A 55,687-nucleotide genomic window follows, 5' to 3' on the forward strand; every position below is an offset into this window, starting at 1 on the left:
GCGGCGCCGGCGGCGGGGCGGCGCCCGCGCACCGCCGCACCCGTGGCGAGCCGGCGCCCCCGCTCGGACGACCGGCCCAACATCCTCCTCGTGCTCACCGACGACCAGCCCAAGGAGACGGACTGGGCGCTGGGCCGTACCGCGGACTGGCTGGGCGGCGACGGCGTCACCTTCGAGCGGGCGCACGCCAACACCCCGCTGTGCGCACCGTCGAGGGCCTCGGTCATGACCGGCCGGTACGCCCACCGGCACGGCGTCCTGGACACCCGCCACCCCTACTACCTGGACCAGCGCACCACCGTGCAGCGCCGGCTGCGCGAGGCGGGCTACCGCACCGGCCTGTTCGGCAAGTACCTCAACTTCTGGCGCACCGGCGACCCGCCGCCCCACTTCGACGAGTGGCTGCTCCAGGAGCCGGTGCGCTACGTCGACGGCCACTACAACGACAACGGCACCGTCCGGAACATCCCCGGCTACAACACGACCGTCATCAAGAACCGCGCCCTGGACTTCATCGACGCCTCCCGCACCGACACGCGCCCCTGGTTCGCGTACGTGGCCACGCGCTCGGCCCACGAGGTGAACATCCCGGAGCCGCGGTACGCCCGCACCCGGGTGCCCGAGTGGCAGGGCAGGCCGTCGGTCTTCGAGACGGACAAGGACGACAAGCCGCCGTTCCTGCGGGCCGAGCGCCACACCTTCGCCGAGGGCCGGGACCTGCGCGCCCGTCAGTTGCGCACGCTGCTCTCGGTGGACGACGCGATGCACGACTTCCGCGCGAAGCTGCGCGCGCTCGGCCAGCTGGAGAACACGCTGGTGCTGTTCACCAGCGACCACGGCCTGTGCTGGGGCGACCACGGCTGGCTGCGCAAATCGGTGCCGTACCGGCCCGCCCTGGAGGTGCCGTTCCGACTGTCCTGGCCGGCGGGCGGACTCGGCGCGTCGCGCTCCGACGACCGGCTCACGGGTCTGATCGACATCGCGCCGACCTTCCTGGACGCGGCCGGTCTGCCGCCCGATCCCGGTCACGACGGCCACTCGCTGCTGGACCGGGACAACGACCGCCGGCATCTGCTCGCCGAGTGGTGGTGGAACCAGCAGGACCCGAAGCCGATCCACAGCTGGCGCTCGCTGATCGGGAAGACGGAGCAGTACACGGAGTACCGACGGATCCGCCTCGACCACGCCGGCCGCCCGACGCTCGGCGACGGAAAGGTGCTGTTCCGGGAGCACTACGACCTGCGCGCCGACCCCTTCCAGCTCGACAACCGGCTGCCCACGGCGAGCACGGCGGAGGAACAGCGGCTCGGCATCCCCGGTCTGGCGAAGGACCTGGCGACGGCGGCGCCTGACGGACCGGGGCAGCACCCTCACGGAACGGGCAAGCGCGGTCGCCCTACCGGGCCAAGGGGCGGGTGATCGCCCTGCGGGCCAAGAGACCGACGGTCGCCTTACGAGTCAGGTGGGCCGGCGGTTCACCCAGCGAGACAAGAGGCCAGGCGGCGGCCCTACGGGCAAGGGGGCGGGCGGGCGCCCTGCAAGGCCAAAGGCCAGGCAGCCGCCCCGCGGGCAAAAGGCCAAGCGGTCACCCTGCGGGCATGGGGCGGGCGGTGCCCGACCGGTCAGGAGTCAGGCACCCACCCGCCCCGGCCGACGGGGTCCGGCCGCCGACGGGGCCCGGTCAGGGGCCCGGTCCGGCCATGGGCCCGCTCAGGGGCCCGGTCCGGCCATGGGCCCGGTCAGGGGCCCCGTCAGGGGGCCTCCCTGTGTTCTCACAGGGGCAGGCCGTGTCCCTGCGGGAAGACCGGGTCCTCCGTGTCGTCGGGTACGTCCGGGCGGGAGGCCTCCACGGCGGCCATGGAGCGGGGCAGTTCGAAGGGCAGCCGCCCCTCCGCGCGGGCCCGCCCGAAGGCCACGTCGAGCAGCGCCGCGTCCGACGCGCCGTAGTCGGCGACCAGCGCGGCGGCCCGCTCGGCGATCTCGGGCAGGACGGCCGGCCGCTCCAGGTTGACGCAGACCAGGGTCGGCACCGTCTCCAGCAGCCGCAGGATCTCCTTCAGCTCGTCGTCGGGGAAGGCCAGTGACCCCGAGTGGAAGAACGACTCGAACAGACCGGGCCGCTGCTCGTACGGGGTGCGCAGCCGCAGGACGGCCAGGTCAGCCTCGGCGGGATCGGCGACGACCTCTCCGTAGGCCGCGGCCGTCCCGGCGGCGACGCCCTGGACGTACAGCCGGGGGCGTCCGGTGACCGGCAGCGCGGCCCGGTTGGTGAGAACGGTGAGGGAGCGGCGCTGGGCGTCGTCGCCGAGCGCGGTGAACTCGGCGGCGCCGACGGTCCGCTCGGCGAGGTCGACGTCGACGTACGGGTTCTCGAAGAGGCCCAGCACGAACTTCTCGCGCAGCACCCGCCGCACCGACCCGTCGAGCCGTTCCTCGGAGATCCGGCCCGCGCGCACCAGTTCGACGATCACCTCGGGGCACTGTTCGCCGCCGAACTGGTCGGTGCCCGCGTCCAGCGCCTTCGCGGCGCGCTCGGCGACGCTCAGGTGCTCCACTCCCCAGGCCCGCGCCTCGGCGGGTTCGCCCATGATCTCGGCGTCGGTGAGCAGGCCCCAGTCGGTGCAGATGATGCCGTCGAAGCCCAGGCGTTCACGGAGCAGACCGGTCAGGACGTCCTTGTTGAAGCCGAAGCCGACCTCCTCCCAGTCGGTGCCGACGGGCTGGCCGTAGTACGGCATCATCTGCGAGCAGCCGGCCTCGACGGCGGCGACGAACGGCGCGAGGTGGTGCTCGCGCATGCCGCCCGGGTAGACCTGCTCCTTGCCGTGCGGGAAGTGCGGGTCCTCGCCGTCCTTCTGCGGGCCGCCGCCGGGGAAGTGCTTGACCATGGCGGCGACGGACTCGGGGCCCAGCCGAGGCCCCTGGAGGCCCCGGACGTAGGCGCGCACCAGTTCGCTCGCCGTCTCGGCGCTGGAGCCGAAGGTGCCCGACTGGCGCGACCAGCGCGGCTCGGTCGCCAGGTCGATCTGCGGGTGCAGCGCGACCCGGAAGCCGACCGCGAGGTACTCGCGCCGGACGGTGTCAGCGAACCGCTCCACCAGCTCGGGATCGCCGATCGCGGCGAGGCCCAGCGGTTCGGGCCAGGCGGAGAAGTCACCGGAGTTGAAGGAGGCTCCGGGGTTGTCGGTGAAGGTGTGGCGCGGGTCGGTGGAGAGGGTGACCGGGATGCCCAGCCGGGTGCCCGCCGCGAGTTCCTGGATCCGGTTGGCCCACGTCGCCATGGCCCGGGCGCTGCCCTGGCCGACGAGGTTGAAGTGGGTCAGGTGCCGGCCGGTGACCAGCTCCGTGGTGCCGAGCCGGAGGAACGGCCCCTGTTCGGCGAGGGTGCCGTCGGGGTTCATCGACACCATGGTGTGGAACAGCTGGCCCGCCTTCTCCTCAAGGGTCATACGGGCGAGGAGGTCGTCGACGCGCTCGTCGACGGGCAGCTGCGGATCGCGGTACGCGGGCGTGGTCATCCCGGTCCCTTCCTTGTTACTTGACGGTGCGGATGAACTGGACGGCGAGCGCGCCCAGCACGGCGGCGACGGCGCCGAAGAGGAACAGCGCGCCGTAGTTGCCGCCGCCGCCGATCGCGAGGAGCGCGGGGGCGGCGATGGGGACGAGGGACTGCGGGAGGGCGTTGCCGATGTTCAGCACGCCCATGTCCTTGGCGGACTCCTCGGGGTTGGGCAGCACCGCGGCGGCGAGCGCCATGTCGACCGAGAGGTACAGGCCCTCGCCGAAGCCGAAGACGACCAGGGCGGCGACGTACATGCCGAAGGACTGCGCGGAGGCGATCATCGCGAGGCTGACGGCCATGATCAGCGAGGAGCCGAGCACGTACGGCTTGCGGCGGCCGGAGCGGTCGGAGAGCTGGCCGCCGAGGACCGAGCCGAGCACGATCGCCACGACCATGGCGAGGGTGCCGGTGAACACCTTGGCGGTGACGTCGTCCTCGCTGTATCCGAGGCGGTCCATGAGGAAGTAGACCTGGTAGCTGGTGACACAGGAGGCGGCGGTGAAGACCAGGAAGCGGCCGGCGAAGTTCCACGCGAAGTCGGGGTGCTTGCGGGGGTTCACCCAGAAGCTGCGCAGGAACTCCCGGAAGCTGTACGGCTGGAAGGCGCCCGGGCGGGCGGGGCGGTCCTTCATGACGGCGGCCAGCGAGCCGACGGCGACCACACCGATGGCACCCGGCACCAGGAAGGCGAGGGCGATCGAGTCGCTGAACACCTGGGCCAGCGCCGATCCGGCGATCATCGCGAACGGGGTGGCCACGCCGACCATGCCGGAGACCCGGGCCATCTGCGCCTGGGGGATCAGGTCGGGGATGCAGGAGGTCAGGGCGGCGAGGGCGGCGTTGATGCCGAGCTGGGCGAGGGCCCAGCCGAGGAGCAGGGTCGGCACGTTCGAGCCTGCGGCGACCACGGCCAGTCCGGCGAGCCCGGCCAGCATGCCGCCGAGCAGCCAGGGGCGGCGGCGCCCGAAGCGGCTGGTGGTGCGGTCGGACAGGGCGCCGAAGACGGGGTTGCCGAGCATCGCGAGCAGCGCGCCGACGGACAGCACCTGGCCGAGGGCGGTACCGCGCTCGCCCTCCGGCACGATCTGGCTGACGCGCAGGGCGAGGGTCACCATCACCGGGGTGAGGACGGCGAGATAGGCGCCGAACTGGGCGAAGGCGAGGGTCAGGACCAGCTTGGCGGGGGCGGCCTGCTGGGGGAGCTCGGGCGAGGGAGCGGTCGTCTCGCCGAGCGGGGCGTCGTGGCTCACGGCCATGCGGCACTCCAGGGGGACGGGGGCGGCTGCGTTGCCGCACCTGGCGACCCCAGAGAAGCAGCAAAACCGAGCAGGTACTAGGTTTCTTCGACGTGGCCAGAATCATGCTGCACATGGCTTGTATTACTGGCTGGTTACACGTGTAATCGTCGCTTTTCACACCTCGGTTAAGGTGACTCGCATGGAGCCCAAGGTGACCCGCAGGACGTACGCCGTCGGCGACGAGCGCCGCTCGCGCATCCTCGACGCGGCCGTCGAGCACTTCGCCCAGTGGGGCTTCCACGCCTCCTCACTGGCCCGCATCGCCAAGGACGTCGGGATCACCCAGGGCGGCCTGCTGCACCACTTCCGCAGCAAGGAGGACCTGCTGGTGCAGGTCCTGGAGCGGGCCGAGGAGCAGGACAAGGAACGGTTCTTCGCCGAGCGGTACACCTCCGCCACCGCCTGCTACGCGGGACTGGTCCGGCTCACCGAGCACAACGCGGCCCGGCCCGGCCGCACCCGGATGTTCAACGTGCTGCTGGCCGAGGCCGGCGACGTCGGCCACCCCGCGCACGCCTACTTCGTCCGCCGCTACGCCGAGCTGGTCGACGTCATGTCCGACTCCCTGCGTCTCGCGGTCGCGGACGGCGAACTGAGGCCCGACACCGACGTGGTCGAGCTGGCCGAGGAGACGGCCGCCGTCATGGACGGCCTCCAGCTCCAATGGCTCCTGAACCCCAGGGGCTTCGACATGGTCGCGCGGTTCCGCCAGTACGCGGACCGCCTGCTGCGCGCGGTGAAGACCGACGGGACGGGTCTGCCGGCCGGGGACTGAGGACGGACCTGCCGGACCGGGACTGAGGGCGGGCCCCGTGCCGGACGCGGGGACCGAGGCCGGACGCCCCCGCTCCGGACGCGGGAACCCAGGCCGGACGCCCCCGCTCCGATCACCGGAAGTGCCAGGATGAGCGGATGCCGACTGCGTACGACGCCCCTGAGGTCCTGGACCGTCGCGAAGGCCCGAACGGCGAGGTCGTTCTGCGGCGCCACGGTGAGCTGCTCCAGATCATCGCCAACGGATGCTTCCTGATGGACACCTCCGACGGCCGCTCCGAACGGCTCCTGGTCGACGCGGCCCGCGACACCCTCGGCGGACGGACCCGACCGGACCTGCTGATCGGCGGACTCGGCGTGGGGTTCTCGCTCGCACACGCCGCCGCCGACCCGCTCTGGGGCCGGATCGCGGTGGTCGAACGCGAGCGGGCCATCATCGACTGGCACCGCGCCGGCCCCCTGCGCGACCTCACGCAACAGGCCCTGACCGACCCGCGCGCCGAGATCGTCGAAGCGGATCTCGTCGAGTACGTCAATGAGACTTCCGACACGTTCGACGCGCTCTGCCTGGACATCGACAACGGCCCCGACTGGACCGTCACCGAGGGCAACCACAGCCTGTACTCAGCCGGCGGACTGGCAAGCTGCGCAAGGGTGTTGCGGCCCGGCGGGGTGCTCGCCGTGTGGTCCGCCCAACCCTCCCCGGAATTCGAAGAAACCTTGCGGAATGCCGGTTTCCATCAGGTGCGTACCGAAGAGATCCCCGTTGCCCGGGGCGTTCCCGACGTGGTGCATCTCGCCGTCCGACCTGGATAGCCGAGCCGTGGTGACTCCCCGTACGCTGCTGCCCTGGCGCGGATCATTCAAGCGTCAAGCGCAGGCCTGCGCCGGAACAGCACGGGCATGCGGATGAGAGGGATCACCCCACGGATTCCGGAAAGCAACTTCAGGGGCGGGCGATGGAGCAGACACACACCTCCCACAACGGCACGGCGACGACCCCGGGCGCACAGCGCCGGGTCCTGGTGGTCGAGGACGATCCGACCATCGTGGACGCCATCGCGGCCCGCCTGCGCGCCGAGGGATTCCTCGTGCAGACCGCGGGCGACGGGCCCACGGCCGTCGACACGGCGGAGGCATGGCAGCCCGACCTGCTGATCCTCGACATCATGCTGCCGGGCTTCGACGGCCTGGAGGTCTGCCGCCGGGTGCAGGCCGCGCGGCCGGTGCCGGTGCTGATGCTGACGGCGCGGGACGACGAGACCGACATGCTGGTCGGCCTCGGCGTGGGCGCCGACGACTACATGACCAAGCCGTTCTCGATGCGGGAGCTGGCGGCCCGGGTGCACGTGCTGCTGCGGCGGGTGGAGCGCGCCGCGATCGCGGCCACCACCCCGCGCAGCGGCATCCTGCGCCTGGGCGAGCTGGAGATCGACCACGCCCAGCGCCGGGTCCGCGTACGCAGCGAGGACGTCCACCTGACGCCCACCGAGTTCGACCTCCTGGTGTGCCTGGCGAACACCCCGCGCGCCGTGCTCTCCCGGGAGCAGCTGCTGGCGGAGGTCTGGGACTGGGCGGACGCCTCCGGCACCCGGACCGTGGACAGCCACATCAAGGCGCTGCGCCGGAAGATCGGCGCCGAGCGGATCCGTACGGTGCACGGCGTGGGCTACGCCCTGGAGACGCCGACGCCATGAGCGACGGGCCGGCCGCGCGGAGAGGCCCCGGGGAACCTCCCTGGGGCGGCGTACGTCCGTTCTCGATCAAGACCAAGCTGGGCGCGCTGGTCGTCATCTCGGTGCTGATCACCACCGGTCTGTCGGTGATCGCCGTGCAGACCAAGACCGAGCTGCGCTTCATCACGGTCTTCTCGATGATCGCCACCCTGCTCATCACCCAGTTCGTGGCGCACTCGCTGACCGCGCCGCTGGACGAGATGAACACGGTCGCCCGCTCCATCTCGCACGGCGACTACTCGCGCCGGGTGCGCGAGAACCGCCGGGACGAGCTGGGCGACCTGGCCGAGACGATCAACGTCATGGCCGACGAGCTGGAGGCGCAGGACCAGCAGCGCAAGGAGCTGGTCGCGAACGTCTCGCACGAGCTGCGCACCCCCATCGCGGGCTTGCGCGCGGTGCTGGAGAACATCGTCGACGGCGTCACCGAGGCCGACCCCGAGACCATGCGCACCGCGCTCAAGCAGACGGAGCGCCTCGGCCGGCTGGTGGACACCCTGATGGACCTCTCCCGCCTCGACAACGGCGTGGTGCCGCTGCGGAGGCGCCGCTTCGAGGTGTGGCCGTACCTGTCCGGGGTGCTGAAGGAGGCCAACATGGTCGCCTCCACGCGCGCGGGCATCGCCTCCGGCTCCGGCGGGCACACCCGTACGGACGTCCATCTGCACCTCGACGTCTCGCCGCCGGAGCTGACCGCGCACGCGGACCCCGAGCGCATCCACCAGGTGGTGGCGAATCTCATCGACAACGCGGTCAAGCACAGCCCGCCGCACGGCCGGGTCACCGTGAAGGCCCGGCGCGGGGACCGGCCGGAGTCGCTGGAGCTGGAGATCCTGGACGAGGGGCCCGGTATCCCGAGGTCGGAGTGGCACCGGGTCTTCGAGCGGTTCAACCGCGGTGCCGTGTCCGCGCCGCACGGTCCGGGCAGCGACGGCGGCACCGGTCTGGGGCTCGCCATCGCCCGCTGGGCGGTCGATCTGCACGGCGGCCGGATCGGAGTGGCCGAATCCGAGCGGGGTTGCAGGATTCTTGTCACTCTTCCGGGAGAGTCATCCGCGTCAGGTTGACGTAGGGTTCGATGCGGAGCCACAAGATCCACGGGCGTCGGGGCAGCCGGACACGTGTGATCAGGCAATGGCCCGCGCTTCTCGCGCGTCAGGCCCGGTACTCCTCGTACCCCGGAACACGGAACCACGCTTGTTTCCCGCCATTTCCAGGCCCGAAACACGGTTCCCAATGTGACTTACGCGACGATGAACGGGCCCGGACTGACCTTCCCGGCCGGGGAGGCGTAGCCTTTATTCCCGCTGTCCATCACCTTGTGAAGCGGAAGAGGGCGGTTGCCGCCGTGTCGCCACAGTCCCCCAGTAACTCGACCATCTCGACCGACACCGACCAAGCGGGCAAGAACCCCGCTGCGTCGTTCGGTGCCAATGAGTGGCTCGTCGACGAGATCTATCAGCAGTACCTCCAGGACCCGAACTCGGTAGACCGAGCCTGGTGGGACTTCTTCGCCGACTACAAGCCGGGAGCCCCGGCCGCGTCGGCTCCGGCGGCTCCCGCCGCGGCCCCGGCCGCTCCGGCGGCGCCCGCCGCGCCCGCTCCCGCCGTGGCGCCCGCCGCGCCGCAACCGGCCCCCGCCGCCGCGGCCCCGGCCGCTCCGGCCCAGGCCCCGGCTGCCGCTCCGGCACCGGCTCCGGCTCCGGCCAAGCCCGCCGCCGCCAAGCCGGCCGCGAAGGCGGCGCCCGCCGCCTCCGCCGCGCAGGGCCCCGAGCTGGTGACGCTGCGCGGCCCCGCCGCCGCGGTCGCGAAGAACATGAACGCCTCGCTGGAGGTGCCCACGGCCACGTCCGTGCGCGCGGTCCCGGTGAAGCTGCTCTTCGACAACCGCATCGTCATCAACAACCACCTCAAGCGGGCCCGGGGCGGGAAGATCTCCTTCACGCACCTGATCGGCTACGCGATGGTGCAGGCCATCAAGGCCATGCCGTCGATGAACTACTCCTTCGCGGAGAAGGACGGTAAGCCGACCCTGGTCAAGCCGGAGCACGTCAACTTCGGCCTCGCCATCGACCTGGTCAAGCCCAACGGCGACCGCCAGCTCGTGGTCGCGGGCATCAAGAAGGCCGAGACCCTGAACTTCTTCGAGTTCTGGCAGGCCTACGAGGACATCGTCCGCCGCGCCCGCGACGGCAAGCTCGGCATGGACGACTTCACCGGTGTGACGGTCTCCCTGACCAACCCCGGCGGCCTCGGCACCGTCCACTCGGTCCCGCGCCTGATGCCCGGCCAGTCGGTGATCATGGGCGTCGGCTCCATGGACTACCCGGCGGAGTTCCAGGGCACCTCCCAGGACACCCTGAACAAGCTCGGCATCTCGAAGGTCATGACGCTCACGTCGACCTACGACCACCGGGTCATCCAGGGCGCCGCCTCCGGCGAGTTCCTGCGCATCGTCGCCAACCTGCTGCTCGGCGAGAGCGGCTTCTACGACGACATCTTCGAGGCCCTGCGCATCCCCTACGAGCCGGTCCGCTGGCTCAAGGACATCGACGCGTCGCACGACGACGACGTCACCAAGGCCGCGCGCGTCTTCGAGCTGATCCACTCCTACCGGGTCCGCGGCCACGTCATGGCCGACACCGACCCGCTGGAGTACCGCCAGCGCAAGCACCCCGACCTGGACATCACCGAGCACGGCCTCACCCTGTGGGACCTGGAGCGGGAGTTCGCGGTCGGCGGCTTCGCCGGCAAGTCCCTGATGAAGCTGCGCGACATCCTCGGCGTGCTGCGCGACTCGTACTGCCGCACCACCGGCGTCGAGTTCATGCACATCCAGGACCCCAAGCAGCGCAAGTGGATCCAGGACCGCATCGAGCGCCCGCACACCAAGCCGGAGCGCGAGGAGCAGCTGCGCATCCTGCGCCGGCTGAACGCGGCGGAGGCCTTCGAGACCTTCCTCCAGACCAAGTACGTCGGCCAGAAGCGCTTCTCCCTGGAGGGCGGCGAGTCCGTCATCCCGCTGCTCGACGCGGTGATCGACTCCGCGGCCGAGTCGCGCCTGGACGAGGTCGTCATCGGCATGGCCCACCGCGGCCGGCTGAACGTGCTGGCGAACATCGTCGGCAAGTCGTACGCGCAGATCTTCCGCGAGTTCGAGGGCAACCTCGACCCGAAGTCGATGCACGGCTCCGGCGACGTGAAGTACCACCTGGGCGCCGAGGGCACCTTCACCGGTCTCGACGGCGAGCAGATCAAGGTCTCCCTGGTCGCGAACCCCTCGCACCTGGAGGCGGTGGACCCGGTCCTGGAGGGCGTGGCGCGCGCCAAGCAGGACATCATCAACAAGGGCGGCACGGACTTCACCGTCCTGCCGGTGGCCCTCCACGGCGACGCGGCCTTCGCGGGCCAGGGCGTGGTGGCCGAGACCCTGAACATGTCGCAGCTGCGCGGCTACCGCACCGGCGGCACGGTCCACATCGTCATCAACAACCAGGTCGGCTTCACCGCGGCCCCCGAGTCCTCGCGTTCCTCCATGTACGCGACGGACGTGGCCCGCATGATCGAGGCCCCGATCTTCCACGTGAACGGCGACGACCCGGAGGCCGTGGTCCGCGTCGCGCGGCTCGCCTTCGAGTTCCGCCAGGCGTTCAACAAGGACGTGGTGATCGACCTCATCTGCTACCGCCGCCGCGGTCACAACGAGTCGGACAACCCGGCCTTCACCCAGCCGCTGATGTACGACCTGATCGACAAGAAGCGCTCGGTGCGCAAGCTCTACACCGAGTCCCTCATCGGTCGCGGCGACATCACCCTGGAAGAGGCCGAGCAGGCGCTCCAGGACTACCAGGGCCAGCTGGAGAAGGTCTTCACGGAGGTCCGTGAGGCCACCTCGCAGCCGGCCGCCGCCGAGCCCTCGGAGCCGCAGGCCGAGTTCCCGGTCGCGGTGAACACCGCGGTCTCCGCCGAGGTCGTCAAGCGGATCGCCGAGTCCCAGGTCAACGTCCCGGACAGCATCACCGTCCACCCGCGGCTGCTGCCGCAGCTCCAGCGCCGGGCGGCGATGGTCGAGGACGGCACGATCGACTGGGGCATGGGCGAGACCCTGGCCGTCGGTTCGCTGCTCCTGGAGGGCGTCCCGGTCCGCCTCGCGGGCCAGGACTCCCAGCGCGGTACGTTCGGCCAGCGCCACGCGGTGATCATCGACCGTGAGACGGGCGACGAGTTCACCCCGCTGATGTACCTCTCCGAGGAGCAGGCGCGGCTGAACGTCTACAACTCCCTGCTCTCCGAATACGCGGCGATGGGCTTCGAGTACGGCTACTCGCTGGCCCGCCCCGAGTCGCTGGTGATGTGGGAGGCGCAGTTCGGCGACTTCGTCAACGGCGCCCAGACGGTCGTGGACGAGTTCATCTCGTCGGCGGAGCAGAAGTGGGGCCAGACGTCCGGCGTCACCCTGCTCCTCCCGCACGGCTACGAGGGCCAGGGCCCGGACCACTCCTCGGCCCGCCCGGAGCGGTTCCTCCAGCTCTGCGCCCAGAACAACATGACGGTCGCGATGCCGACGTCGCCGTCGAACTACTTCCACCTCCTGCGCTGGCAGGTGCACAACCCGCACCACAAGCCGCTGGTCGTCTTCACCCCGAAGTCGATGCTGCGTCTGAAGGCCGCGGCGGCGAAGGCGGAGGAGTTCACCACCGGCCAGTTCCGTCCGGTCATCGGCGACGCCTCCGTCGACCCGGCGGCCGTGCGCAAGGTCGTCTTCTGCGCGGGCAAGGTCTACTACGACCTGGAGGCCGAGCGTCAGAAGCGCGGTGTCACGGACACGGCGATCATCCGCATCGAGCGCCTGTACCCGCTGCCGGGTGCCGAGCTCCAGGCCGAGATCGCCAAGTACCCGAACGCCGAGAAGTACCTGTGGGCCCAGGAGGAGCCGGCGAACCAGGGCGCGTGGCCGTTCATCGCCCTGAACCTCATCGACCACCTGGACCTGGCGGTCGGCGCGGACGTCCCGCACGGCGAGCGCCTGCGCCGCATCTCGCGGCCGCACGGCTCGTCCCCGGCGGTGGGTTCCGCGAAGCGGCACCAGGCCGAGCAGGAGCAGCTGGTGCGTGAGGTGTTCGAGGCGTAACCGCCCTCGCAAGCCGTACGCGGCCGGGCCGCACCCCTCTCGTGGGGGGTGCGGCCCGGCCGTTTTCGCGCACTTATCCTGGACGGCATGTACTTCACGGACCGTGGCATCGAAGAGCTGGAGAAGCGGCGCGGCGCGGAGGAGGTCACCTTCGAGTGGCTCGCCGAGCAGCTGCGCACGTTCGTGGACCTGAACCCGGACTTCGAGGTACCCGTGGAACGGCTGGCGACGTGGCTCGCCCGACTGGACGACGAGGACGACGACTAGCGGCCCGTCAGCCGGGCGCCTGAGCGGGTGCCGTCCCTGGGGGCGCCTCTCGGGAGGCGCCCTTGGTGTTCGCCGGCGGAGGCCCCCGGTGGGGGGCGGGTCAGCGAGGACACGCAGGGCGCGGACCGGGGGTGCGGCGCGGACCGGGGGTGCGGCGCAGGCCGGGAAGCGCGGCGCGGGCCGGGGGGGTGCGGCGCGGGCCGGGGGGGTGCGGCGCGGGCCGGAGGGTACGGCGCGGGCCGGAGGGTACGGCGCAGGCCGGGGAGCTTGGGTCGTTCAGGGGGTGCGTTCGGTCGTGGGGCGACTCTGATGGAGGCGCGGCGCGCCTTTAGGCCCCTCTCGCGGACAAGTCCCCCGGGCGGGGACGCTAGTCGCGTGGCCGTGTCACGTCGTACGCGAGTCCCAGCGCGCCGTGCGCGAGCAGCAGCGCGCCCGCGGTGAGCCAGCCGCCGCTGCGGTGCCGCAGGCCCCAGAGCGCGGCCGGGAGGCCCGCCGCCACCTGGGCCAGGGCGAGGGCGCGCGCCCTCGGCGTGCCCGCCCAGGGGAGCCAGGGGCCCAGGCGGCTCACATCGACGGCCTCCAGTTCCGCGCGGACCGTCTCGCGCCAGCCCCCCGGCCACTCGACGGCACGTACGCCGGGTTCGGCACGGGCCGCCTCCCGCAGGCGGGCCGCGGGGTCACCGGGGACGAGACCGGCGGGCAGGGAGACACCCGCGCGCGTGAGGACCGCCAGCAGGCCACCGAGGCGGGCACGCGCGTCGGTGCCGGGTTCGGGCTCGGTGAGCCGTTCCAGGGACTCCATGTCCAGCACGGGATCCAGGCCCAGTCGGCCGGCGAAGGCGCTCATGGCCTCGTCCTCGCCCACCGGGGTGCCGTTGGCGAGCCAGATATACCCGACGGGACGGCGGAATCCAGACGCGAGGGTGTAGCCGGCGCGGTCCTCGTCCCACCACAGGGCGAGCACGGGCCAGGGCGCGCCGACGGCCAGGGCGCCGGCCCAGCCGGTGAGCACACGGTCGACCGGTTCGCCGTCGTCCGTCCAGGGCTCGCCCTCGGGACCGCCTTCGGGACCGCCCTCGGGACAGCCTTCGGGCACAAGGAGGCTCCACCCCTCCCCCGCGGGTGTGAGCAGCATCGGCCGGCGCAGGAGATGCGCGGCGGGGGCGACGGAGTCCGGCTCCGCCCGGCACAGCAGGAAGGCGCCGGGGGTGAGACCTCCGGACGGGGGACCGGTGCGGGGAGATGCCGACGACATGGTCACACGCTAGGTCGATTTGTTGTGGTTGGTCATATTCGACGGCCCGGATGCTCCCCGAAAGGGTGTCTTGACTTTCCGTGGGCGCGATATATCGTGATTGACAGGAGACGCGATATGGCGCGTTGCTACGGGGAGGTCGTCACCATGACCGAGTGGTCCGTCGCGGAGCCGACGAAGCTCACGTTCGACGAACCGGTGCGGGCGCTGCACGTCCGGATCGTCAATGGAACGGTGAACGTGGTGGGCACCGAGGAAGGTTCCGCCCGCCTGGAGGTCTCGGAGATCGAGGGGCCGCCCCTGGTGGTCACCCAGGAGGACGGCATCCTCACCGTCGCCTACGACGACCTGCCCTGGAAGGGCTTCCTGAAGTGGCTGGACCGCAAGGGCTGGCGGCGCAGCGCCGTGGTCTCCCTGGCGGTCCCGGCCGACACCCGTGTGGAGGTCGGCGTGGTCGGCGCGGGTGCCGTCGTCTCGGGGCTGAGCGGTCCCTCGGTGGTCAAGGGCGTCACCGGTGACACCACGCTGGTCGGAGTCTCGGGAGCGGTGCGCGCGGACACGGTCTCCGGGAACCTGGAGGCTCAGGCGGTCACCGGCGATCTGCGCTTCAACTCCGTCTCCGGGGACCTGACGGTCGTGGAGGGATCGGGACCCTCGGTGCGGGCGGACTCGGTCAGCGGCTCGATGATCGTCGACCTCGATCCGGAAGGTCCGACGGACGTCCGGCTGACCAGCGTCTCCGGTGAGATCGCCATCCGACTCCCCCAGCCGGCCGACGCCGACGTCGAGGCCAACACCGCCAGCGGCACCATCTCCAACGCCTTCGAGGGGCTCCGCGTGCACGGCCAGTGGGGTGCCCACAAGATCACCGGCCGGCTCGGGGCGGGCAACGGCAAACTGCGGGCGACAACCGTCTCCGGCTCCATCGCCCTGCTGCGCCGGCCGCCCCGCGAGGAGGAACCCTGGGACGCGGAGGCGTGGGAGGACGCCCCGGTGGAGGGCGGACCGGCCGAAGCGGGAGAGAATTCCGACTCCGGCCGGGACAACCCGCCCCCCACCGACGCCGACCTCGACACCGACGCCGACTCCGAATCCGGCGCCCCGGCCGACGGCACGACCGACAAGAAGGTGCTCTGACATGCCTCCCGTCTTCGCCCACGGCCGCCTCCGCCTGTACCTGCTGAAGCTCCTGGACGAGGCCCCGCGCCACGGCTACGAGGTGATCCGCCTTCTGGAGGAGCGTTTCCAGGGCCTTTACGCACCCTCGGCGGGCACGGTCTACCCCCGCCTGGCGAAGCTGGAGAGCGAGGGCCTGGTCACCCACACCACCGAGGGCGGCCGCAAGGTGTACGCGATCACCGACGCGGGGCGCGCCGAACTCGCCGACCGCAGCGGTGAACTGGCCGATCTGGAGCTGGAGATCAGGGAGTCGGTCGCGGAGCTGGCCGCCGAGATCCAGGCCGATGTGCGCGGCGCGGCCGGAGACCTTCGGCGCGAGATGCGGGCGGCGGCGTCCGAGGCCCGTCAGGGCAACGGCGCGAAGGGCGAGTCCCCCTTCGGCGACTTCTCCGATTTCACCGACAAGGAGGCCTGGCGCGCCGCGAAGGAGGAGATGCGGCGGGCCAAGCAGGAGTGGAAGGACCAGGCCCGGCGCGCGAAGGACGAGAGCCGGCGGGCCCGCGAGGAGGCCCAGCGCGCCCGGCGCCAGGCCAAGGAGGCCCAGGACCGGGCCCGTGCGCAGGCGCAGGAGGAGATGCAGCGCATCGCCAAGCGGGTCCAGGACCATGTGCAGGACCACTTCACGCGGGGCGACTGGCCGACCGGGGTGCGCGAGGGCCTGTCGGAACTGGCCAAGGAGTTCGGTGAGTTCGGAAAGGAGTTCGGCAAGGACGTCGGCCGGGACTTCGGCTTCGGCCGGCCGAGCACCCCGGGCGGCCCGGAGTTCACCAGGACCCCGGAGGACTTCCCGGCCGACCACGAACCCTCCTGGTCCCACGAACCCTCCACCGGAGACCCGGCCCGCGACCTGGACCGCCTCCTGGACCGCTTCCGGGACGACATCCGCGACGCGGCCCGCGACCACGGCATCACCCCGGACCAACTCCAGGAAGCCCGCCACCACCTCTCCTCAACAGCAGCCCGCATAGGAGCCCTACTCCGCACCCCCAAGCCATAGCCCCCACCAGAACCGCAGAAAACCACGCACTCCGTTCAGAACCGCAGGGAACTGCGCGCCCCGTTCAGGGGCGCGGGGAACTGCGCAAAGAACCACAACGCCGCCGCACCGAACCACCAACCCCCACCACAACACCCCCAGGGGCGCGGGGAACTGCGCGACCAGCCACAACGCCCCCGCACCCGACCACACCACCCAACCCCACCCCACCCCACCCCCGGAGGGCGCCGCCCCCTACCCGGCCTGCGCCTCCCCCACCCCGTACAACACCCGCGTCACACTCGCGTTGGTCACACCGTGACCGGCAAGCACCTCCGCCGCCACCCCGGGCCGGGCCGTGAGGGCCAGCAGAATGTGCTCGTCCCCGATCGACCGGTCCCGATGCGCCATGGCAATCCGCAGCGACCGCTCCAGGACGTTGCGGGCGTCCCGGCCGAACGAACGGCGCCCGGACCAACGGCCCTGCCCCTTGCGGTCACCGGACATCGCGCCAACCCCGTGCACCTCCTCCACCCGCGCGACGATCTCGGCGACGTCGATACCGAGACCGGCCAGAGCGTCGGAATCCGCCTGGGACAGACCGGCCCGCCGCCGCGCCTCGGCGAGCCCCTCCCGGACCGCGTCCCGGCGCTCCGCGAGCCCCAGCGCGGCCAACGCGAAGGAAGCCCGGCTGCCCTCCCGGTCGAGCAGGGAGAGCAGCATGTGCTCGGCGTCCACCGTGCCCGCCCCCGACCGTTCCGCATGCTCGACCGCGCCCGTCACCACCGCCCGGGCGTCCTTCGTGAACCGCTCGAACATCAATGCCTCCCGTACTTCTTGTGCACGGCCTGCCTGCTGACCCCGAGCTCCGCGGCGATCTCCTGCCACGACCAGCCCTGATTGCGCGCACTGCGCACCTGCACCGCCTCCAGCTGCTCCAGCAGCCGGCGCAGCGCCGCGACGGCACGAAGGCCGACCCTCGGATCACGGTCGCCCGCGCGCTCGGCGAGATCGGTTGCCTCACTCATGCTGTCAACTTAGATTGACACTCCGCCTCGCGTCAACCCCGGTTGACAGCAGGGCATGGAGAAGGCGGGCCCGGAAGAAGCCCGGACCCGCCTGCCAGAAGCCGCTGGGACGCTCAGGAGTTGGAGAGCACGATCTTTCCGAACTGGTCGCCCGAGGCCAGCCGTTCGAAGCCCTCACGCGCCCGGTCCATCGGGAGCTCCTCGTCGATGACGGGACGGACCCCGGTGGCGGCGCAGAAGGAGAGGAGGTCCTCCAGTTCGTCCTTGGTCCCCATGGTCGAGCCGACGACCTTCAGCTCCAGGAAGAAGATCCGCGTCAGCTCCGCGTGCGAGGGCCGGTCACCGCTCGTGGCACCGGAGATCACGACGGTGCCGCCGGGCCGGAGCGACTTGACCGAGTGCGACCAGGTGGCGGCACCGACGGTCTCGATGACGGCGTCCACCCGCTGCGGCAGCCGCGCGCCGGGCTCCACCGCCTCCACGGCGCCCAGCTCAAGCGCCCGCTTGCGCTTCGCCTCGTCCCGGCTGGTGGCGAAGACCCGCAGCCCCGCGGCCTTGCCCAGCACGATGGCGGCCGTGGCGACACCGCCACCGGCCCCCTGCACCAGGACGGAGTCACCGGGGCGCACCCCGGCGTTGGTGAAGAGCATCCGGTACGCCGTCAGCCAGGCCGTGGGCAGACAGGCCGCCTCCGCGAAGGACAGCTCCTTGGGCTTGGGCAGGATGTTCCAGGTCGGCACGGCGACCTGTTCGGCGAAGGTGCCCTGGTAGCGCTCGGTGAGGATGGAGCGTGGCTCCCTCGGGCCCACGCCATGGCCGCTCTGGCCGATGACGGAGTGCAGGACGACCTCGTTGCCGTCCTCGTCGACGCCCGCGGCGTCGCAGCCGAGGATCATCGGCAGCTTGTCCTCCGCGAGGCCCACGCCCCGCAGGGACCACAGGTCGTGGTGGTTGAGGGAGGCGGCCTTGACGTTGACGACGCTCCAGCCGGGGCGGGCCTCGGGGGCGGGCCGCTCCCCCAACTCAAGGCCGGTGAGCGGCTGGTCGCGGTCGATTCGGGCGGCGTAGACGGCGAACATGACCTTGACGATAGGCGCGCGCCCGCGGCTGCGGAACCTGACGCGACTGTGAGACATGCCCTCTTGCACTCCGCCCGGAACGAGGTCGGCCAGGAGTGCGCGCCGACCGGGAAAGGAGCGCCCGAGCCCACCCGCCCGGCCCAAGGACCGGGTAAAGACTCCCTGCCGGGCAGCCTGGACGAACCAGCCCCGCCGACCCCGCCGGGCACACCCGGCACACCCGGCACACCCGGCACACCCGGCAGCCTCAACGAACCGGCACCGCCCGGCACCCCGTAACAGCGACCGGTCCCGGCTCCGCGACAGCGACCGACCCCGGCCGGAAGCCCGGCCGGGGTCGGTGGGACGAGCGTTCGGTCACCGCTCGGTCATCGCGCGCTCCGCGCCCTGCTCAGCGCCGGGCCACGCCCTCCGCGCGGGCCGCCGCGGCGACGGCCGCCGTGACGGCCGGGGCCACCCGCTCGTCGAACGGGGACGGGATGACGTAGTCCGCGGCGAGGTCGTCACCGACCACGGACGCCAGCGCCTCGGCCGCCGCGATCTTCATGCCCTCCGTGATCCGGGAGGCCCGGACCTGGAGCGCGCCCGCGAAGATGCCGGGGAAGGCGAGGACGTTGTTGATCTGGTTCGGGAAGTCCGACCGCCCGGTGGCCACGACGGCCGCGTACTTGTGCGCGACCTCCGGGTGCACCTCGGGGTTCGGGTTGGCCATGGCGAAGACGAAGGCGCCCTCCGCCATCGAGGCCACCGCGGACTCCGCGACCGTGCCGCCGGAGACGCCGATGAAGACGTCGGCGCCGGCCAGCGCGTCCTCCAGGGAGCCGGTGAGCCCCGCCTTGTTGGTGAACCCGGCGACCTCGCGCTTGACGTCGGTCAGGTCCGTACGGTCGGCCGAGATGACGCCCTTGCGGTCGGCCAGCGCCACATCGCCGATGCCAGCCTCGACCAGCATCTTCGCGATGGCGACACCGGCCGCGCCGGCGCCCGAGATGACCGCCCGGAGCTGCCCGATCTCGCGCCGGCTCAGCCGTGCGGCGTTCCGCAGCGCGGCCAGCGTCACGACGGCCGTGCCGTGCTGGTCGTCGTGGAAGATCGGGATGTCCAGCCGCTCCTGGAGGCGGCGCTCGATCTCGAAGCACCGCGGCGCCGAGATGTCCTCCAGGTTCACGCCCCCGAAGGAGGGTGCGAGCCGGACCACGGTCTCGACGATCTCGTCGACACCGGTGCAGTCCAGCGCGATCGGCACCGCGTCCACGCCGCCGAACTGCTTGAACAGGATCGCCTTGCCCTCCATCACGGGGAGGGAGGCCTCGGGTCCGATGTCCCCGAGGCCCAGCACGGCCGTACCGTCCGTCACGACGGCGACGACGGAGGACTTCCAGGTGTAGTCGTGGACGAGCTCCGGCTGTTCGGCGATGGCGCTGCACACTTTCGCCACGCCGGGTGTGTACGCGAGGGACAGGTCGTCCTTGTCGCGGATCGGCACGGTGGCTTGCACTGCCATCTTGCCGCCGCGGTGCAGCGCGAACGCGGGGTCGAAGGAATCGAGGGGCTCCGCCCCTCCGTCCTGACCCGTATCGCTGTCGCTGCGAGGATTGACGATCTCCGCTGCCACTTTGTCTGACCCCTTAAGTATTCATGGTTTGAGGGTGGCCACTCCCAGGTGAGGGGTGGGCGGGCACCGCGCACAGCCCAGCTACCGATACGTACGGTCACTTGCCGGCTGGTGCGCGACGGGCGCGCCGCACACGCGCCCTGAGCCCCGGATGAGGGGTGTAAAGCACCTTCTTACCGGACGGACGGCGTCGAGGACGAGTCCAAATGGTGCAAGCTCACATGGCGGAACGAAGAACGATCATCGATCACCGCATACCGGTGACATTGATCATGTGACGTCATTAGGACAAATGACCGAGGCCGCTTGACGTGCACTCGACTTGCACTCAACCGCGAGGCGGCCGGGGCGCCCCGTTCGTCCGCATCCCGAGATGCGCCGAAGATCTTCCGGCCGGAAGGGGAGATTCCCGTAAGAGGTCCGGTCACGATGTACCGACCTGTTGTGGTTCGCGGTTCACCCGTTATCCGATTTTGACATGGCTGGCCCCCTGAATCGCTTCGTCCGAATGGCAAGATGCCGTAATCACACGAGGTCGCGACACTCGAAGACGTGTGCTCTCGTCGACCCAAGACCCAAGGCACCCGCCGAACCCATCGGCCGGGGCCGGCCCCATCGGCAACTCCACCCATCCGCCGGAGGAACCCACCATGACCGCACGCACCACCCGTCGTACGACCGCCACGCGCTCCCGCCTGGCCGCGGTCGGCTCGATCGCGGTCGCAGGCGCCCTGATTCTCACCGGTTGCGGCGACCAGACCAAGGACGACAGCGGCGAGAGCGAGACCACCAAGAGCTCGGCGCCGCTGGCCGACAAGCTGCCCGCCGCCATCGCCGACAAGGGTGTCATCAAGGTCGGCTCGGACATCGCCTACGCGCCCGTCGAGTTCAAGGACGACTCCGGCAAGGTGGTCGGTATCGACCCCGACATCGCCGCGGCGATGGGCGAGCAGCTCGGCGTGAAGTTCGAGTTCCAGAACGCCACCTTCGACACGCTCATCGGTGGTCTGGCCTCCAACCGGTACGACATCGCCATGTCGGCCATGACGGACACGAAGGACCGCCAGGAGGGCATCGACGGCGACACCGGCAAGAAGGTCGGCGAGGGCGTCGACTTCGTGGACTACTTCACCGCCGGTGTCTCGCTGTACACCAACAAGGGCGACACCCAGTCCATCGCGACCTGGGACGACCTGTGCGGCAAGACGATGGCCGTGCAGCGCAACACCTTCTCGCACGACCTCGCCAAGGACCAGGCGGCGAAGTGCAAGGAGGACGGCAAGAAGGAACTCAAGATCGAGGACTTCGCCACCAACCCGGAGGCCGAGACCCGGATGCGCTCCAAGGGCGCCGACGTCGTCTCCGCCGACTTCCCGATCGCCGCGTACTCGGTGAAGAACGCGGGCGGCGGCGAGTACTTCGAGATCGTGGGCGACCAGGTCGAGGCCGGCCCCTACGGCATCGCCGTGGCCAAGGACGACACCGAGCTGCGTGACGCGCTCCAGGCCGCCGTCCAGGCCATCATCGACAACGGCGAGTACGAGAAGATCATCAAGAAGTGGGGCGTCGAGGACGGCGCGATCACCGAGGCCAAGATCAACGGCGGCTCCTGACCCCGTCTCGCACCGGTTCTGAAAGGCTCCACCCGTGACTGTTGGCGTCAATAAGACGGACGGTCCCGCGGACCCCACGCCGTCCGCCGGTCCGGAGGCCATCAAGGCCATTCCGGTCCGGCACCCGGGGCGGTACGTGTCCGCGGCCCTCGCGATCGCCATCCTCGGCGCGATCGTCTACGCCTTCGCGCAAGGCAACATCAACTGGGACGCGATTCCCGAGTACTTCTTCGACGACCGCATCCTGCACGGCGTCTGGAACACGCTGCTGCTCACCGTGCTCTCCATGGTGATCGGTATCGCCGGCGGCATCCTGCTCGCCGTGATGCGCCTGTCCGACAACCCCGTGACCTCGTCGATCGCGTGGTTCTACATCTGGTTCTTCCGGGGCACCCCGGTCCTGGTCCAGCTGTTCGTCTGGTTCAACCTCGGGCTGGTCTTCGAGTACATCAACCTCGGGCCGATCTACAAGGACTACTGGTCCTCCTTCATGACGCCGTTGCTGACGGCGCTGCTCGGACTCGGCCTCAACGAGGCCGCGTACATGGCGGAGATCTGCCGTGCCGGTCTGCTCTCGGTCGACGAGGGCCAGACCGAGGCGTCGAACGCGCTCGGCATGAGCCGTACCAAGACGCTGCGCCGGATCGTCATCCCGCAGGCGATGCGCGTGATCGTGCCGCCGACGGGCAACGAGGTCATCAACATGCTGAAGACGACCTCGCTCGTCTCGGCGGTGCAGTTCGCCGACCTGTTCAAGGAGGCGCAGGACATCGGCCAGAACGCGGGCTCCACGGTGGAGATGTACTTCCTCGCCGCCGCCTGGTACCTGATCATGACCTCGATCCTCAGCGTGGGCCAGTACTACATCGAGCGGCACTACGCGCGTGGTTCCTCGCGCACCCTGCCCCCGACGCCCATGCAGCGCCTCAAGACGGCCGTCCTCCCCTATCGCCGCCCGAAGGGGGTCTCGGCATGACCGACGTCACGAAGCAGCCCCCGGCGGACCCGGAGTCCACCCGGCCGATGGTGAAGGCCGAGGGCGTGCACAAGTCCTTCGGCCACGTCGAGGTCCTCAAGGGCATCGACCTGGAGGTCCGGACGGGTGAGGTGTTCTGCCTCATCGGCCCGTCCGGCTCCGGCAAGTCGACCTTCCTGCGGTGCATCAACCACCTGGAGAAGATCAACGCCGGCCGGCTCTACGTCGACGGCTCGCTGGTGGGCTACCGCCAGAAGGGCGACAAGCTCTACGAGCTGAAGGACAACGAGGTCGCGCTCCAGCGCCGGGACATCGGCATGGTGTTCCAGCGGTTCAACCTGTTCCCGCACATGACGGCCGTCGAGAACGTCATGGAGGCGCCCATCCAGGTGAAGGGCGCCAAGAAGGCCCAGGCCAGGGAGCGGGCGCTGGAGCTGCTGGAGAAGGTCGGCCTCGGCGACAAGTCCGGCAACTACCCCTCGCAGCTCTCCGGCGGCCAGCAGCAGCGCGTGGCCATCGCCCGCGCGCTGGCGATGGACCCGAAGCTGATGCTGTTCGACGAGCCGACCTCGGCCCTGGACCCGGAGCTGGTCGGTGACGTCCTCGACGTCATGCGCGACCTCGCCGAGTCCGGTATGACGATGGTCGTCGTCACCCACGAGATGGGCTTCGCCCGCGAGGTGGGCGACAACCTGGTCTTCATGGACGGCGGTGTGGTCGTCGAGTCCGGCAACCCGCGCGACGTCCTGACGGACCCGCAGCACGAGCGGACGAAGGCGTTCCTGTCGAAGGTCCTCTGACGCGAACGACCGGAGGGGCGGTACGGGATTCCCGTACCGCCCCTCCGGTCGTTCCCCGCGCCGGCTACTTCAGGGCCAGCAGCAGCGTGTCCGACGGGGAGCACCACACCGGGCGGGCCTCGGCGAAGCCCTTCTCGCGCAGCACGCGCGCGTGCCAGGCCGGGGAGGGCATGTCGCCGTCGGCGTGCTCGCCGTAGATCTCGAAGCGGCGGGCGGTCGGCCCGGCGAGCACGGGGTCCTGCGCGGCGAGCTGCCACCACTCGGCCCAGTCCAGGGCGCCGCCCCGCTTGGCCTCGTCCATGCGCGTGTGCCGCAGCGTCCGCTCGGCGGCGTTGATCCGGGGAGTCGTCTCGTCGATCATGTGGTCCGCGTTCATGAAGACACCACCCTCCCGGACCAGCCCGGCGACCTGGCCGTAGAGGTCCGCGAGGGGTTCGCTGTGCAGCCAGTGCAGGGCGGTGGCGGTCAGCACGGCGTCGTAGGAGTCGTGCGGCAGCCGCGCCGTCCAGTCCGGGTCCTTGAGGTCGGCGGTGACGAAGGAGGTCCGCGCGTCGCCCGCGAAGGTGCCCTCGGCGATGGCGAGGAGTGCCGGGTCCAGGTCGACGCCGGTGCTGGTGGCGCCGGGCAGCCGGGCAAGCAGGCGGGCCGTGATGGAGCCGGTGCCGCAGGCCAGGTCGAGCACCCGGGGCTCGGGGCCGACGAGCGACTCGACCATGTCCAGCATGATCCGGAAGCGCTCCTCCCGGTCCGGCATGTACCACTCCTGCTGCCGGTCCCAGCTCTCCTGCCAGGCCTGCCAGTCGGTTCCGGTACTGGTCGTCATGGAAGCCCTCTCCTCGGACGCATGCGTAATACCCTGGAAGCGCGACCAGCTGTTACTCCGACCGCACCACGACCATAGAACGCCTCCGTAAGGACTACAAGTGGAACTGGCCTATTACTCGGACTACGCGCTGCGCCTCGTCAACAGCGAGGACCCGGCCCGGGGCACGGACACGCTGACGTCGGTGGAGGCCGTCCGCGACCTGTTCGGCGCGAGCCAGTCGGCGGCCCGGCGGGCCACGGACTCGGACGTCACCCGCTTCCGCTCGGTACGGGCGCGGCTGCGCGCGGTCTTCGAGGCGGCCGACGGCGGCGACGAGACCCTCGCGGTGGACCTGCTGAACTCACTGCTGCTGGAGTTCCCGGTCAGCCCGCAGATCTCCGGGCACGACTTCCGCGACGACGACGGCCGCCCGCTGTGGCACATGCACCTGGCCGATCACCCCTCGAACGCGACCTCGGGGTACGCGGCCATCGCGGCGATGGGTCTCGCCTTCCATCTGACCGAGCACGGCGTGGACCGGCTGGGCCTGTGCGAGGCGGCGCCGTGCCGCAACGCCTACCTCGACACCTCGACCAACCGCTCCCGCCGCTACTGCTCCGACCGCTGCGCCACCCGCGCGAACGTGGCCGCCTACCGGGCCCGCAAGCGCCTGGAGGCGGCCCGGCCCGAGAGCACCGGGCGGACCGCGGACAGCGCCCAGAGCGCCAGCGCCCACGGCGAACGCTGACCGGCCCGGCGCGGCCGGAACCGGGCCCGGACCCGGCCCAGCACCAGCTCCGCCGGCACCGTCCCGTAGTCCGTGCTGTCCCCGCCCGCGTAGGCGTTGTCCCCGAGCACCCACCAGCCGCCCTCGCGGCGCTCCGCCGCCCGCTTGACGACCAGCAGGTCCTGCTGGAACGGATGGCGCAGAACAACCACGTCACCGGGCCGGATCCGGGCCCCGTAGTGCACCAGCAGCCGGTCCCCGTGGATCAGCGTGGGCACCATCGACGGCCCGGTCACCTCGGCCGGCCCGAAGGGCAGCAACGGCCGCCCGCGTTCGGTCTCCTGCGACAGTTCCGGCATCACCGGCACCTCCCCGGTCCTTTCCTCCACCAGTCTCAGTCTGACCCCGGACTTTTGTCCTAAGCCCGTGGGGGCCCTCGCGAAAAGCCGTCCCTCAAGGAGTAATGTCCCACCTGAGAAGACGATCACGAGGAAGGAATGCTCCATGCTTTCCCGCCTGTTTGCCCCCAAGGTGAAGGTCAGCGCCCACTGCGACCTGCCCTGCGGTGTGTACGACCCGGCCCAGGCCCGCATCGAGGCGGAGTCGGTCAAGGCCGTGCAGGACAAGATGGCCGCCAACGACGACCCGCACTTCCAGGCCCGTGCGACCGTCATCAAGGAGCAGCGCGCCGAGCTCGCCAAGCACCACGTGTCGGTCCTGTGGAGCGACTACTTCAAGCCCCCGCACTTCGAGAAGTACCCGGAGCTGCACCAGCTGGTCAACGACGCCCTGAAGGCGCTGTCGGCCGCGAAGGCGTCCACCGACCCGGCCACCGGCCAGAAGGCGCTGGACTACATCGCCCAGATCGACAAGATCTTCTGGGAGACCAAGAAGGCCTGATCCAGGACCTTTTCGGGTCGTCCGGACCGGCGGTCGGTGCACCATCGCAGGTCCACGGAGATCCTTCGGAGGGGCCTGCCGCAATCCGCGGCGGGCCCCTCCTGCCGTCCTCCGTGCGATGCTGGCGGGGTGAACACCGAGGACCTGGTCCGGCTGCGCCGGGCCCGCGACCGCATGGACCGCGAGTACACCGAGCCCCTCGACGTCACGGCGCTCGCCCGGACGGCGCTGATGTCCGCCGGCCACTTCCAGCGCAGCTTCCGTGCCGCCTACGGCGAGACCCCCTACGGCTATCTCATGACCCGCCGGATCGAGCGGGCCAAGGCCCTGCTGCGGCGCGGCGACCTGAGCGTGACGGAGGTGTGCATGGCGGTCGGGTGCACCTCCCTCGGCTCCTTCAGCGCGCGCTTCACCGAACTGGTCGGCGAGACGCCGAGCGCCTACCGGGCCCGCTCGCACGAGGACGCCGAGGCCGTCCCGGCCTGCGTGGCCCGCCGTCTCACCCGGCCCGGACGGGCGCGGCGGCCTTAATCTGCCGTCATGGACATCGACATCAAGCTCAAGCAGTGCTTCCTCGCCGTCGACGACCACGACAAGGCCATCGCCTTCTACCGCGACGTGCTGGGCCTGGAGGTCCGCGGCGACGTCGGCTACGAGGGGATGCGCTGGGTGACCGTCGGCTCGCCGCTCCAGCCGGACGTGGAGATCGTGCTGGAGCCGCCGGCCGCGGACCCGGACACCTCCCCCGCCGACAAGGAGGTGATGGCGCAGTTGCTGGCCAAGGGCGTGCTGCGCGGGGTCAACTTCACCACCTCCGACTGCGACGAGCTGTACGCGCGGGTGCGGGAGTACGGCGCCGATGTGATCCAGGAGCCCATGGACCAGGCGTACGGGGTGCGCGACTGCGCCTTCCGGGACCCGGCCGGGAACATGCTGCGCTTCATGGAGCCGTTGAAGCGGGGCTGACAGCGGGGCTGATTAGGATCGCGCCCATGACCATCCGCTGGACGTACGTCTTCGCCGACCGGCCCGCCGCGCTCCTCGGCCCGGCCTGCGACTTCTGGACCGCGGTGACGGGCACCCGACTCTCCGAAGCCCGCGGCGACCAGGGAGAGTTCGTGACCCTGCTGCCGGAGTCGGGCGATCCGTGCGTCAAGGTCCAGGGCGTGAGGGACGGCACGGGCGGCGCCCATCCGGACTTCGCGGTCGAGGACGTCACCGGCTTCGTGAAGGAGGCGCTGCGGGCCGGTGCGGACCTGGTCGCCGACCACGGCGGCTGGGCCGTACTGCGGTCGCCGGCGGGGCAGTTGTTCTGCGCGGTGCCGTGGCAGGGCGAGTCCCGGCGGCCGCCCGTGGTGGACGGAACCCGCGTGGACCAGATCTGCCTCGACGTCCCTCCCTCGCGCTACGACGCCGAAGTCGGCTTCTGGAGCGCCCTGTTGCCGGAGTGGGAGTCGCTGCCCGGGTCGCTCCCCGAGTTCCACGTGGTCCGGCCGCCGGCCGGACTGCCGGTCCGGATCCTGCTCCAGCGGCTCGGCGAGGAGCGTCCCGTCTCCACCCACCTCGACCTGGCCTGCGCCGACATCGCGGCGAGCCGGGCCGAGCACGAGCGGCTCGGCGCCACGCCCGTGCACCGCGGCGCCCACTGGCGGGTCCTGCGCGACCCGGCCGGCGGCCTGTACTGCCTGACCGGCCGGGATCCCCTGACGGGCGGGCTGCCGACGGCCCGGGCCTAAGAGCTCCGAACAAAAGCGGGGTCCGATCAGCGGGCGGTGTCCGGTGCGTCGCAAGGCGCCGAGAGCGCGCGTGCCGGGCGCCGCCCGCCGGGCCCCACTTTTGTTCGGAGCTCTAAGGTGCCCTCCACGGCTCGACGGCGATCACCGCGTCCAGGGGGATCGGCCCGTACACGTGCGGGAACTCCTCGCCGCCGGGCTCGGCCGCCTCGGGGCGCACGGGTACGTCGAGACGGCCGGGGTCGACGACCAGGACCACCAGGTCGTCCAGGTCCGAGTAGAAGGCGGCTGCCGTGCGCGGGAGTTGGGCCCGCGTCGAGCAGTGGATGAACCCCTCCTCCTGGAGGGTCCGGCCGCGGGTCGAGATCTCGTACGTGCCCTTCGACCGGGCCTCGTCCCACAGGGCGCGTTCGGTGATGTGCAGGATCGGCTCGCTCATGGGGTCACGCTACGTCGTCAACCGCTCCGCCCGCGCCCGCGATACCGCTGCTCGGGCAGGCTCATGGTCGCGCACCAGGCCGGCCGGCACGTCGTAGAGGCCGAGGATCGGCGAGCAGCGCCTCCTGTGCAGCGTCGTCGGCGGTGTCGCTCACGGGATTCAGATGTCTCCGGTGCCCTCGTCGATGGGCCGGATCACCACGGGGTACTGCGGCGCGCCGGCGGGCTGCGGGCACTCCTGGACCCGGGCGGCGATCTCGGTGACGCGCTCCAGGCTCGCGCAGTCCAGCACCCAGGAGCCGGCCAGCAGCCCCTGGGTCTCGCCGTAGGGGACGTCGGAGCCGGGCCCGGGTTCTCGACACGACGGGGCCGCCTTTCTCCGGAGACCCTCCGCGCGCTCAGGAACCGCTCGCGGCGCCTTCCTCGGGGCGGTCCGGCGCCTCGGGGCGCTCGCCGATTCCGCTGAGCCGTTGGTGATGGTGGTGAAGATGCTTGTGGGTCTTGTGCTGCTCCTGGGGGACTTCCTCGGTGCCCTCCACGACGAACGCCTCGCACGTGGTGTTGCGGCAGGGACCGGCCACCCAGCGCGGTACCCATGTGCCCAGCGTCTTATGACGCCGGACGACCGTTTCGACGGACTGTCCGCAGGCGGGACAGGCGTGTCCTTCGCTGTCCATGTCCTCAGGGTAGGCCGGTCAGCGCTTCCGTGCGTAGGTGCGGACCAGCACTCCGTTACCGAAGGCGCGGACGTCCTCCAGGGTGAAGTCGGCGACGGTGAATCCGGCGCCGAACATCGGCATGCCCGAGCCGTACACCTGCGGGTAGGTCTTGATCACCAGTTCGTCGATCTCGTCGAGCAGTTGTCCCGCGAGCCGGGAACCGCCGCAGAGCCAGATGCCCAGGTCACCGTCCTCCGCCTTCAGTTCGCGGACGCGGGCCACCAGGTCGCCCTGGATCACGGTGACATGGGGATCGGCGTCCGGGTCGAGGGTGCGCGAGACGACGTACTCGCGCAGATGACCGTAGGGGCTGGTGATCCCGGCGTCGAGGGCGAGCCGGTAGCTGCCGCTGCCCTGGATCACCGTGTCGAAGTGGAGGTTCTCGGCGTCCTTCAGGCCGAGTTGTTCGCGGCCCACGACCGACACGGTCTCGGGCCAGTGGGAGCCGAGGTAGCCGAGGAACTCCTCGTCCAGGTACGCGAACATCGACGTCGCGTCACCGTCCGGGTCCCCGATGAAGCCGTCGATGGAGCAGGCGATGAAGTACGTGAGCTTGCGCAAGCCGGTCTCTTTCCCTGGGCCGCCGTTTGAATGACTCCAGTTGTAGTACTTCACCCGTAGTGGCTGCAAGCTCATTTCGGGTGCCGGAGTCGAGCGGCGTGCCGGAGAGCGGGCGTCCGGCTGCCCTAGGCGAGGACTCGGGGCTCGCGCCACATCGGGAACATCTGCGGGCCGTCCGGCAGGGCGAGGGGGCTGCCGAGGAGTGCGAAACCGAGCCGCTCGTACAGTGCGCGGCTGCGGGGACTGCTCGCCTCCAGATAGGCGGGGACGCCGTCGCCGTCGCAGCGGTCGAGCACGGGGCCCATGAGGGCGGTGCCGATGCCCTCCCCCTGCCTGCCGGGCGAGACACCGATCATCCACAGGTACTCGTGGGACCGGTCGGCGGGGTGGATCCCGGCGGTGAGCCGGCCGATCAGCTCCACGCGCTCGTTCGCCGGGTCGACCGCCTGACGTACCTGGGCGGGCCCCTCGTCGTCGGTGTCGTGCTCCCCGGCGGGCGTGGGCATCCACAGCGCGCAGCCCGAGCCGTCCTCCACCAGGTCGATCCGCCCGGCGTCGAGGACGATGTCGGTGAAGGCGGCCATCAGCCGGTGGTGGGTGGCCCGCCGGTACTCGGCGCCGGGGAAGACCCAGCCGCTGACCGGGTCGTCCTGGAACGCCTCGTCGAGCAGCCGTACCACCGTCTCGCGGTCGGCCTCGGTCGCCGTCCGGATCGCCACACCCATGTCCCCGCCCCTTCGCCTCAATCGGCCTTGATCGTAAGGGGGTTGACGGCGGCGTGGTGGAGGCCTCGGAAGATTGACGGGATTCCGTGCCGCACCTCGGGAGAGGACACGGGCCCCGCACACCGTGGGGATGTGCGGGACCCATGCGGGCCGGAGCCGGTGGCCGTGCGGGGTCAGGAGCCGCACGGCCACCGGTCCGGGGTCCTCAGGTGCTGCGCCGGGTGACGAACTCGGCCAGCGCCAGCAGGCCGCCCGCCGCCTCAGGTTCGGGCACCGCCCGGGCCAGTTCCTGCATCGCGCGGGCCATCCGGTCGGCCGCCTGGACCTGCGCCCAGTCGCGGCCGCCCGCCCGTTCCACGGCCAGTGCGGTGCGAGCGGTCTCCTCCTCCGCCGCCAGACCGCTTCTGCCGTACGGCACCTCGTACAGCCCGGCCAGCTCCGTCGCGGCGGGGGTGCCGGAGGTGAGCGCGGCGACGACCGGCAGCGACTTCTTGCGGGCGGCCAGGTCCGCGCCGGCCGGCTTGCCGGTGCGCCGGGGGTCGCCCCATATGCCGATGACGTCGTCGATGAGCTGGAAGGCGAGCCCGGCCTCACGGCCGAAGGAGTCCATCGCCTCGACGTCCTCCGCCGACGCGCCCGCGTACAGCGCGCCGAGGGCGCAGGCGCAGCCCAGCAGCGCCCCGGTCTTGGCCTCGGCCATGGCGAGCGCCTCGTCGAGGCGGACCTCGGCGCAGGCCCGCTGCTCCAGGGCCGTGTCCGTGTGCTGGCCCTCGCACAGTTCGACGACGCAGGCGGCGAGCAGGGCGGCGGCCCGCGGGGCCGCCGGATGCGGGTCCTGGGCGAGCAGGCCCAGGGCGAGTGCCTGGAGGGCGTCCCCGGCCAGGATCGCGTCGGCGTCGCCGAACACGGTCCAGGCGGTGGGCCGGTGGCGCCGGGTGGTGTCCCGGTCCATCACGTCGTCGTGCAGCAGGGTGAAGTTGTGCACCAGTTCCACCGCCGCCGCGGCCCGGACCGCCGCCCTGCGGGCCGCGGGTCCGCCGAGCGCCTCGGCCGCGGTGAGGACGAGCGCGGGCCGGATCGCCTTGCCGGCGTTGCCCGCCGCGGGCGTGCCGTCCGCGTGCTGCCAGCCGAAGTGGTAGAGCGCGACGCGGCGCATGGAACCCGGTAAGGAGTCGACGGCGGCGCGCAGTTCGGGATCGACGGAACCCCGCGCGCGCTCCAGGATCGCCATCGCCTCCTGGCCGTCGACCGGCCCGGCTCCGGCGTGTGTCTGGGTCCCGATGGGCCTCCGCCTTTCACGCGTCTCGGTCGGTCGCCGTACCCCGAGGGTGTACCCGCCCCGGAGGGCGGGAACACCGGTTGTCCTCGGCCGTGTCACCGCCAGCGCCCGATCTCGACGTTCTCCAGCACGCCGAGCGCGTCCGGCACCAGGACGGCGGCCGAGTAGTAGGCGGTCACCAGGTAGTTGATGATCGCCTGCTCGTTGATGCCCATGAAGCGCACCGACAGGCTCGGCTCGATCTCGTCGGGGATGCCCGCCTGCTGGAGGCCGATGACGCCCTGCTCGGACTCGCCGGTGCGCATCGCGATGATCGAGGTGGTACGGGCCTCGGTGACCGGGATCTTGTTGCACGGGTAGACCGGCACCCCGCGCCAGGTGGGGATGCGGTTGCCCGCGATCTCGATGGTCTCGGGCACGAGTCCGCGCTTGTTCAGCTCACGGCCGAAGGCCGCGATGGCGCGCGGGTGGGCGAGGAAGAACTTGGTGCCGCGGCGCCGGCTGAGCAGTTCGTCCATGTCGTCGGGGCCGGGCACACCGTCGTGGGGCTGGATCCGCTGCTCGTACTCGCAGTTGTTGAGCAGCCCGAACTCGCGGTTGTTGATGAGTTCGTGCTCCTGGCGTTCCTTGAGCGCCTCGACCGTCAGCCGGAGCTGCTGCTCGGTCTGGTTCATCGGCTGGTTGTAGAGGTCGGCGACGCGCGAGTGGATGCGCAGCACCGTCTGGGCGATGCTCAGTTCGTACTCGCGGGGACTGGCGTCGTAGTCGACGAAGGTGTGCGGGATGTCCGGCTCGCCGCTGTGGCCGGCCGCGAGGTCGATCTCCTTCTCGCCGTACTTGTTGCCACGCTGGGCGGGGATCGCGCGCTGTTCCTCCAGGTGGGCACGGAGCGACTCGGAGCGCTCCGCGACCTGTTCGACGTCCTGGCGGGACAGCACGAGGAGGGTGCACGCGGTGACCGTGCGGACCGTGTACTCCCAGATGGCGTCGGAGGCCAGCAGGGACTGCTCGCCGAGGTGGGCGCCGTCGGCGAGCACACCGAGGGACTCGTCGTCGCCGTAGGGCCCGGTACCGACCTTCTCCACCCGGCCGTGCGCCAGCAGGTACACCTCGTCGGCGGGGCTGCCGAAGGAGGCGAGCACCTCGCCCGCCGCGAGCTCCCGCTGCTGGCAGCGCCGGGCCAGCTCGGTGAGCACCTCCTGGTCCTCGTAGGTGCGCAGCGCGGGCAGTTCGCCCAGCTCGGCCGGGATGACCTCGACGCGGTCCCCGGTCTTCACAAAGGTGATGCGGCCGTCCCCCACGGCATAGCTGAGGCGGCGGTTGACCCGGTACGTACCGCCCTGCACGTTCACCCACGGCAGCATGCGCAGGAGCCAGCGCGAGCTGATCTCCTGCATCTGCGGTGCCGACTTGGTCGTGGTGGCCAGGTTCCGCGCGGCGGCAGTGCCGAGACTCTGCTGCGGCCTGTTCTCGTCAGTGCGGATCTCTTCGCCTACCGACATAAGGAATTGCCCTCCCGGTCATGCCCCGGCGCCGTTCCGCGCCGGGCATCCATTCGCAGGACCAAGCCTTCCTCACGGAGCGTGCCGGTGCTATTACACGAATGAGCGGGAATGGATCACGGGCAACTGGGCATATGCGCCCCACTTGTCCACCGCGGCAGCCGCTCCCGCTCCGCGCGACAATGGTGCGGTGACCAGCCTCGACGACCTCCGGCCCCGGCTCCCCTCGCCGCTCGCGGAGGTCGTCGACGACCGGTTCGGCCGCCACGGCGTCCGGCTGCTGCTGAAACGGGACGACCTGATCCACCCGGACCTGATCGGCAACAAGTGGCGCAAGCTCGCCCCGAACCTCACGGCCGCGGCCGGCCGGCCCGTGCTCACCTTCGGCGGCGCCTACTCCAACCATCTGCGGGCCACGGCCGCCGCCGGACGCCTCCTGGGCCTGCCCACCGTAGGGGTGGTCCGCGGCCAGGAACTCGCCGACCGTCCCCTCAACGCCTCCCTCGCCCGGTGCGCCGCCGACGGCATGCGTCTGCACTTCGTCGACCGGTCGACGTACCGCCGCAAGGCCGAGCCGGACGTCCTGGCCGCCGTCCTGCGCGCGGCGGACGCCGAGGACGCCCATGTCGTGCCGGAGGGCGGCAGCAACACGGCCGCCGTGCGCGGCTGCCGGGAACTCGGCGCGGAACTGCGCGGCCGGGCCGACCTGGTCGCCCTCGCCTGCGGCACCGGCGGCACCCTCGCCGGTCTCGCCGCCGGCCTCGCCCCGGACCAGCGCGCGCTGGGCGTCCCGGTCCTCAGGGGCGGCTTCCTCGCCGACGACATACAGGCCCTGCAACAGCGGGCCTTCGGCGGCCGGCGCGGCACCTGGACCCTGGACGACCGCTTCCACTTCGGCGGCTACGCCCGCTCGACGCCCGAACTCGACTCCTTCGCCGACGACTTCGAGCGGCGCCACGGCGTCCCCGTCGAGCGCGTGTACGTGGCCAAGCTGCTGTACGGCCTGGTCGCCCTGACCGCGGAGGGCGCCTTTCCGCGCGGCACGACGGTCGCGGCCGTGGTGACCGGCAGCCCGTTCCCCCAGGAGTCCGGGCCCCCCTGAGCAGGGGCGCTCCTCACTCGGCCTCCCGGAACGCGGCCGCCTCCTCCAGGTCCAGGCGGCGCAGCAGCGTCCGGAGCATCTCGTCGTCGATGTAGCGGCCGTCCCGGAGCCTGACGAACACCTCGCGCTCGGCGCCGATCATCTCGCGCGACAGGCGTCGGTAGGTGTCGTCGACGGTCTCCCCGGTGACCGGGTTGACCTGGCCGAGGCGTTCCCAGACGGCGTTGCGCCGGCGTTCCAGGACCGTGCGCAGGCGCTCGGCGAGCGGTGCGGGCAGGGCGTTGCGCTCGTCGGTGAGGAGGTCGTCCAGACGCCGTTCGGCGGCCCGGGACGCCTGCGCCTGTGCGTTGGCCTCGGCGAGGGTCTCGGCCTGCACGTCACGGCCCGGCAGCTTCAGCAGCCTGATCAGCGGGGGCAGGGTGACGCCCTGCACGACGAGGGTGCCGATCACCGTGGTGAAGGTCAGGAACAGGATCAGATTGCGCTCGGGGAACTCCTCGCCCCCGTGCACGGTGAGCGGGATGGAGAAGGCGATGGCCAGCGACACCACGCCCCGCATGCCGGCCCAGGCGATGACGAACGGGCCCTTCCAGGTCGGGTTCTCCTCCCGTTCCCGGATCCGCGCCGACAGCATGCGCGGCAGGAACGTCGCCGGGTACACCCATACGAACCGGGAGGCGACGACCACCAGGAAGACGGCGACCGCGTACCAGGCCGCCTCGGCCCCCTCGTACTCGCCGAGGCCCTTGAGGACCACCGGCAGTTGGAGTCCGATGAGGGCGAAGACCGCCGACTCCAGGACGAAGGCGACCATCTTCCAGACGGCCTCCTCCTGGAGCCGGGTGGCGAAGTCGACCTCCCACGCGCGGTGTCCCAGCCACAGGGCGACGACGACCACCGCGAGCACTCCGGAGGCGTGCACCTGTTCGGCGACCGCGTAGGCGACGAACGGGATCAGCAGCGACAGCGTGTTCTGGAAGAGCGCTTCCTTCACATGGGTGCGCAGCCAGTGGATCGGCACCATCAGCAACAGGCCGATGCCGATCCCGCCGAACGCCGCGAGCAGGAACTCGCCGATCCCGCCCGCCCAGGTGGCGCCCTCGCCGACCGCGGCCGCGAGGGCGACCCGGTAGGCGGTGATCGCGGTCGCGTCGTTCACCAGGGACTCGCCCTGGAGGATCGTGGTGATCCGGTTGGGCAGCCCCACCCGGCGCGCCACCGCGGTGGCCGCGACCGCGTCGGGCGGCGCCACCACCGCGCCCAGCACCAGCGCCGCGGTCAGCGGCAGGCCGGGGACGAGCAGATAGGCGGCCCAGCCCACCGCGAAGGTCGCGAAGAGCACGTACCCGACCGACAGCAGCGCCACCGGCCGCAGTTGTGCCCTCAGGTCCAGATAGGAGCTGTCGGTGGCCGCGGTGTGCAGCAGCGGCGGCAGGATCAACGGCAGCACGATGTGCGGGTCGAGGGTGCACTCGGGCACCCCCGGCACGTAGGAGACCGCCAGTCCCACGGCGACCAGGAGCAGCGGCGCCGGCACCGGGGTCCACCGGGCCGCCGCGGCGATCGCGGCACTGCCCGCCACCAACAGCAGCAGTGGCATCACGTCCATGGACCTCGCCCGCCCTCGCTCGTCACCGTTCGCCCACCCTCGTTTTTCCGCGCGGCCATCCGCGCACCCGTCGTAACCTGGCAATCATGAAACAGTGCACGCATGCCGACGTGCTGCCGCACCCGGAGCCCGTCCCGCTCAGTGAGACGTGCCTCGAGTGCCTGGCGGACGGCACCCATCCGGTACAGCTGCGGCTGTGCCTCACCTGCGGTCACGTCGGATGCTGCGACTCCTCGCCGGGACGGCACGCCACCGGGCACCACAAGGACTCCGGACATCCCGTGATGCGGACGTTCGAGCCCGGTGAGAGCTGGCGCTGGTGCTTCGTGGACCACGTGCTGGTGTGACCGGGCCGACTCCGGATCCGGACGGTTCGACCGTCTGACGCCTGGGTACGTCAACCCGGCGCGCGCTCTTCCCATTTGGGCCCGCCGAACCCCTAGCCACGGAGCGTATCCGTAGGTTTACTATGAGTGACAGCAGGGGGTTGGGGTCCCGGGGACAGGAAAGTTCGGAGCGCGGTAGCGTCACCGCTGAACACACGTCGCGTTACCCCGGGGGGCGACCCTCGGCCCCGAAAAGCTTGTACCACCTTGGAGGTGAGGGTGTCCCAGATCGCAGGCGAGCCCGCGACCCAGGACTTCGTGGAAGTCCGGCTGCCGGCTGCGGGTGCCTACCTGTCGGTGCTGCGTACGGCGACTGCCGGCCTCGCGGCCCGTTTGGACTTCACCCTCGACGAGATCGAGGATCTGCGCATCGCCGTGGACGAGGCCTGCGCGATCCTGCTCCAGCAGGCCGTGCCCGGCTCGGTGCTCAGCTGCGTCTTCCGGCTCGTCGACGACTCACTGGAGGTCACCGTCTCGGCGCCGACCACCGACGGTCACGCACCGTCACGCGACACCTTCGCCTGGACCGTGCTGTCCGCGCTGGCGGGGAAGGTGTCCTCCGCGGTGGACGACGACAAGACCGTGTCGATCAGCCTCTACAAACAGCGCGGCGCGGGACCCGGGCCGGCGTGAAGGACGGGGACGGGCCGGTGCGGGACGAGGAGCGCGGCACACGGGAGCTGCCGGCCGGGACCGCGGACGACGCGGTCGCTCCGGGCGGTTCCCGGCATGTGACGGACGGCGTTGACGGCATTCCCGAGCAGGCCAGGCCGCATCCCGAGGGCGACGCGGCCACCGCGGCGGGTTTCCCGGACACCGCCGTGCAGGAATCGCCTCGGCAGAGGCGGATCGGGGGCACCCCCGGCCGGGCTGAGACCAGGGCTCGACAGAGGGCGACGGGCGGGACGATGAGCGAGCACGAGCGAGACGACGATCAGGCCGCGCAGGCCACGCGGCACGAGACGCCGGCGCGCGAGGCGCAGGCGCAGGACCGCACCGGCGCGCGTGCCCTGTTCATCGAGCTGCGCGGCCTGAAGGACGGCAGCCCGGAGTACGCGGAACTGCGCAACAAGCTGGTCCGGATGCACCTGCCGCTCGTCGAGCACCTCGCCCGCCGCTTCCGCAACCGCGGCGAACCGCTGGACGACCTCACCCAGGTCGCCACCATCGGTCTGATCAAGTCCGTCGACCGCTTCGACCCGGACCGCGGGGTGGAGTTCTCCACCTACGCGACCCCGACGGTCGTCGGCGAGATCAAGCGGCACTTCCGCGACAAGGGCTGGGCGGTGCGCGTGCCGCGCAGGCTCCAGGAGCTGCGCCTGGCCCTGACCACAGCCACCGCGGAGCTGTCCCAGCTGCACGGCCGCTCCCCCACGGTCCACGAGCTGGCCGAGAAGCTGGCCATCTCGGAGGAGGAGGTCCTGGAGGGCCTGGAGTCCGCCAACGCGTACTCCACGCTGTCGCTGGACGTCCCCGACACCGACGACGAGTCGCCGGCCGTGGCGGACACCCTGGGCGCCGAGGACGAGGCGCTGGAGGGCGTCGAGTACCGCGAGTCGCTCAAGCCGCTGCTGGAGGACCTGCCGCCGCGGGAGAAGCGCATCCTGCTGCTGCGCTTCTTCGGCAACATGACCCAGTCGCAGATCGCGCAGGAGGTCGGCATCTCCCAGATGCACGTCTCCCGCCTGCTGGCGCGCACCCTGGCCCAGCTGCGGGAGAAGCTGCTCGTCGAGGAGTGAGGGAGGACGTGACCGCGCGCTACTGCTGCGCGTTTCCGGGCCCGCGGATCCCAAGGGCCCGGGTCGTCTCGGCGTTGACCAGCAGCACCAGCGCGGTCACCGCCACCACGGCGAGGGCGATGCCCGCCGGGATGGCGATGCTGTCGGCCTGGAGCAGGTTGTAGGCCACGGGCAGCGCCAGGATCTGAGTGATCACGGCCGGCCCCCGGGACCAACCGCGCCGGGCCAGCAGTCCGCGGGCGGCCAGCAGGGGCAGCAGCGCGAGCACGACCAGCGTCACCCCGCCGGTGACGGCCTGCTGACGATCGTCCGGGTCGCCGGTCAGGCCCAGGACGAGGATCCAGATTCCGCCGGCCACCAGGGCGAGGCCCTCCAGCGCGGCGAGCGTCGCCGCGTAGGTCAGCCGCCGCGGGCGGGGTCCGGCTTCGGGGGCGGGGGTCTGCTCAGCACTCACCCCAGCAGGGTAGCCCTCGCACGGTCCGCCCCCACGGGCGCCCGGGGCACCTCGTGCCCGTCCGTGGCGAGGTTCACGCACCGATTCCCCGATCGAATCCCGGCTCGGTGTGGGATCGGTACCCCCCAGTAGGTACCCTGCCATCCATGCGTGCACTTCTCGTGGTCAATCCGGCGGCAACCACCACAAGCGCACGTACGCGCGATGTCCTGATCCACGCGCTCGCCAGCGAGATGAAGCTGGAAGCGGTCATGACCGAGTACCGCGGCCACGCCCGCGACCTCGGCAGACAGGCGGCGGAGAGCGAGGACATCGACCTGATAGTCGCCCTCGGCGGTGACGGCACGGTCAACGAGGTCGTCAACGGCCTGCTGCACGCCGGCCCCGATCCCGAGCGGCTGCCGCGGCTCGCGGTGGTCCCCGGCGGTTCGACCAATGTCTTCGCCCGCGCCCTGGGCCTGCCCAATGACGCGGTCGAGGCCACCGGCGCGCTGCTGGACGCGCTGCGCGAGGGCAGCGAGCGGACGGTCGGCATGGGCATCGCCGCCGGGACGCCGGGCACCGAGGACGAAGGGGTGCCCGCCCGGTGGTTCACCTTCTGCGCGGGGCTCGGCTTCGACGCGGGCGTCGTCGGCCGGGTCGAGCAGCAGCGGGAGCGGGGCAGGAAGTCCACGCACGCCCTGTATCTGCGCCAGGTGGTGCGGCAGTTCCTCCAGGAGCCGAACCGCAGGCACGGCACGATCACGCTGGAGCGGCCGGGTGCCGACCCGGTGACCGATTTGGTGCTTTCCATCATCTGCAACACCGCTCCGTGGACCTATCTGGGCAATCGCCCGGTGTACGCGGCGCCTAAGGCCTCGTTCGATACGGGGCTCGACGTACTCGGGCTCAGCCGGATGTCCACGGTCGCGGTTGCCCGGTATGCGACCCAGTTGCTCACTTCGTCCCCCGAGCGGGGACCGCACGGCAGGCATGCCGCCTCACTGCACGACCTGGACCAGTTCACCTTGCATTCGAAGGTCCCGCTGCCCCTTCAGATGGACGGCGATCACCTCGGACTGCGTACGAGCGTGACGTTCACAGGCGTACGCCGTGCACTGCGTGTGATTGTGTGAGCAGAAGGCGCCAAAGTCCTTTCACTCGAACGTTTAGACCACGGTCCACCCCATGGAAGTACGGCTGTGACCTAGTCGACACCGAGGAATCAAAAAAAACTTTCCAGAAGGGGTTGTATCCGCCGCTGAGGTTTGCGAGTCTCTACGTGGCGATCGGGACAGCCCGCAACACCGGCTCCCACAGATCACCGGAACCCCTCTTCAACTCACAGGACCACGCCAGGGAAACCTGACGGGCGGCCCTTCACTTGTTGAGGGATTCGTGAAAGCGTTCACATTCACAAGCAACCCGCACGTAATACCAAGGAGAGGTAGCAGCCATGGACTGGCGTCACAACGCCGTTTGCCGCGAGGAAGACCCCGAGCTCTTCTTCCCCATCGGCAACACCGGTCCTGCGCTGCTGCAGATCGAGGAAGCCAAGGCCGTCTGCCGTCGCTGCCCGGTTATGGAGCAGTGCCTGCAGTGGGCGCTCGAGTCCGGTCAGGACTCCGGCGTCTGGGGTGGTCTCAGCGAGGACGAGCGTCGCGCGATGAAGCGCCGTGCCGCCCGCAACCGGGCCCGTCAGGCATCCGCCTGACACACCCACCCCGCCTGAGCTTGGCGGCGCGTACAGCGAGTACGCATCTCCCGCCCCCGAGCCGCAGCGCGCAGTACCCCTGATGCGCATAAGCCCCGGACCCTTCAAGGTCCGGGGCTCATTGCTGTCCCGGGCCGGGCGTCCGGGGCTCATTGCTGTCCCGGGCGGGCGGGAGGCCGGCCCGCGGGCACGGGCGGCTACTTGTGCGCCCGCACCGGAATGTCCAGGATGACCTGAGTGCCGCGTTCCGGCGCCCGGACCATGTCGAAGGTGCCGCCCAACTCCCCCTCCACCAGGGTCCGTACGATCTGGAGGCCGAGGTTGCCGGCGGTGTGCGGGTCGAACCCCTCAGGCAGGCCGACGCCGTCGTCCTGGACGGTGACCAGCAGCCGGGCCTCCCTGGTGGTGCCGCCGCGCACCGCCGAGACCTCGACGGTTCCGGTCTCGCCCTGACGGAAGCCGTGTTCCAGGGCGTTCTGGAGCACCTCGGTCAGGACCATGGAGAGCGGAGTGGCGACCTCGGCGTCCAGGATGCCGAAGCGTCCGGTGCGCCGGCCGGTGACCTTGCCGGGCGAGATCTCGGCGACCATCGCCAGCACCCGGTCGGCGATCTCGTCGAACTCCACGCGCTCGTCGAGGTTCTGGGAGAGCGTCTCGTGCACGATGGCGATCGAGCCGACCCGGCGCACCGCCTCTTCGAGCGCCTCCCGGCCCCGGTCGGACTCGATCCGCCGGGCCTGGAGGCGCAGCAGGGCCGCGACCGTCTGGAGGTTGTTCTTCACCCGGTGGTGGATCTCCCGGATGGTGGCGTCCTTGGTGATCAACTCGCGTTCGCGACGGCGCAGTTCGGTCACGTCGCGGAGGAGGACCAGGGAACCGATGCGGGTGCCCTTGGGCTTGAGCGGGATGGCGCGGAACTGGATCACGCCGTCCTCGGACTCGATCTCGAACTCGCGCGGGGCCCAGCCGCTGGCCACCTTGGCGAGGGCCTCGTCCACCGGCCCGTGCGTCGGGGCGAGTTCGGCGGTGGTCTTGCCCAGGTGGTGGCCGACCAGGTCGGCGGCGAGGCCGAGACGGTGGTAGGCGGACAGGGCGTTCGGGGAGGCGTACTGGACGACGCCGTCCGCGTCCAGCCGGATCAGGCCGTCGCCGACCCGGGGCGAGGCGTCCATGTCGACCTGCTGGTTCGCGAACGGGAAGGACCCGGCCGCGATCATCTGGGCGAGGTCCGAGGCGCTCTGGAGGTAGGTCAGTTCGAGGCGGCTCGGGGTGCGCACGGTGAGCAGATTGGTGTTGCGCGCGATGACGCCGAGGACGCGTCCGTCGCGGCGGACCGGGATCGACTCGACCCGGACCGGGACCTCCTCGCGCCACTCGGGGTCGCCCTCGCGCACGATCCGGCCCTCGTCCAGGGCGGCGTCCAGCATGGGGCGGCGGCCTCGCGGAACGAGGTGGCCGACCATGTCGTCCTGGTAGGAGGTGGGGCCGGTGTTGGGCCGCATCTGGGCCACCGACACGTACCGGGTGCCGTCGCTGGTGGGGACCCACAGGACGAGGTCGGCGAAGGAGAGGTCGGAGAGCAGCTGCCACTCCGAGACCAGCAGATGGAGCCACTCGAGGTCGGACTCGTCGAGGGCGGTGTGCTGGTGGACCAGTTCGTTCATGGAGGGCACGGGTGCGAGCGTACCTGGCGGTTTGTACGGGTCCGAAACGGCGCCGGAAACACCCGCGGGCCGCGGCGCCTGGGAGGGACCCTCAACCCTCCCGGCACCGCAGCCCGGAGCAACAACGGCCGTGGGGTGTGCGGTCCCGGTCGGCCGAAGGATGAGGATCCGGAGCAGTCAGGGCAGAGAGCACCGGTTCCTCGGTCCGCCTTCCTGTGCGGGGAAGACGGAAGTCCGCGTCCTCGTATCACATGGACTCTTCTTGACCATTGTGGACTAGACCACTCGGCGTGTCCATGTGTCGGAGGATGTTCGTCGTGGTGACGGATCAGTCGGGACGTCAGCTACTCGGACGTCCCAGCATTCATCACGCAGCCTAACCCGCGCGGGTTAGGCGCGGGGCCAGATGGACAGGGCAATTTCCGCGAGCGCCTCCAGTTCCGCTCGACTCGCGCCGTCGCGCGCCTGTTGGGACATGCCCTGGAGGATCGCGCCGGCGCACCGGGCGAGCGCCCTGGCGTCGGTGCCCGCGGGGAGTTCGCCCGCGGCGACGCCCGCCCTGATCCGGCCCTCGACGGCGGCGATGGCGGCGTTGCGCCGCACCCGCAGGGACTCCCCCACCTCGGGGCTGGTGCAGTTGGTGGCCGCGTGGACGAAAAGACAGCCGTGCGGGCGGTCGGCGGAGGTGTACCGGACGGCCGCCTCGCGCAGGATGCGGCCGACGGCGGCGCGGGCGGTGGGCTCCTCGGCCAGGGCGCGCTCGCTGAAGGCCGCGTACCGGCGGGCGTACTCGGCCACGGCCTCCTCGAACAGGGCCCGCTTGTCACCGAAGGCCGCGTAGAGGCTGGGGGCGCCGATGCCCATGATCCGGGTGAGGTCGGAGACGGAGGTCGCCTCGTAGCCGTTCTCCCAGAAGGCCAGGACCGCCTTCTCCAGGGCGGTGGCACGGTCGAAGGAGCGGGGGCGGCCGCGGCGGCCGGCGGTGGGCTGCACGCCCTCGGTGCTCACCATGGAGCTGATTTTATAGCGAACGCTAGAAAATCATCCACCCCGCCCGCGTCCTCCTGGGAGGGAGGGCCCTCCTCTGTTAGATTGGTCTAAACCACATAGCCCTCTCGGGTACCGGTTGAGTCCCCTCTCCAGAACGGCAGGCCCAGCGTGGAAGTTGTCATCGTTCCGGACGCCAAGGCGGGTGGCGAGCTGATCGCCGAGGCCATGGCGCAGCTCCTGGCGCGCAAGCCCGACGCCCTGCTCGGCGTTGCCACCGGCTCGACGCCGCTGCCCGTCTACGAGGCGCTGGCGGCGAAGGTGCGCTCCGGTGCCGTGGACGCCTCGCGGGCGCGGATCGCGCAGCTCGACGAATACGTGGGCCTGCCCGCCGAGCACCCGGAGTCCTACCGCTCGGTGCTGCGGCGCGAGGTGCTGGAGCCGCTCGGGATCGGGATGTCCGCCTTCACGGGCCCGGACGGGACCGCCGAGGACGTCCGGGCGGCCTGTGCGGCGTACGACGCGGCGCTGGCCGGCGCCGGGGGCGTGGACCTCCAGCTGCTCGGCATCGGGACCGACGGGCACATCGGGTTCAACGAGCCGTGTTCCTCGCTGGCCTCCCGGACCCGGATCAAGACCCTGACCGAGCAGACGCGGGTGGACAACGCGCGCTTCTTCGACGGGGACATCGCCCAGGTGCCGCACCACGTGATCACGCAGGGCATCGGGACGATCCTCGAAGCGCGCCATCTCGTGCTGCTGGCGACCGGCGAGGGCAAGGCCGACGCCGTCGCGGCGACGGTGGAGGGCCCGGTCGCCGCGGTGTGCCCGGCCTCGGCGTTGCAGCTGCACCCGCACGCCACGGTCGTCGTGGACGAGGCGGCCGCCGCCAAGCTCAAGCTCGCGGACTACTTCCGCCACACCTTCGCCAACAAGCCCGCCTGGCAGGGCATCTGAGCCGGACGCACGAAGGCGCCGGTCCCGCACCCCGAGGGGTGCGGGACCGGCGCCTTCGTCGTCGTCAGCCCTGCCGGCCGGCGATGATCTCCGCCGCCGCCCGGCCGCACACACGGGCCGCGCCGTGCGTCGCCAGGTGCAGCGCGCCCCTGGGCTCGGACTGGGGTACGCCCATCTCGACCACGATCGTGTCCGGGCGCTTGTCCAGCAGGGTGTCCAGGGTGCCGGCCATCCAGGCGTGGCGGTGCTCGTCACGGACCACCGCGACGATCCGCCGGTCGCCGGCCGCCTCCAGGGCGACCCGGGCGGCGGAGTCGTCCGTGAAGGCCGCCGTCTCGGTGCCGGGCAGCAGCTCGGCCAGTTCGCCGCCCACGCCCCACGGAGTCTCGTCGCCCACCGCGATGTTGGCCACGGGGCTGAGCGCGAGCACGTAGGGCGGCTCGGTCAGCGGGGTGTGCGCCTCGGTCGCGGTCACCCGTACCGCCCGGCGGGCCGCCACCAGACCGATGTCGGACCGGGCCGTGTCCGCCGCCGGGGCCGCCTCGGCCGTCCAGCGGGCCAGCGCGCGGACCCGCTCGGCGGCCTCCGCCAGGCGTTCCTCGGCGAGTTCACCGGCGCGGACCGCGGAGACCAGGGCGTCGCACAGGCGGCGTACCGTCTGTTCGTCGTTGAGTCCCCCGCCCACGCAGATCGCGTCGGCGCCGGCCACCAGGGCGAGGACGCTGCCGCGTTCGATGCCGTAGGTGGCGGCGATGGCCTGCATCTCCATGCCGTCGGTGACGATCAGGCCGTCGTAGCCGAGTTCGCCGCGCAGCAGGTCGCTGAGGATGGGGCGGGAGAGCGTGGCCGGGAGGCCCGCGTCCAGGGCCGGGACCAGGATGTGGGCCGTCATGACGGCGCGCGAGCCGGCGGCCATGGCGGCGCGGAACGGGACCAGTTCGCGCTCGGTGAGCACGTCGAGGCCCACGTCGATCCGGGGCATCGCCTCGTGGGAGTCGATCGCGGTGTCGCCGTGGCCGGGGAAGTGCTTGGTGCAGGCGGCCACGCCCGCGGCCTGGAGGCCGGTGACGTAGGCGGCGGTGTGCCGGGCCGCCAGCTCGGTGTCGGCGCCGAAGGAGCGGACCCCGATGACCGGGTTGTCGGGGTTGGAGTTGACGTCCGCGGACGGCGCCCAGTTGAAGTTGACCCCGCAGGCGGCGAGGCGGCGGCCGAGTTCGTGCGCGACCTCGCGGGTGAGGTCGACGTCGTCCACGGCGCCGAGGGCGTGATTGCCGGGGAAGGAGGAGCCGGTACGCACCTCCAGCCGGGTGACGTCGCCGCCCTCCTCGTCGATGGCGACGAGGACGTCCTCGCGTTCGGCGCGCAACTGTGCGGTGAGCGCGGCCAGTTGCTCGGGGGTGGCGATGTTCCGTCCGAACAGTCCGACGGAGGCCAGGCCCTCACCGATGCGGCGCAGCAGCCAGTCGGGGGCGGTCGTGCCCGGGAAGCCGGGCTGGAGGACGGTGAGGGCGTCCCGCGTCAGGGTGTCGCTGGCGAAAGTCGTCATCGGGTGGCGTTATCCCTTCACGGCGCCGTCGGTCAGTCCGCTGACCGCGCGGCGCTGGAGGAAGACGAAGAGGATGAGGATCGGGACGGCGAAGAGGGAGGAGGCCGCCATGGTCGCGCCCCAGTCGTCACCGAAGACGGTGCGGAAGCTGGTCAGCCAGAGCGGCAGGGTCTGCGCCTCGGCGTCCTTGTTGAGGACCAGGACCAGGGCGAACTCGTTCCAGGCGGTGATGAAGCCGAAGAGCGAGGTGGCCATCAGACCGGGGGCGAGCAGCGGCAGGATGACCCGGCGGAAGGCCTGCGCGCGGGTGCAGCCGTCGACCATCGCCGCCTCCTCCAGCTCGGCCGGTACGGCGGCCACGAAGCCGCGCAGGGTGAGGATGGTGAAGGGGAGGATCATCATCGTGTAGAAGGCCGTCAGCGGGACGAGGCTGTTGAGCATCTCGGCGTCCCGGACGATCATGTACATCGCGATGATCATGACTTCCCAGGGCGCCATCTGGGCCAGCATGAAGCCGATGATGAAGCCGCGCCGCCCCTTGAACTTCATGCGCGCCAGGGCGAAGGAGCCGGCGAGCGCGATGGCCAGGGAGAAGACGACCGCGCAGACCGTCACGGTCAGGGAGTTGGTGACCAGGGTCCAGAAGTTGTCGACGCCGATCGCCGTGCGGAAGTGCTCCAGGGTGACGTCGGTCGGGAACCAGACCGGGTCCTCGGAGATGATGTCGCCGGTCGGCTTGAAGGCCGTGGCGAACATCCAGTACACGGGGAAGACGAAGCCGATGAACAGGACGACGGCCGTGGCGTTGGGCCAGATACGGCCGAAGAGCGAGCGCTTCACAGCCCGGCCTCCTCTTCCTTCTCTTGCTTGAGCACGATCCGCAGGTAGTAGGCGGTGAGGCCGAGCAGGATCAGGATGGTCAGCAGGGCGATGGCCGCGCCCATGCCGTAGTGCTGGTTGCCGACGCCCTCGATGTAGGCGTAGACCGGCAGGATCTCGGTGAGGCGGTCGGGGCCGCCCTGGTTGAACGTGTAGACCTGCACGAACGCCTTGAAGATCCAGATGACTTCGAGGAACGTCGTCGCGTAGAGGAAGGGCCGCAGGAACGGGAAGGTGACCGTGGCGAAGCTCTTCCAGGCGCCGGCGCCGTCCAGGGAGGCGGCCTCGTAGAGCTCGGCGGGGATGGTGGTGGTGGCCGCGTAGAGGTTGATCGCCACGAAGGGGATCGACATCCACACGATCAGCATCGTGACCACGAAGAACGTGGACATCTGGCCGCTGGTCCAGCTGTAGTCGGCCATGGAGTGCCAGCCGAGCTTGTCCAGCACCCAGTTGACGACGCCGAAGCGCTGGGCGAAGAGCCACTGGTAGACGGTGGTGGCGGCGACCACGGGCATGGCCCAGGCCAGCACCAGGCCGATCATCAGGGTGAACCGCATGCGCTTGCCGAGCCGTGCGAGCAGCAGGCCGACCAGGGCTCCGAGGACCATGGTCAGGGCGACGTTGACCGCCGTGAACAGGATCGAGCGCAGGGTGACGCGCCAGAAGTCCTCGCTGCCGAGGACCTCGGTGTAGTTGTCGACGCCGTTCCACTCGGTGACGTGCTGGATCAGCTGCGCCATGTTGAGGTTCTGGAAGGACAGCAGGGCGTCCTTCAGCAGCGGCCAGCCGAGCAGCAGCACGGAGGCCGCGCAGGCCGGCAGCAGCAAGAGGTACGGGGCGAGCGCGCCGATGCGGGAGGCGGCTCTGGGGGTGGGCCCGCCGGATCCCGAGGGGTCCTTGCGGACGTCCGCCGGGCCTGAGGGCGGCCGTTCGGTCTGCACGGTCATGCTCGCGTTCTCTTCCTCCTCGACCTACCTGAACGCGGGGTGGGGGCCGCCTGAGCGGCCCCCACCCGGGTGCGTCTACTGCTGCTGCGACAGACGCTTGTTGAACTCCTCCTCGACCTGGGCGGCTGCCTCGGCCGGGGACTTGCCGTTCAGCACGGCGGTCATGTAGGTCTTGATCGGGTTGGGCGCGTTCTCCACCGCGGCCCACTCCGCGATCAGCGGCGTGGTGCCACCGCCCGCTGCGGCCGGAGCGGCGGCCTCGGCGACGACGTTGCCCGCGAGGTTGCTCTGCAGCGACTCCTTGTTGGGGATGACGCCGTTGAGCTTGGCCAGCTGGCCCTCGTGCTCGTCGGAGAGGGCGATCCGCAGGAACTCCTTGGCCAGCTCCTGCTTCTTGCTGCCCGCGGCGACGGCGAGGTTGGAGCCGCCGAGGAAGACACCCTCGGGCTTGTCGGCCGTGGCACCGGGGATGGTGAAGTAGCCGATCTCCTTCTCGATCTTCTTGTTGGCCTCGATGGCGATGCCGGCTTCCCAGCCCATGCCGATGAAGGCGCCGACCTTGCCCTTGCCGAAGACCTCACCCTGCTGCGGGGTGGCCTCGTCCTTGTCCTTGGGGGCCTCGGACAGGGCCTGGAACTTCTTGTACGTCTCCATGGCGGCGGCGACCTTGGGGTCGTCCAGGTTGGAGACGTACTTGTCGCCCTCCTTCTTCACCAGCTCGGCGCCCTCACCGATGGTGAGGCCGACGAAGTGGTACCAGTTCTGGCCGGGGAGGTAGATCGGCTCGGCGTCGGTCTTCTCGCCGATCGTCTTCAGGTCCTCGTAGAACTCGTCGCGGGTCTTGGGGGTGTCCTTGATGCCCGCCTCGGCCCAGATGCTCTTGTTGTAGAGGACGACACGGTTGGCGAAGTACCACGGCGCCGCGTACTGCTTGCCCTCGAAGACCGAGGAGTTGTTCAGGGACTCGGTCCAGTCCGCGCCGATCTCGGTCTTGAGGTCGGCCAGGTCGGCGAGGCCGCCGGTCTTGGCGTAGGCCGGGGTCTGGGTGTTGCCGATCTCGAAGACGTCCGGCGGGTTCTCCTCCGACAGGGCGGTGGTCAGCTTCTGCTGGATGCCGTTCCACTGCTGGACCTCGAACTTGACCTTCGCCTTGGTCTTCTTCTCGAAGGCGGCGGCGACGTCCTTCTGCCACTGGTCGGGGGAGGATCCGTCCATCACCCAGACGGTGAGGGTCTGGCCCGCGTACCCGTCCGCGCCGGCCTTGCCGCCCTCGTCGCTGCCGTCGTCGCTCCCGCACGCCGCGATGGAGACCATCATTGCCGCGACACCGATCGCGGATATGAGCTTGCGCTTCACGCCACCCTCCTCAGGGATGCCCACGAAACCCCCCTGGCTCCCCCGCGTCACGTGGGGCCGGGACCTGGACCAATGGTGTAGACCAGTACCCGGAGCTTGGCCCAGACCAACAGGCCTGTCAAGGGTGCTCGAATCGCCTCTGACCAGCCGTTATGGGACCTACATATGCAGGAACCTTTAAGTAAGAAGGCAGCGAAAACACCGACCGAGGAGCGCATGCTTCCGGTAGACCACTTGAACTGATGGACTAGACCAAAAGTGACGGCGGCGGTATACAGAGGGGATCACGGAGCGTACGGGGCCATCCCGGTGCGCTGCCGTGCCACGATGTGAGCCGCATCCGGAGCCGGGAAGGCAGAGCATGAGCACCGACGTCAGCAGTGCGGAGCACGAGGGTGGGGCCACCGTCCGTACCGCGCGCGTGCCGAAGTACTACCGCTTGAAGAAGCACCTGCTCGACATGACGGAGACCCAGGCGCCGGGCACCCCGGTCCCGCCCGAGCGGACGCTGGCGGCGGAGTTCGACACCTCCCGCACGACGGTGCGCCAGGCCCTCCAGGAACTCGTCGTCGAGGGCCGGCTGGAGCGGATCCAGGGCAAGGGCACCTTCGTCGCCAAGCCGAAGGTCTCCCAGGCCCTGCAACTCACCTCGTACACCGAGGACATGCGCGCCCAGGGCCTCGAACCGACCTCGCAGCTGCTGGACATCGGGTACATCACGGCCGACGACCGCCTCGCCGAGCTGCTCGACATCACGGCCGGCGGCCGGGTGCTGCGCATCGAGCGGCTGCGCATGGCCAACGGTGAGCCGATGGCCATCGAGACCACCCACCTGAGCGCCAAGCGCTTCCCGGCGCTGCGCCGCTCGCTGGTCAAGTACACCTCCCTCTACACGGCGCTGGCCGAGGTCTACGACGTACAGCCCGCCGAGGCCGAGGAGACCATCGAGACCTCGCTGGCCACTCCGCGCGAGGCCGGACTGCTCGGCACGGACGTGGGTCTGCCGATGCTGATGCTCTCCCGCCACTCGCTGGACCGGGACGGACAGCCGGTGGAGTGGGTGCGCTCGGTGTACCGGGGCGACCGGTACAAGTTCGTCGCACGCCTGAAGCGCCCTCAGGAGTAGTCCTTTCGGGCCGAGTACCAGGCTTTTGTTCCCTTCGAGTCCGATCCGTTATGCGGACGAGGGGTTCCGTTTGCCTCGCGGCGTGACCTAGATTGCCTGCGCGTTACACAGGTGGTCTGCGAGGGGACGGAGCCGTCAGATGTCAGATGCCCCAGAGGTGAGCGGAGAGCCGGTGGTGACGCCTGTGCGCGTCGTCATCGGCCTCTGCCTTTTCGCGCCCTTCGTGGCGATGTTGTGGGTCGGCTCGTACGCGAAGGCCGACCCGGAGTTCATCGGCATCCCGTTCTTCTACTGGTACCAGATGGCCTGGGTGCTGCTGTCGACCGCGCTGACGATGACCGCGTACCAGCTGTGGCAGCGTGACCAGCGGGCCCGCGCCCGTGCCCGCGCCGCCGCGAAGGGCGGTGCGGCCGGATGAACGACGGCGTGAACGGCGTCGCGCTCGCCGTCTTCATCTTCTTCTTCCTGGCCGTGACGGTGATGGGCTTCCTCGCCGCGCGCTGGCGCAAGGCCGAGAACGAGCACAGCCTCGACGAATGGGGCCTGGGCGGACGGTCGTTCGGCACCTGGGTCACCTGGTTCCTGCTCGGCGGCGACCTGTACACGGCCTACACCTTCGTGGCCGTCCCGGCGGCGATCTACGCGGCGGGCGCGGCGGGCTTCTTCGCCGTGCCGTACACGATCCTCGTCTATCCGCTGATCTTCACCTTCCTGCCCCGGCTGTGGTCGGTGTCCCACAAGCACGGCTATGTGACGACCTCGGACTTCGTGCGCGGACGCTTCGGCTCCAAGGGCCTGTCGCTGGCCGTCGCGCTGACCGGCATCCTCGCCACCATGCCGTACATCGCCCTTCAGCTCGTCGGCATCCAGGCGGTGCTGGACGTGATGGGCGTCGGCGGCGGGGAGAACACCAACTGGTTCATCAAGGACCTGCCCCTGCTGATCGCCTTCGGCGTGCTGGCGGCGTACACCTACTCCTCCGGACTGCGCGCCCCCGCGCTGATCGCCTTCGTCAAGGACACCCTGATCTACCTGGTCATCGCGGTGGCGATCATCTACATCCCGATCAAGCTGGGCGGGTTCGACGAGATCTTCGCCGCCGCGGACGAGAAGTTCACCAGCACCGGCAGCGGCGGACTGGTCCCGCCGGAGGCGGGCCAGTGGACCTACGCCACCCTGGCGCTCGGCTCGGCGCTGGCGCTGTTCATGTACCCGCACTCGATCACGGCGACCCTGTCGTCCAGGAGCCGGGACGTGATCCGCCGCAACACCACCATCCTGCCGCTCTACTCCCTGATGCTGGGCCTGCTGGCGCTGCTGGGCTTCATGGCGATCGCGGCCGGGGTGAAGGTGGAGAACGGCCAGCTGGCCATTCCGCAGCTGTTCGAGAACATGTTCCCGGACTGGTTCGCGGGCGTGGCCTTCGCGGCGATCGGCATCGGCGCCCTGGTGCCGGCGGCGATCATGTCGATCGCGGCGGCCAACCTCTTCACCCGCAACATCTACAAGGACTTCCTCAAGCCGGACGCCACACCGGCGCAGGAGACCAAGGTCTCCAAGATCGTGTCCCTGCTGGTGAAGGTGGGCGCCCTGGCCTTCGTGCTGACCATGGACAAGACGGTCGCCATCAACTTCCAGCTGCTGGGCGGCATCTGGATCCTCCAGACCTTCCCGGCCCTGGTGGGCGGTCTGTTCACCCGCTGGTTCCACCGCTGGGCGCTGCTGGGCGGCTGGGCGGTCGGCATGGTCTACGGCACGGTGGCGGCCTACGGGGTGGCCTCGCCGACGCAGAAGCACTTCGGCGGCTCCTCCAAGGAGATCCCCGGCATCGGTGAGATCGGCTACATCGGTCTGACGGCGTTCGTGCTGAACCTGCTCGTCACGGTGGTGCTGACCTTCGCGCTGAGGGCGGCCAAGGCCCCGGAGGGCGTCGACGAGACGCGCCCCGAGGACTACACCGCGGACGCGGGCGACCCGGGCGTGCAGAAGGACCTGGCGCCGCTGCACTGAGACTCCCCCAGGACGGGCCGCCGGACAGCAGGTGTTCCGGCGGCCCGTCGTCGTACAGACTCGACCCCATGGACTTCCTGATCCGTGAGGCGCGCGCCGCCGAGTACGAGGAACTGGGCGGGATCACGGCCCGCGCCTATCTCCGGGACGGGCTGCTGGCCTTCGGGGAGAGCGACTGGTACCTCGGGGAGCTGCGGGACGTGGCCAAGCGGGCGGCCGCGGCGCTGGTGCTGGCGGCCGTGGAGCAGGACCGGCCGCTCGGGGGCGTCACCTTCGTCCGCGCCGGCGGACCGATGGCCGATCTGGCCGGCCCCGGCGAGGCGGAGATCCGCATGCTCGCCGTGGACCACGGCGCCCGGGGCCGGGGCGTCGGCGAGGCCCTGGTGCGGGCCTGCGTCGACCACGCCCGCGCCACGCCCGGCTGCACCGGCCTGGTGCTCTCCACCCAGCCCCTGATGCGGACCGCCCACCGCATCTACGGACGGCTCGGTTTCACCCGCGCCCCGGACCGCGACTGGAACCCCGTGCCGGAGCACCCCGAGTTCACTCTGCTCACCTATCAGTTGACGCTCTGAAGCCGACGCGACACAACATCTGGGGGTGCCACCGCGCCCCGGCACTAGATGTATGCTCATGCTCGCTGCCGCCGCAGGGGAATCCGGTGCGAATCCGGAACTGTCCCGCAACGGTGTACTTGTGCATGTCTGTTCCCCGAACCGGCCTGCGCAGGAGTCAGTCCGAGGACCTGCCGACAGCGCGCCCGGCCACCCGGCCGGTGCGCTTTCGACGTCCGGGCCTCGTGGAATGGGCCGGTGGGCGCGACGCCCCGTGCGCTCGTGAGCTGCCGCCTGTCCTCCGCAAGGCCCCGTGCCGAGCGAGGGAGAGCCCCACGTGACCATCGCGCCAGCCGACCCGGCTTCAGCCGACCTGGTTCAGACCGACGGTCCCGGTACCGCGTTGCTGCGGACCCTGACCGAGCTGACCGCCGACCTCCCCGACGCCGACCCCGGCCGGGTCGCCGCCGCGGCGCTGCGCGGCCGGTCCGCTCGGGCCGACGAGGCGGAGCTGCGCGAGCTCGCCACGGAGGCCGCGGCCGGCCTCATCTCCGAGGACCCCGCCTACAGCAGGCTGGCCGCCCGGCTGCTGACCCTCTCCATCGCCGCCGAGGCCGCCTCGCAGGGCGTCACCTCCTTCACCGAGTCCGTCGCGGTCGGGCACCGCGAGGGGCTGGTCGCCGACCGGACCGCCGCGTTCGTGCGGACCCACGCGGCCCGGCTGAACGCGCTGATCGACACCGGCGCCGACGACCGCTTCGGCTACTTCGGCCTGCGCACGCTGCACAGCCGGTACCTGCTGCGGCACCCGATCACCCGCCGGGTCGTCGAGACGCCCCAGCACTTCATGCTCCGGGTCGCCGCCGGCCTCGCCGAGGACGACTCGGCGCGTTCCGTGGACGAGGTCTCCGCGCTCTACGGCCTGATGAGCCGCCTGGACTACCTGCCGTCCTCCCCCACCCTCTTCAACTCCGGTACCCGGCACCCCCAGATGTCGTCCTGCTACCTGCTGGACTCGCCGCTGGACGAGCTGGACTCCATCTACGATCGCTACCACCAGGTCGCCCGCCTCTCCAAGCACGCCGGCGGCATCGGTCTGTCGTACTCCCGCATCCGTTCGCGCGGTTCGCTGATCCGCGGCACCAACGGGCACTCCAACGGCATCGTGCCGTTCCTGAAGACGCTGGACGCCTCCGTGGCCGCCGTGAACCAGGGCGGCCGGCGCAAGGGAGCGGCCGCGGTGTACCTGGAGACCTGGCACTCCGACATCGAGGAGTTCCTGGAGCTGCGGGACAACACCGGTGAGGACGCCCGCCGTACGCACAACCTGAACCTCGCGCACTGGATCCCGGACGAGTTCATGCGCCGGGTCAACGCCGACCAGGACTGGTCGCTGTTCTCCCCCGCGGACGTGCCCGAGCTGGTCGACCTGTGGGGCGAGGAGTTCGACGCCGCGTACCGCGAGGCGGAGGCGGCCGGGCTCGCCCGCCGGACCGTCCCGGCCCGTGACCTGTACGGCCGGATGATGCGCACCCTGGCGCAGACCGGCAACGGCTGGATGACCTTCAAGGACGCCGCCAACCGCACCGCGAACCAGACCGCCCTGCCGGGCCACGTGGTGCACTCCTCGAACCTCTGCACGGAGATCCTGGAGGTCACCGACGACGGCGAGACCGCGGTCTGCAACCTGGGGTCGGTCAACCTCGGCGCGTTCGTCGACACGGCCGCCGGCGACCTGGACTGGGAGCGCCTCGACGCCACCGTCCGTACCGCCGTGACCTTCCTGGACCGGGTCGTCGACATCAACTTCTACCCGACCGAGCAGGCGGGCCGCTCCAACGCCAAGTGGCGTCCGGTCGGACTCGGCGCGATGGGCCTGCAGGACGTCTTCTTCAAGCTGCGGCTGCCGTTCGACTCCCCCGAGGCCAAGGCGCTGTCCACCCGGATCGCCGAGCGCGTGATGCTGGCCGCCTACGAGGCGTCCACCGACCTCGCCGAGCGCAACGGCCCGCTCCCGGCGTGGGAGAAGACCCGCACCGCCCAGGGCGTACTGCACCCCGACCACTACGACACCGACCTCAACTGGCCGGAGCGCTGGGCGGCCCTGCGCGCCCGGATCGCCTCGGTCGGCCTGCGCAACTCGCTGCTGCTGGCCATCGCGCCCACCGCCACCATCGCCTCGATCGCCGGCGTCTACGAGTGCATCGAGCCGCAGGTGTCCAACCTGTTCAAGCGCGAGACGCTGTCCGGGGAGTTCCTCCAGGTCAACTCCTACCTGGTGCAGGACCTGAAGGACCTCGGCGTGTGGGACGCGCGGACCCGGGAGGCGCTGCGCGAGGCCAGCGGCTCGGTGCAGGACTTCGCCTGGATCCCCGAGGACGTACGGAACCTGTACCGCACGGCGTGGGAGATCCCGCAGCGCGGACTGATCGACATGGCCGCCGCCCGGACCCCGTTCCTGGACCAGGCCCAGTCCCTGAACCTGTTCCTGGAGACGCCGACCATCGGCAAGCTCTCCTCGATGTACGCGTACGCCTGGAAGTCCGGGCTGAAGACGACGTACTACCTGCGCTCGCGCCCGGCGACCCGGATCGCCCGCGCCGCGCAGGCCACCCTCCCCGTGCAGCAGGCCGCCGATCCCGAGGCGGTCGCCTGCTCCCTTGAGAACCCCGAGTCCTGCGAGGCCTGCCAGTAATGTCCAACGAGACCAAGAACCTGCTCGACCCCGGCTTCGAGCTGACTCTGCGCCCCATGCGCTACCCGGACTTCTACGAGCGCTACCGGGACGCGATCAAGAACACCTGGACCGTCGAGGAGGTCGACCTCCACTCGGACGTCGCCGACCTCGCGAAGCTGTCCCCGATGGAGCAGCACCTGATCGGCCGGCTGGTGGCGTTCTTCGCCACGGGTGACTCGATCGTCGCCAACAACCTGGTGCTGACGCTGTACAAGCACATCAACTCCCCCGAGGCGCGGCTGTACCTGAGCCGGCAGCTGTTCGAGGAGGCCGTGCACGTCCAGTTCTATCTGACGCTGCTGGACACCTACCTCCCCGATCCGGAGGACCGGGCGGCCGCCTTCGACGCGGTGGAGAACATCCCCTCCATCCGCGAGAAGGCCGGGTTCTGCTTCAAGTGGATCAACGAGGTCGAGAAGCTGGACCGGCTGGAGTCCCAGGCCGACCGCCGCCGCTTCCTGCTCAACCTGATCTGCTTCGCGGCGTGCATCGAGGGCCTGTTCTTCTACGGCGCCTTCGCCTACGTCTACTGGTTCCGCAGCCGGGGCCTGCTGCACGGCCTGGCCACCGGCACCAACTGGGTGTTCCGCGACGAGACGATGCACATGAGCTTCGCCTTCGACGTCGTGGACACGGTCCGCAAGGAGGAGCCGGAACTCTTCGACGACCAGCTCCAGGAGCAGGTCACCGACATGCTGCGGGAGGCCGTCGAGGCCGAGCTGCAGTTCGCGCGCGACCTGTGCGGCGACGGCCTCCCGGGCATGAACACCGAGTCCATGCGGCAGTACCTGGAGTGCGTCGCCGACCAGCGTCTGACGCGGCTCGGCTTCGCCCCGGTCTACGGATCGGAGAACCCCTTCTCCTTCATGGAGCTCCAGGGCGTTCAGGAGCTGACCAACTTCTTCGAGCGGCGTCCTTCGGCGTACCAGGTCGCGGTCGAGGGGACCGTCGACCTGGACGAGGACTTCTGAGCGGGGCGGTCCGCCCGTAGCTGGCGGTCGATCCGGCGTTCGTGGCGCAGGCCCACGAGCGCCGGGGCGGCCAGCAGGGCGAAGAGAACGACCGCGGCGGTGAATCCGATGATTGCGTCCATGCGGTAATCGTCGTACGCGGCGGACACTCCTGACAGTGGCAGTACTGCCGCACACCATCGAATTACTGCCAGCCGCGTGGCACACTGGCGGCATGCTGAAGAACGTGGCCGCCGTCCTGCTCGACGGTGTGCACCCCTTCGAACTCGGCGTCGTCTGCGAGGTCTTC

At 70.7% G+C, this 55,687-nt stretch carries 54 protein-coding genes, 1 pseudogene and 1 riboswitch (1 of these 56 cut by a window edge); of the genes and pseudogenes, 31 read left to right on the forward strand and 24 right to left on the reverse strand.

The features are described 5' to 3' along the window. Nucleotides 1-1,419 (forward strand): sulfatase (locus AB0E07_RS30765; protein WP_362259497.1); only part of this gene is annotated, 1,419 nt, incomplete at its 5' end. Nucleotides 1,420-1,772: 353 nt separating this feature from the next. Here the strand turns inward: AB0E07_RS30765 and AB0E07_RS30770 are convergent. Next, nucleotides 1,773-3,518: a glycoside hydrolase family 3 N-terminal domain-containing protein gene (locus AB0E07_RS30770; RefSeq protein WP_362259499.1), complete on the reverse strand. Its 1,746-nt coding sequence runs from the start codon at nucleotides 3,516-3,518 to the stop codon at nucleotides 1,773-1,775. Nucleotides 3,519-3,534: 16 nt separating this feature from the next. Then, on the reverse strand, nucleotides 3,535-4,818 hold the full coding sequence (locus tag AB0E07_RS30775; protein ID WP_362259502.1) for an MFS transporter: 1,284 nt from the start codon (nucleotides 4,816-4,818) through the stop codon (nucleotides 3,535-3,537). A gap of 181 nt (nucleotides 4,819-4,999) precedes the next feature. Between AB0E07_RS30775 and AB0E07_RS30780 the strand changes: the two genes are divergently transcribed. The 6 genes from AB0E07_RS30780 (at nucleotide 5,000) to AB0E07_RS30805 (ending at nucleotide 12,768) form a co-directional block, all read left to right on the forward strand. Further along, nucleotides 5,000-5,635: a TetR family transcriptional regulator gene (locus AB0E07_RS30780; protein WP_362259505.1), complete on the forward strand. Its 636-nt coding sequence runs from the start codon at nucleotides 5,000-5,002 to the stop codon at nucleotides 5,633-5,635. Nucleotides 5,636-5,772: 137 nt separating this feature from the next. Then, a complete protein-coding gene (locus AB0E07_RS30785; protein WP_362259507.1) occupies nucleotides 5,773-6,450 on the forward strand; it encodes a spermidine synthase in 678 nt (225 codons plus the stop codon). 143 nt (nucleotides 6,451-6,593) lie between these two features. Continuing rightward, nucleotides 6,594-7,331 carry a response regulator transcription factor gene (locus AB0E07_RS30790; RefSeq protein WP_362259510.1) on the forward strand — a complete coding sequence of 246 codons (738 nt, stop codon included), beginning with the start codon at nucleotides 6,594-6,596 and terminating at the stop codon, nucleotides 7,329-7,331. Further along, nucleotides 7,328-8,437: an ATP-binding protein gene (locus AB0E07_RS30795; RefSeq protein WP_362259512.1), complete on the forward strand. Its 1,110-nt coding sequence runs from the start codon at nucleotides 7,328-7,330 to the stop codon at nucleotides 8,435-8,437. The genes AB0E07_RS30790 and AB0E07_RS30795 overlap by 4 nt, the downstream gene beginning before the upstream one ends. A 281-nt stretch (nucleotides 8,438-8,718) precedes the next feature. Beyond that, nucleotides 8,719-12,501: a multifunctional oxoglutarate decarboxylase/oxoglutarate dehydrogenase thiamine pyrophosphate-binding subunit/dihydrolipoyllysine-residue succinyltransferase subunit gene (locus AB0E07_RS30800; protein WP_362259515.1), complete on the forward strand. Its 3,783-nt coding sequence runs from the start codon at nucleotides 8,719-8,721 to the stop codon at nucleotides 12,499-12,501. Between the two features lie 87 nt (nucleotides 12,502-12,588). Then, nucleotides 12,589-12,768 (forward strand): DUF6104 family protein, encoded by a 180-nt coding sequence (locus tag AB0E07_RS30805; protein ID WP_362259518.1) that lies wholly within the window; start codon nucleotides 12,589-12,591, stop codon nucleotides 12,766-12,768. A gap of 367 nt (nucleotides 12,769-13,135) precedes the next feature. On the opposite strand, the gene AB0E07_RS30810 is transcribed toward AB0E07_RS30805, so the two are convergent. After that, nucleotides 13,136-14,023 (reverse strand): hypothetical protein, encoded by an 888-nt coding sequence (locus AB0E07_RS30810; protein WP_362259521.1) that lies wholly within the window; start codon nucleotides 14,021-14,023, stop codon nucleotides 13,136-13,138. Between the two features lie 147 nt (nucleotides 14,024-14,170). On the opposite strand from AB0E07_RS30810, the gene AB0E07_RS30815 reads away from it, so the two are divergent. Beyond that, nucleotides 14,171-15,160 carry a hypothetical protein gene (locus AB0E07_RS30815; protein ID WP_362259688.1) on the forward strand — a complete coding sequence of 330 codons (990 nt, stop codon included), beginning with the start codon at nucleotides 14,171-14,173 and terminating at the stop codon, nucleotides 15,158-15,160. Between the two features lies 1 nt (nucleotide 15,161). Then, the gene (locus tag AB0E07_RS30820) at nucleotides 15,162-16,199 is read left to right on the forward strand and encodes a helix-turn-helix transcriptional regulator (RefSeq protein ID WP_362259524.1); all 1,038 of its coding nucleotides are present in this window, start codon (nucleotides 15,162-15,164) and stop codon (nucleotides 16,197-16,199) included. Between the two features lie 234 nt (nucleotides 16,200-16,433). Here the strand turns inward: AB0E07_RS30820 and AB0E07_RS30825 are convergent, their stop codons facing one another. From AB0E07_RS30825 to AB0E07_RS30840, 4 genes are all read right to left on the reverse strand, one after another. Then, a complete protein-coding gene (locus AB0E07_RS30825) occupies nucleotides 16,434-16,997 on the reverse strand; it encodes a Clp protease N-terminal domain-containing protein (protein ID WP_362259527.1) in 564 nt (187 codons plus the stop codon). Next, nucleotides 16,997-17,206 (reverse strand): HTH domain-containing protein, encoded by a 210-nt coding sequence (locus AB0E07_RS30830; RefSeq protein WP_014674937.1) that lies wholly within the window; start codon nucleotides 17,204-17,206, stop codon nucleotides 16,997-16,999. The genes AB0E07_RS30825 and AB0E07_RS30830 overlap by 1 nt, the downstream gene beginning before the upstream one ends. A gap of 113 nt (nucleotides 17,207-17,319) precedes the next feature. After that, the gene (locus AB0E07_RS30835) at nucleotides 17,320-18,285 is read right to left on the reverse strand and encodes a zinc-binding dehydrogenase (protein ID WP_362259531.1); all 966 of its coding nucleotides are present in this window, start codon (nucleotides 18,283-18,285) and stop codon (nucleotides 17,320-17,322) included. A gap of 391 nt (nucleotides 18,286-18,676) precedes the next feature. Beyond that, nucleotides 18,677-19,900, reverse strand: a complete 1,224-nt coding sequence (locus tag AB0E07_RS30840; protein WP_362259534.1) for an NADP-dependent malic enzyme — start codon at nucleotides 19,898-19,900, stop codon at nucleotides 18,677-18,679. 650 nt (nucleotides 19,901-20,550) lie between these two features. Here AB0E07_RS30840 and AB0E07_RS30845 point away from each other — a divergent pair. From AB0E07_RS30845 to AB0E07_RS30855, 3 genes are read left to right on the forward strand one after another with little or no spacing between them, the layout of a single operon-like run. Further along, entirely contained in the window at nucleotides 20,551-21,513 is a 963-nt protein-coding gene (locus AB0E07_RS30845) for an ABC transporter substrate-binding protein (RefSeq protein ID WP_362259537.1), read from the forward strand. A 34-nt stretch (nucleotides 21,514-21,547) separates the two neighbouring features. Further along, complete coding sequence (locus AB0E07_RS30850; protein WP_362259540.1) at nucleotides 21,548-22,489, forward strand: amino acid ABC transporter permease; 942 nt, start codon at nucleotides 21,548-21,550, stop codon at nucleotides 22,487-22,489. Then, nucleotides 22,486-23,289, forward strand: a complete 804-nt coding sequence (locus tag AB0E07_RS30855; protein ID WP_362259543.1) for an amino acid ABC transporter ATP-binding protein — start codon at nucleotides 22,486-22,488, stop codon at nucleotides 23,287-23,289. The genes AB0E07_RS30850 and AB0E07_RS30855 overlap by 4 nt, the downstream gene beginning before the upstream one ends. Before the next feature lie 64 nt (nucleotides 23,290-23,353). On the opposite strand, the gene AB0E07_RS30860 is transcribed toward AB0E07_RS30855, so the two are convergent. Beyond that, nucleotides 23,354-24,112 carry a methyltransferase gene (locus AB0E07_RS30860; protein ID WP_362259546.1) on the reverse strand — a complete coding sequence of 253 codons (759 nt, stop codon included), beginning with the start codon at nucleotides 24,110-24,112 and terminating at the stop codon, nucleotides 23,354-23,356. 100 nt (nucleotides 24,113-24,212) lie between these two features. Here AB0E07_RS30860 and AB0E07_RS30865 point away from each other — a divergent pair, with 100 nt between their 5' ends. Further along, the gene (locus AB0E07_RS30865; protein WP_362259548.1) at nucleotides 24,213-24,842 is read left to right on the forward strand and encodes a CGNR zinc finger domain-containing protein; all 630 of its coding nucleotides are present in this window, start codon (nucleotides 24,213-24,215) and stop codon (nucleotides 24,840-24,842) included. On the opposite strand, the gene sodX is transcribed toward AB0E07_RS30865, so the two are convergent. Then, the gene (sodX, locus tag AB0E07_RS30870) at nucleotides 24,746-25,180 is read right to left on the reverse strand and encodes a nickel-type superoxide dismutase maturation protease (RefSeq protein WP_362259690.1); all 435 of its coding nucleotides are present in this window, start codon (nucleotides 25,178-25,180) and stop codon (nucleotides 24,746-24,748) included. The two genes, AB0E07_RS30865 and sodX, sit on opposite strands and share 97 nt — an antisense overlap. Before the next feature lie 145 nt (nucleotides 25,181-25,325). Between sodX and sodN the strand changes: the two genes are divergently transcribed. The 4 genes from sodN to AB0E07_RS30890 all read left to right on the forward strand — a co-directional run bounded on the left by sodN (nucleotide 25,326) and on the right by AB0E07_RS30890 (nucleotide 27,457). Further along, complete coding sequence (gene sodN, locus AB0E07_RS30875; RefSeq protein WP_005480378.1) at nucleotides 25,326-25,721, forward strand: superoxide dismutase, Ni; 396 nt, start codon at nucleotides 25,326-25,328, stop codon at nucleotides 25,719-25,721. 129 nt (nucleotides 25,722-25,850) lie between these two features. Then, on the forward strand, nucleotides 25,851-26,252 hold the full coding sequence (locus AB0E07_RS30880; protein WP_362259551.1) for a helix-turn-helix transcriptional regulator: 402 nt from the start codon (nucleotides 25,851-25,853) through the stop codon (nucleotides 26,250-26,252). Between the two features lie 15 nt (nucleotides 26,253-26,267). Beyond that, the gene (locus AB0E07_RS30885; RefSeq protein ID WP_362259692.1) at nucleotides 26,268-26,687 is read left to right on the forward strand and encodes a VOC family protein; all 420 of its coding nucleotides are present in this window, start codon (nucleotides 26,268-26,270) and stop codon (nucleotides 26,685-26,687) included. A 26-nt stretch (nucleotides 26,688-26,713) separates the two neighbouring features. Next, on the forward strand, nucleotides 26,714-27,457 hold the full coding sequence (locus AB0E07_RS30890; protein WP_362259554.1) for a VOC family protein: 744 nt from the start codon (nucleotides 26,714-26,716) through the stop codon (nucleotides 27,455-27,457). 112 nt (nucleotides 27,458-27,569) lie between these two features. Here the strand turns inward: AB0E07_RS30890 and AB0E07_RS30895 are convergent, their stop codons facing one another. The 7 genes and pseudogenes from AB0E07_RS30895 to AB0E07_RS30925 all read right to left on the reverse strand — a co-directional run bounded on the left by AB0E07_RS30895 (nucleotide 27,570) and on the right by AB0E07_RS30925 (nucleotide 32,678). After that, nucleotides 27,570-27,893, reverse strand: a complete 324-nt coding sequence (locus AB0E07_RS30895) for a DUF952 domain-containing protein (protein WP_362259557.1) — start codon at nucleotides 27,891-27,893, stop codon at nucleotides 27,570-27,572. A 159-nt stretch (nucleotides 27,894-28,052) separates the two neighbouring features. Then, a pseudogene (locus AB0E07_RS30900) lies at nucleotides 28,053-28,232 on the reverse strand (hypothetical protein); the annotation flags it as partial. 58 nt (nucleotides 28,233-28,290) lie between these two features. Further along, nucleotides 28,291-28,569, reverse strand: coding sequence for a hypothetical protein (locus tag AB0E07_RS30905; protein WP_362259560.1), 279 nt, complete (start codon nucleotides 28,567-28,569; stop codon nucleotides 28,291-28,293). Nucleotides 28,570-28,587: 18 nt separating this feature from the next. Next, a complete protein-coding gene (locus tag AB0E07_RS30910; RefSeq protein ID WP_362259563.1) occupies nucleotides 28,588-29,172 on the reverse strand; it encodes a dihydrofolate reductase family protein in 585 nt (194 codons plus the stop codon). Between the two features lie 125 nt (nucleotides 29,173-29,297). Then, the gene (locus tag AB0E07_RS30915) at nucleotides 29,298-29,897 is read right to left on the reverse strand and encodes a GNAT family N-acetyltransferase (protein WP_362259566.1); all 600 of its coding nucleotides are present in this window, start codon (nucleotides 29,895-29,897) and stop codon (nucleotides 29,298-29,300) included. A 205-nt stretch (nucleotides 29,898-30,102) separates the two neighbouring features. After that, nucleotides 30,103-31,179 carry a family 2 encapsulin nanocompartment cargo protein polyprenyl transferase gene (locus tag AB0E07_RS30920; protein ID WP_362259694.1) on the reverse strand — a complete coding sequence of 359 codons (1,077 nt, stop codon included), beginning with the start codon at nucleotides 31,177-31,179 and terminating at the stop codon, nucleotides 30,103-30,105. 92 nt (nucleotides 31,180-31,271) lie between these two features. Further along, entirely contained in the window at nucleotides 31,272-32,678 is a 1,407-nt protein-coding gene (locus AB0E07_RS30925) for a family 2B encapsulin nanocompartment shell protein (RefSeq protein WP_362259569.1), read from the reverse strand. A gap of 190 nt (nucleotides 32,679-32,868) precedes the next feature. On the opposite strand from AB0E07_RS30925, the gene AB0E07_RS30930 reads away from it, so the two are divergent. After that, nucleotides 32,869-33,780 carry a pyridoxal-phosphate dependent enzyme gene (locus AB0E07_RS30930; protein ID WP_362259571.1) on the forward strand — a complete coding sequence of 304 codons (912 nt, stop codon included), beginning with the start codon at nucleotides 32,869-32,871 and terminating at the stop codon, nucleotides 33,778-33,780. 13 nt (nucleotides 33,781-33,793) lie between these two features. Here the strand turns inward: AB0E07_RS30930 and AB0E07_RS30935 are convergent, their stop codons facing one another. Continuing rightward, nucleotides 33,794-35,389 carry a Na+/H+ antiporter gene (locus tag AB0E07_RS30935; RefSeq protein ID WP_362259573.1) on the reverse strand — a complete coding sequence of 532 codons (1,596 nt, stop codon included), beginning with the start codon at nucleotides 35,387-35,389 and terminating at the stop codon, nucleotides 33,794-33,796. Nucleotides 35,390-35,475: 86 nt separating this feature from the next. Between AB0E07_RS30935 and AB0E07_RS30940 the strand changes: the two genes are divergently transcribed. From AB0E07_RS30940 to AB0E07_RS30950, 3 genes are all read left to right on the forward strand, one after another. Continuing rightward, nucleotides 35,476-35,736 (forward strand): UBP-type zinc finger domain-containing protein, encoded by a 261-nt coding sequence (locus tag AB0E07_RS30940; RefSeq protein ID WP_362259575.1) that lies wholly within the window; start codon nucleotides 35,476-35,478, stop codon nucleotides 35,734-35,736. Between the two features lie 258 nt (nucleotides 35,737-35,994). Further along, entirely contained in the window at nucleotides 35,995-36,408 is a 414-nt protein-coding gene (locus AB0E07_RS30945) for an anti-sigma factor (RefSeq protein ID WP_015657891.1), read from the forward strand. Next, nucleotides 36,405-37,514: an RNA polymerase sigma factor SigF gene (locus AB0E07_RS30950; protein ID WP_362259579.1), complete on the forward strand. Its 1,110-nt coding sequence runs from the start codon at nucleotides 36,405-36,407 to the stop codon at nucleotides 37,512-37,514. Before AB0E07_RS30945 ends, AB0E07_RS30950 begins: the two co-directional genes overlap by 4 nt. A gap of 19 nt (nucleotides 37,515-37,533) precedes the next feature. On the opposite strand, the gene AB0E07_RS30955 is transcribed toward AB0E07_RS30950, so the two are convergent. Beyond that, nucleotides 37,534-37,968 carry a hypothetical protein gene (locus tag AB0E07_RS30955; RefSeq protein ID WP_362259582.1) on the reverse strand — a complete coding sequence of 145 codons (435 nt, stop codon included), beginning with the start codon at nucleotides 37,966-37,968 and terminating at the stop codon, nucleotides 37,534-37,536. A 146-nt stretch (nucleotides 37,969-38,114) separates the two neighbouring features. Between AB0E07_RS30955 and AB0E07_RS30960 the strand changes: the two genes are divergently transcribed. After that, nucleotides 38,115-39,083, forward strand: a complete 969-nt coding sequence (locus tag AB0E07_RS30960; protein ID WP_362259585.1) for a diacylglycerol kinase family protein — start codon at nucleotides 38,115-38,117, stop codon at nucleotides 39,081-39,083. 320 nt (nucleotides 39,084-39,403) lie between these two features. Further along, nucleotides 39,404-39,661, forward strand: coding sequence for a WhiB family transcriptional regulator (locus AB0E07_RS30965; RefSeq protein WP_016639615.1), 258 nt, complete (start codon nucleotides 39,404-39,406; stop codon nucleotides 39,659-39,661). Nucleotides 39,662-39,858: 197 nt separating this feature from the next. Here AB0E07_RS30965 and AB0E07_RS30970 read toward each other — a convergent pair whose 3' ends face one another. Both AB0E07_RS30970 and AB0E07_RS30975 read right to left on the reverse strand, forming a co-directional pair. Then, nucleotides 39,859-41,325 carry a PAS domain-containing sensor histidine kinase gene (locus AB0E07_RS30970; RefSeq protein ID WP_362259696.1) on the reverse strand — a complete coding sequence of 489 codons (1,467 nt, stop codon included), beginning with the start codon at nucleotides 41,323-41,325 and terminating at the stop codon, nucleotides 39,859-39,861. A gap of 390 nt (nucleotides 41,326-41,715) precedes the next feature. Beyond that, on the reverse strand, nucleotides 41,716-42,336 hold the full coding sequence (locus AB0E07_RS30975; RefSeq protein ID WP_362259588.1) for a TetR/AcrR family transcriptional regulator: 621 nt from the start codon (nucleotides 42,334-42,336) through the stop codon (nucleotides 41,716-41,718). 147 nt (nucleotides 42,337-42,483) lie between these two features. Between AB0E07_RS30975 and nagB the strand changes: the two genes are divergently transcribed. Further along, the gene (gene nagB / locus AB0E07_RS30980; RefSeq protein ID WP_362259591.1) at nucleotides 42,484-43,269 is read left to right on the forward strand and encodes a glucosamine-6-phosphate deaminase; all 786 of its coding nucleotides are present in this window, start codon (nucleotides 42,484-42,486) and stop codon (nucleotides 43,267-43,269) included. Nucleotides 43,270-43,333: 64 nt separating this feature from the next. On the opposite strand, the gene AB0E07_RS30985 is transcribed toward nagB, so the two are convergent. From AB0E07_RS30985 to AB0E07_RS31000, 4 genes are all read right to left on the reverse strand, one after another. Beyond that, the gene (locus tag AB0E07_RS30985) at nucleotides 43,334-44,815 is read right to left on the reverse strand and encodes a glycoside hydrolase family 3 N-terminal domain-containing protein (RefSeq protein WP_362259594.1); all 1,482 of its coding nucleotides are present in this window, start codon (nucleotides 44,813-44,815) and stop codon (nucleotides 43,334-43,336) included. Nucleotides 44,816-44,824: 9 nt separating this feature from the next. Continuing rightward, nucleotides 44,825-45,655, reverse strand: a complete 831-nt coding sequence (locus AB0E07_RS30990) for a carbohydrate ABC transporter permease (protein WP_362259597.1) — start codon at nucleotides 45,653-45,655, stop codon at nucleotides 44,825-44,827. Beyond that, nucleotides 45,652-46,644, reverse strand: a complete 993-nt coding sequence (locus AB0E07_RS30995; protein ID WP_362259600.1) for a sugar ABC transporter permease — start codon at nucleotides 46,642-46,644, stop codon at nucleotides 45,652-45,654. The genes AB0E07_RS30990 and AB0E07_RS30995 overlap by 4 nt, the downstream gene beginning before the upstream one ends. A gap of 75 nt (nucleotides 46,645-46,719) precedes the next feature. Beyond that, a complete protein-coding gene (locus AB0E07_RS31000) occupies nucleotides 46,720-48,000 on the reverse strand; it encodes an extracellular solute-binding protein (RefSeq protein WP_362259602.1) in 1,281 nt (426 codons plus the stop codon). 361 nt (nucleotides 48,001-48,361) lie between these two features. Here AB0E07_RS31000 and AB0E07_RS31005 point away from each other — a divergent pair, with 361 nt between their 5' ends. The 7 genes from AB0E07_RS31005 to AB0E07_RS31035 form a co-directional block, all read left to right on the forward strand. Continuing rightward, nucleotides 48,362-49,126 (forward strand): GntR family transcriptional regulator, encoded by a 765-nt coding sequence (locus AB0E07_RS31005; protein ID WP_362259605.1) that lies wholly within the window; start codon nucleotides 48,362-48,364, stop codon nucleotides 49,124-49,126. Between the two features lie 139 nt (nucleotides 49,127-49,265). Further along, on the forward strand, nucleotides 49,266-49,544 hold the full coding sequence (locus AB0E07_RS31010) for a DUF3311 domain-containing protein (RefSeq protein ID WP_362259608.1): 279 nt from the start codon (nucleotides 49,266-49,268) through the stop codon (nucleotides 49,542-49,544). Further along, entirely contained in the window at nucleotides 49,541-51,136 is a 1,596-nt protein-coding gene (gene mctP / locus AB0E07_RS31015) for a monocarboxylate uptake permease MctP (RefSeq protein WP_362259611.1), read from the forward strand. The genes AB0E07_RS31010 and mctP overlap by 4 nt, the downstream gene beginning before the upstream one ends. Before the next feature lie 68 nt (nucleotides 51,137-51,204). Continuing rightward, nucleotides 51,205-51,711 (forward strand): GNAT family N-acetyltransferase, encoded by a 507-nt coding sequence (locus tag AB0E07_RS31020; RefSeq protein ID WP_362259614.1) that lies wholly within the window; start codon nucleotides 51,205-51,207, stop codon nucleotides 51,709-51,711. A gap of 45 nt (nucleotides 51,712-51,756) precedes the next feature. After that, nucleotides 51,757-51,904: riboswitch (cobalamin riboswitch) on the forward strand. A gap of 123 nt (nucleotides 51,905-52,027) precedes the next feature. Further along, a complete protein-coding gene (locus AB0E07_RS31025) occupies nucleotides 52,028-54,385 on the forward strand; it encodes a ribonucleoside-diphosphate reductase subunit alpha (RefSeq protein WP_362259617.1) in 2,358 nt (785 codons plus the stop codon). Continuing rightward, nucleotides 54,385-55,398: a ribonucleotide-diphosphate reductase subunit beta gene (locus AB0E07_RS31030; RefSeq protein ID WP_362259620.1), complete on the forward strand. Its 1,014-nt coding sequence runs from the start codon at nucleotides 54,385-54,387 to the stop codon at nucleotides 55,396-55,398. Before AB0E07_RS31025 ends, AB0E07_RS31030 begins: the two co-directional genes overlap by 1 nt. A gap of 214 nt (nucleotides 55,399-55,612) precedes the next feature. Then, a protein-coding gene (locus tag AB0E07_RS31035) for a helix-turn-helix domain-containing protein (protein WP_362259623.1) crosses the window boundary here: on the forward strand, nucleotides 55,613-55,687 show its 5' end (the start). It continues 891 nt past the right edge of the window; the window shows 75 of its 966 coding nt (coding positions 1-75); the start codon lies at nucleotides 55,613-55,615; the stop codon falls past the right edge of the window.

The organism is Streptomyces sp. NPDC048002, from assembly GCF_040653275.1.
Classification (GTDB): domain Bacteria; phylum Actinomycetota; class Actinomycetes; order Streptomycetales; family Streptomycetaceae; genus Streptomyces.

Coding starts and splice junctions, on each gene's coding strand:
- AB0E07_RS30770 (WP_362259499.1), bottom strand. CDS start 3,518: ATGACCACGCCCGCGTACCGCGATCCGCAGCTGCCCGTCGACGAGCGC.
- AB0E07_RS30775 (WP_362259502.1), bottom strand. CDS start 4,818: ATGGCCGTGAGCCACGACGCCCCGCTCGGCGAGACGACCGCTCCCTCG.
- AB0E07_RS30780 (WP_362259505.1), top strand. CDS start 5,000: ATGGAGCCCAAGGTGACCCGCAGGACGTACGCCGTCGGCGACGAGCGC.
- AB0E07_RS30785 (WP_362259507.1), top strand. CDS start 5,773: ATGCCGACTGCGTACGACGCCCCTGAGGTCCTGGACCGTCGCGAAGGC.
- AB0E07_RS30790 (WP_362259510.1), top strand. CDS start 6,594: ATGGAGCAGACACACACCTCCCACAACGGCACGGCGACGACCCCGGGC.
- AB0E07_RS30795 (WP_362259512.1), top strand. CDS start 7,328: ATGAGCGACGGGCCGGCCGCGCGGAGAGGCCCCGGGGAACCTCCCTGG.
- AB0E07_RS30805 (WP_362259518.1), top strand. CDS start 12,589: ATGTACTTCACGGACCGTGGCATCGAAGAGCTGGAGAAGCGGCGCGGC.
- AB0E07_RS30810 (WP_362259521.1), bottom strand. CDS start 14,023: ATGTCGTCGGCATCTCCCCGCACCGGTCCCCCGTCCGGAGGTCTCACC.
- AB0E07_RS30815 (WP_362259688.1), top strand. CDS start 14,171: ATGACCGAGTGGTCCGTCGCGGAGCCGACGAAGCTCACGTTCGACGAA.
- AB0E07_RS30820 (WP_362259524.1), top strand. CDS start 15,162: ATGCCTCCCGTCTTCGCCCACGGCCGCCTCCGCCTGTACCTGCTGAAG.
- AB0E07_RS30825 (WP_362259527.1), bottom strand. CDS start 16,997: ATGTTCGAGCGGTTCACGAAGGACGCCCGGGCGGTGGTGACGGGCGCG.
- AB0E07_RS30830 (WP_014674937.1), bottom strand. CDS start 17,206: ATGAGTGAGGCAACCGATCTCGCCGAGCGCGCGGGCGACCGTGATCCG.
- AB0E07_RS30835 (WP_362259531.1), bottom strand. CDS start 18,285: ATGTTCGCCGTCTACGCCGCCCGAATCGACCGCGACCAGCCGCTCACC.
- AB0E07_RS30845 (WP_362259537.1), top strand. CDS start 20,551: ATGACCGCACGCACCACCCGTCGTACGACCGCCACGCGCTCCCGCCTG.
- AB0E07_RS30855 (WP_362259543.1), top strand. CDS start 22,486: ATGACCGACGTCACGAAGCAGCCCCCGGCGGACCCGGAGTCCACCCGG.
- AB0E07_RS30860 (WP_362259546.1), bottom strand. CDS start 24,112: ATGACGACCAGTACCGGAACCGACTGGCAGGCCTGGCAGGAGAGCTGG.
- sodX (WP_362259690.1), bottom strand. CDS start 25,180: ATGCCGGAACTGTCGCAGGAGACCGAACGCGGGCGGCCGTTGCTGCCC.
- sodN (WP_005480378.1), top strand. CDS start 25,326: ATGCTTTCCCGCCTGTTTGCCCCCAAGGTGAAGGTCAGCGCCCACTGC.
- AB0E07_RS30890 (WP_362259554.1), top strand. CDS start 26,714: ATGACCATCCGCTGGACGTACGTCTTCGCCGACCGGCCCGCCGCGCTC.
- AB0E07_RS30895 (WP_362259557.1), bottom strand. CDS start 27,893: ATGAGCGAGCCGATCCTGCACATCACCGAACGCGCCCTGTGGGACGAG.
- AB0E07_RS30905 (WP_362259560.1), bottom strand. CDS start 28,569: ATGGACAGCGAAGGACACGCCTGTCCCGCCTGCGGACAGTCCGTCGAA.
- AB0E07_RS30915 (WP_362259566.1), bottom strand. CDS start 29,897: ATGGGTGTGGCGATCCGGACGGCGACCGAGGCCGACCGCGAGACGGTG.
- AB0E07_RS30925 (WP_362259569.1), bottom strand. CDS start 32,678: ATGTCGGTAGGCGAAGAGATCCGCACTGACGAGAACAGGCCGCAGCAG.
- AB0E07_RS30935 (WP_362259573.1), bottom strand. CDS start 35,389: ATGGACGTGATGCCACTGCTGCTGTTGGTGGCGGGCAGTGCCGCGATC.
- AB0E07_RS30940 (WP_362259575.1), top strand. CDS start 35,476: ATGAAACAGTGCACGCATGCCGACGTGCTGCCGCACCCGGAGCCCGTC.
- AB0E07_RS30960 (WP_362259585.1), top strand. CDS start 38,115: ATGCGTGCACTTCTCGTGGTCAATCCGGCGGCAACCACCACAAGCGCA.
- AB0E07_RS30965 (WP_016639615.1), top strand. CDS start 39,404: ATGGACTGGCGTCACAACGCCGTTTGCCGCGAGGAAGACCCCGAGCTC.
- AB0E07_RS30970 (WP_362259696.1), bottom strand. CDS start 41,325: ATGAACGAACTGGTCCACCAGCACACCGCCCTCGACGAGTCCGACCTC.
- AB0E07_RS30975 (WP_362259588.1), bottom strand. CDS start 42,336: ATGGTGAGCACCGAGGGCGTGCAGCCCACCGCCGGCCGCCGCGGCCGC.
- AB0E07_RS30985 (WP_362259594.1), bottom strand. CDS start 44,815: ATGACGACTTTCGCCAGCGACACCCTGACGCGGGACGCCCTCACCGTC.
- AB0E07_RS30995 (WP_362259600.1), bottom strand. CDS start 46,644: ATGACCGTGCAGACCGAACGGCCGCCCTCAGGCCCGGCGGACGTCCGC.
- AB0E07_RS31005 (WP_362259605.1), top strand. CDS start 48,362: ATGAGCACCGACGTCAGCAGTGCGGAGCACGAGGGTGGGGCCACCGTC.
- AB0E07_RS31010 (WP_362259608.1), top strand. CDS start 49,266: ATGTCAGATGCCCCAGAGGTGAGCGGAGAGCCGGTGGTGACGCCTGTG.
- mctP (WP_362259611.1), top strand. CDS start 49,541: ATGAACGACGGCGTGAACGGCGTCGCGCTCGCCGTCTTCATCTTCTTC.
- AB0E07_RS31020 (WP_362259614.1), top strand. CDS start 51,205: ATGGACTTCCTGATCCGTGAGGCGCGCGCCGCCGAGTACGAGGAACTG.
- AB0E07_RS31030 (WP_362259620.1), top strand. CDS start 54,385: ATGTCCAACGAGACCAAGAACCTGCTCGACCCCGGCTTCGAGCTGACT.